The organism is Paenibacillus sp. yr247 (assembly GCF_900103825.1).
In the GTDB taxonomy this organism is placed as follows: Bacteria; Bacillota; Bacilli; order Paenibacillales; family NBRC-103111; genus Paenibacillus_E.
Window position 1 is genome coordinate 57672 of sequence record NZ_FNIF01000004.1, and the last position, 57671, is coordinate 115342.

A 57671-nucleotide genomic window follows, 5' to 3' on the forward strand; every position below is an offset into this window, starting at 1 on the left:
CCGCTATACAAAAAAGAGGAGCTGCCGTTAAGCAATTCCTCAACTAAAGTTCTTCATTAGTTCACTCTATCGTTTTGTTGTCAAAATGAATGCTATTAGTCCCCCATAATATTTGTATTCAAGAAGGCGTTTCGGAATTTTCCTTGGGGGTCACATTGAAGGAGCAGTTGTTGAAAGTCGGGCAACTTCTCGTAGAGCGACTGCAACCTTGCGGGGGGCATCGCAAACAGCTTGCCCCAGTGTGGACGAGCATGAAAGGGCTCAAGTTGCTTTTCGATGATCGGCAACACTTGTTTAACTGCCTCCCAACTAGGTTTCCACGTAAAGTGGATTGCAACCGACTCCTGTTTGTAACAGGGGCTCATCCACAGATTGTCTTCTGCAATCGTACGTACCTCGGAAACATAAAGGAGTGGCGATATATGCTCACGTATGAGGTCAAGCGAACATAATGCATGATAGGCATCTTGACGGGGCACGAAATACTCACTTTGCAGCTCCTCTCCTGCACTTGGAGTGAAATCCATGCGAAAGTGCGGCAACCGTTCGTGCCATGGTCCCGGAATGCCCATCTGTTCACTGCAATTAACCGATGTATGTCCTGGTACCGGATGTCGATGTGAGGTTGCTAGTCTCGCGCCGAAAAACTCAGGTTCCACTTGATCGAAGGCTTGATCTGCAATTTTTCGCTTCAGCCAGACTTGATTGAACGTCGCTTTCTTCCAATCGGTGAATAGGCTGACACTGTAACCACTGGAGAAAATATCATCAAAGTGCTCTTTAAGATGCACTAGAGGCAAGTTGTCGTATACATACTGATTCATTTGAAATGCTGGGATCACATCCAATGTGATTTTCGTGACTACGCCCAATCCTCCAAGTCCAACGATCGCACCGGCGATGCCCCCGTCTTGTTTTTCACGGGAGAACACGGCCACATCTCCATCCGCTTTGACGACCTCGAAAGAATGAACCACTGTAGCAAGATTGCCATTCAAGTCACCAGAACCATGCGTTGCCGTTGCACAAGCACCAGCAACGGTAATGTGCGGTAGCGACGCCAAATTGTGAAGCGCATAACCACTGCCGTGAAGATATTGGCATAGCTCTCCATACCGGATTCCGCCTTCAACCGTTACCTTATTGTGAGCATGATCTAATGCTATCACTCGGTTAAGGTTCTGAAGGGAGAGAAGGCTTTCGGTACAATCAGCGATTCCATTGAACGAGTGACGCGTGCCAAGCACCTTCACTTGCCTACTGCGAGCCACCATTTCTTGTACTTGTCCCACGTTTGCAGGAACATAGAGTTCCGAGGCGCTATACCTATAGTTACCAGCCCAGTTCCGATCATTTTCCACTTCATCACACTCCGTTTCCTAGTGCTACGCTAGTTTATCAAATGTTATTAATTTCACAATAAATTTTCGATACAAGACTGCTGAAATCCTTGTTTTACTGTTGCTTTATCTTGCCGTTAACGTAACAAAGGCCACCATTCTTCCGGCGGCCTCTCCTGGTCATTATTAAGCTCTTACTTCCCTTATAGTGTTACTGTTCAACTGCCTTTGACTACGTTGTATTAATCGTTATTTCATGGAGAAAGTGTTGTACTCCGTTGTCATATAGAAAATCATTGTTACGATCGATATTTCTGTACTTGCTTTTTCAATAGCATTATCTGCCCAATATGATATGCGTTATGGATACACAAATTTGATATCACACCCCACCACTGAGCATTGAAGTAGTTCGGAACTCTTTTTTCCAGTTTAGACTCGTCACAATTCGTAATAACCTCTCGCCAGTGTACAAATCCATTACTTAACCTTCGAATGGTCTCATTCCAACTTGTATCATTCTGCTCCAGGTGATCCGATTCAAAAGTTTCATCGTTCGTTGTATTACTTTCAAGCAAATCATTGTTAATAAACCGATTCAGCCACATTTCATTCCAGAAAATGAGATGGTTCGCAATCTCCCAGATGGAATGCGGATAGTCTTCTGCTTTCCTGACTGCATCATTTACAGATACATCATTTAAAATCGTTTTAGATGGTTTAAACCAACTTTCATCATCATGACAAGCGGCTAATTGATCAAGCAATACTTCCTTCACACTAGTCAGCATTACCACCTCCAAAGTTATAATATGCTGCATCAGACGTAAGTTGGAATCTTTTCAGTGATCCCTAGTCCGTTGTGAATATAGGATAAATGTTTGTTAGCCTTTGTTAGAATTTGTTTTCATGTTCCACTGTGATGACTACATTTCCCTTTTTGTGTCCTTTTTCTACATATCTGTGAGCCTCAGGAATTTGTTCCAACGAATAGCGTCTATCTATGACCGACTTTATTTTTCCTGACTCAATAATCTCTTTAAGCAATATTAAATCTTCAGTATGCACCTTTGCTATCCCCTGCCCTACTACTGATAAGTAAGTTCCGTTCAGAGTCAGTGCTTTTTTGCAATTTGATTTCGAGGTTTTCCCAACTGCATCAAAGATGATATCATAATGCTCTCCTCTTTTCGTAAAATCCTCTTTTGTGTAATCAATGACTTGATTGGCTCCCAGAGATTTCACAAATTCTAAATTAATGGTACTGCATACCCCGGTAACTTCTGCTCCAAAGTACTTGGCAATCTGAACTGCGGAAGTCCCTACCGCTCCAGAAGCTCCATAGATAAGAACTTTTTGTCCTTTTTGGATATTTCCTTTTCTAAAAAAATGCAATGCTGTAGTTCCCCCAAAAGGAACGGCAGCGGCTTCCTCATAGGTCACGTTGGCCGGTTTTATTGCCACCAATCCGTTTTCAGGCATACATGTGTATTCGGCATAAGCACCAAATCTCATCCCAGTCAATGCAAAAACCTGGTCACCTTTCTTGAATCTTTTTACATCTTTGCCAATCGCTTCAATCTCTCCGGCTAACTCCACCCCTAGTATAGGTTTTCTTGGTTTTCTGAGACCTAAGAAGATTCGCATGGGGATCCAGTACAAGATAGGACTTTCGAAATTTCGAACTCTACAGTCCCCTGAGGTTACAGTTGTCGCATGAACTTTTACCAGTACTTCATTGTCTTTGGGAGTAGATATTTCTACCTCTTTGAGCTTCAGAACATCCGGTGATCCGTATTTTGTGCATACAATCGCTTTCATGGGTTTCCTCCAAACATCAATTTAAACTTAGTATATATGCTATACGGTATTGATATATAGATACTAAAGTATTGTTTTGGAAATTGTTGTGAGCTTGCTAAGAGGGTAAATCTCACAATAGACCCAACTTGCGGGCAAGTGCTACAGCCTCGGTGCGCCGCCCAACCTGCATTTTGTCAAAGATATTCCGGTTATGCCCTTTAACCGTACTGAGCGCGAGGAAAAGTCGTTCACTAATCTCACGATTCGAGAGTCCTTGGGCAATGAGCTGCAGTACTTCTAACTCCCGCCCGCTCAGTGGCTCGATAAGGGGCTTGGGAGTCTGGGCTAGGCGCTTATCAGATTCGTCTTCACTTTTCAGTTCCTCAGCATCAAATTCAGCCAGCAACTTACCTATATAGTCCGACATAAATGGATGAGTAGCTAAATCCCACAACAATCTATACATCGGAATACCTTCGTCGACAAAGATCCGGATAAATCCGCCAGGCTTGGCTATCGTCAGAGCGTCTACCAGTATTTGCGCAGCCTTTAACTTTTCGCCATGCGCATGCAGAGCAACCGCTTGTAGAACCATTACCTTGAGTCGTTCATCCTCCCAACCCTTTGCTTCCACCTGCCCTCGCAATGGCTCCAACACCGCCAGTGCTGCAGTCGTGTCTCCCTGTGCCAGGTGTACTCGAGCCTTGCTGCTGTGAAGCTCGTGCTTCTGCGCCAGGTGAGCGGCTGCCGCCAGATTGCCCTGTTGAAGTAACGCAAGCACATATGCGGCAGCAACATGGGGCATCTGATTCACGAAATTATGCTGGCGAGCGAAATGGTCAGCCTTAGCTAAAATAGCGGACGCACCGCTCACCTCTCCCCGCGCAAGCTCAAGTCGGGCGAGAAACACTTCACCTGCAACGACTCTGTCCGTGTGTTCTAAATGCCGCGCCAGTTGGACGGACTGTTGTCCATGGTGCTTCGCGGCGTCCAGGTCGTTCCATTCATAAAATATACGGGCTAAGCCTAGGTGCGCTTCGCAAGCAACTGGCTGCGGCGGATCACCTGCCAGTTTCAGAACACGCCGATAAGTTTCAACCGCTACATATAGCTGGTTTTCTGCTTCCTGTATGTTCCCAAGGCCGAGTGTAGCCATAATGGTGATAATAACATGCCCGATCATTTGACTGATCGATAATGCTTCGGTAAACGCACTGCTGGCCGCGGCACGATCCCCCTGGAGCTGGTAAGCATATCCAAGCGTCCATGTAGTGGCTGTGCGGATAGGCAGGTTACCGGGGTGCAAATACTCTAAAGCGCGGTGTGACTGGACAAGGATCGTCTCTACCTGGTGCTGGCTAACGGCTACCGTAGCCCTTATAGAGGCAATATGACCTATAATGTCTCGGACTTTTTCGTCCGGCTCGATGCCTTGAAGGGATGATTCGGTGGCCTGAAGTTGCTGCTCTATGCCGGTTAATTGGCCGACCATCAATAACGCTGAGGCATATATCACCCGCAATGAGGGTCTCGTATCCAGTACCGTCTTCGGCAGCGACGAAAGCCAGTTCAGTACGGGGGACACCGCACCGCGAAAGTGCAAGGGTATCATATCTCCTTCCGTCAGGCACGCGGCTCGTTCAACATCGCCAGCGGCGACGGCATGGTGAAAAGCTTCAATTTCCAGGCCATTTTGTTCATACCATACGCTGGCGCGCAAGTGTAAATCGGCCGCGGTGCTCCGATCCAATCTGCGCCTCAGCAAATCCGCAAAGAGATGGTGATAGCGGTACCACCGCCGCTCGTTATCCAGAGGGATGATGAAAAGATTGGCGCGTTCTATATCTTCAAGCGTTTCTTGCCCGCTTGTCAAGGGGGAGAGTTGCAGAACGGCATCGCAAAGAGGACCGCATATGCGATCGAGAATTGAGGTGCAGAGCAAGAAACTCTGAACGATTTCAGATTGCTGTTGCAGAACTTCTTCTACCAGATAGTCCAGCACGAAGCGGTGGCTGCCGGTGAAGGTTTCGATGAAGCCCACAGCGTCTTTATGTCCCTGCATCGAAACCGCTGCTAATTGCAGACCGGCAATCCAGCCTTCCGTGCGGGTTTCAAGTCGGGCGATCTCTTCCGATGAGAGATCTAGAGCCATCACCTTGTTGAGAAATTCGGCGGCTTCGGAGTGGGTAAACCGCAAGTCCGCGACACGTAGTTCGGTTAATTGGTCGCGGACACGCATCCGGGCCATGGGTAACCGTGGATCTTTGCGAGTGGCGATCACTAAGTGCATTTGCGGCGGCAAATTATCCAGCAGAAAAGCTAGTGCATGGTCAATCGATTTGGTCTCGATTAAATGATAGTCGTCAAGGACGAGGATGAAAGGGTCAGAGAGGGTAGTGATTTCATTGAGCAGGACCGTTAGAACCGATTCGATCGCCGGTGGCTGAGGGGATTGGAGCGCGCCAAACACGCCTTCTCCAATGTTCGCACCTATCGTTTGCAAAGCGGCGAGAAGGTAAGTCAAAAAGCGAGCTGGATCGTTGTCCCCTTCGTCCAGAGATAGCCAGGCAGCAGGCCGTTTGCAGCCGGCGAGCCATTCGCTGACCAGCGTCGTTTTGCCAAATCCGGCGGAAGCGGAGACAAGGGTCAGTTTACGATGCAAACCCTCGCTCAGCCGCTCGGTTAGGCGTGACCGGAGGACCATTGTAGTCCGCGGAGGGGGAATATATAATTTTGTGGATAAAATTGGTATAGTCATAGATTTATTATACAAACCGCTGTTCTTCGCAGTCAACAGATTAAAAAGAGACTGTTCATGAATGTTTTAACAGAGAATCTTCCGTGGCAATAATGGTCATTTAGATTAAAATAGACTCAAAGTGTCATAGCATATCCTTGTCTTGCCAAAAACTCTTCCTTTTCTTTATAATCCGGCATAATGCTTCCTACACGTCTCCAAAATGATCGATCATGATTCATATGAATGAGATGACAGAGTTCATGTATGATTACATAATCAATGACTTCAATTGGAGCCATGGCTAAACGATAATTAAAGGTTATTTTTTTATCCGAGCTGCAGCTGCCCCACTTGGTTCTGGACTCATCTACCTCAATCGTTTTGGGTTTTACTTTCAGTTGTGTTTGATATTTTTTGATTCGTTCCCCTACAATCTTCTTGCAGCTTGAGAAATAAAACTTTTTAAGATTAATTTTCAATTCTTCTTCATTTAGCTCATTAGTCTCGATTAACTCATGGAGAAAATAATATTTTCCAAGATGAAGAAACTTTCCTTTATGTTGATACTCTCTTGTCTTAGTTGTTTCTCGAGCTTCCGTAATGATATGTAATTTTTCCAAGATCCTTTTCCCATGTTGTTTTACGACACTTATAACCATCTCCTTACTTGAATCATTAGGAGCTTTAACTGTTATGAAACCCATAGAATCGATATGAATCGAAATCTTTTTTCTACTTCCATATAGAACATTAAATTCTATCGTATTATTTTCAAATTCAATTTTCATAATCATCATCGTTCCTATATGTTATTAATTAATCGTATAAAAGTAAGGGAACGAGCCAGGGTCGAGGCTTACTCCCTGCTTCCCACTTCTCTTTCCTAATGATAAACCTACTTCTTCTTCTCGCTTAACCGAGTTTTTTATAGTAGAATGATGCTCAGCTACACTAAATGATTATGGGGTGTTTGAATGTCCATTACGTTCACCAAAGCTATTGTCAATCGATTACAACGAGAAATTGCTGATATAGAAATCAAAAGTTTGAACGAAAAGAACAAAAAAGAAAAAGCTCAATCTAAAATTAATCAATTGCAAAGAGATATGAAATTAAGTCAGTCGCACAGCGATTTAAGTAGCAAAATGACACGAATAAATAAGTTAAACGAAGAAATCAAAAACATTAATCGTATACAAGCTGATCTCTCCAAGCAGTTAGTGACGAAGAAAACTTCGCTTAAACAGCATCTAGCCAAAGAGCCCCAACAAGAGGAAACGTATGACTAGTGACCAAACAAATGGCTGCTGATGCGCTATTCAATGGATAGTAAGGCCTATCCAATATTAATTCTCCCTCAAAATACTCGTTATTAGTATTCTTATAATGTTCTTTTAGTTTTGATAAATTAGTAATCAATTGATTAGGCAATGGATTAACGTTTCGTTCAGCAAGTCTCTCTGACCCGATTGACTCATTACTACAGGTACAATGTAACGTATATAATTCCCCGCCCTTTTCTTCAATCCAGTTCTTTAATTTCCTTAGATCATCCATATTATTTAATCCAAAATCGAGTATCACGGAAGCATTCGAATCGATGACGTTTTGTAGTAAGAAACGATAAAGAAAATCAAAACATATTTTGTTTCTTAAACCATGCTCGGAAACAAGATCAGCAACTGAATCGTAAATATCATCCTTATGTAAGACAGGCAGCTTAAGTCTCTTAGCTAGCTCGTTTGATAATGTAGTTTTACCAGTTCCAGATTTCCCTCTAAATAAAATTATTTTAGACATAAGGTTTCTCCTTTGACTATTAGAGCTTGAGAACCATTAAGTCCTCATCAAAATATTGCCCGTCGTATTTTAAGGCGTTTCGTTCCAAGCCATAAACCTCGAATCCCAAGGACTTGTATAGCCTCTTTGCGGATTCGTTTTTAGATACAACTGTTAGGTTTATTTGTTCCAAACCAACGCAATCTCTTGTCATTCTTATAAGTTCAAGCATGAGTGATTTCCCTAATCCCTTCTCTCGCATTTCTGGTGCAATATACATCCCGAAAACATTCCCTTTATGGGCAGTTTTAAGGTTGGCTTCACGCATAAAAGTCACAATTCCAACTAATGAACCACTACCATCAAAGGCTCCTAGAACAAATTTGTCCTTAGTCGGTTTTAATCGTTCTGCAACAGTTTCTAGTGAAAATTTTGCTTCTCTCTCATACGTTGATCCAAACGCTTCCGGATTGATTTTTAGAGAACTCAATCGTAATTCTTGGTATAGTTGAGCATCTGATTCGTGTAATATACGTATACTCATTGGTACTCCCTCCGTGGAATTCTCCTATATTCTATTTCTGTTAATTATTCGAATTTCCTCCTGTCTACAATTATGTTAACCTGCCCGCTATCTTAATGATTACGGTAAATTTATTAAATGACTTTGTCGGCAATCGGATCATATACTTGAGAAATGACAAGAATATGATCCGATAAAATAAAAAAGCCGCCATTTAGGCGGATATTAATCGGAAAATGTACTTGTCATCCAACATTAACCCATGGCAGCCTGCTTCACTCCCACTTGAATGTTAGGCTGGCAATGATGAAGGCTACTAGCATCCAGCCGCCAAGCAGCGCAGCTTCACGCCACACATCGGCAAGCGTGGCTCCGACATTCATGATTTGACGCAGTGCTGTGGATAGATGTGAGATCGGCAGCAACTTGACGACGGGCTGGAGCCATTCAGGCATGTTTTTGATTGGAAAAAAGACGCCGCCTACAAAAAGTAGTGGGAATGAAACGAATCCGGCAATCGGGCCAGCGCTTTCCGGCGTTTTGGCAAGCGCAGCGATGATGAAGCCGATCGACATGAACGTCAATGTCCCAAGTACGACGAACATGAGCAGTAGCACCCACGAACCATTCACCTGAGTTCCGAAAATCAGATTGCCGATTAGCAGCACGATTAACGCCTGCGAACCGTTCAACAGCAGTCGGGCCGTGATTTGCGCGGCGATGAAGCTCCGCGCATGGAGCGGCGTACTCTGAAGACGCCGGAGGATACCCCGCTCGCGCCAAGATGCGATTTGGCCAGCAACACCGTTCATATTGTTACTCATAATCATCATTGCGACAATTCCCGGGACAAGGAAGTCGATATACTTCAGGTTAAGGGATTGTACCGCCTGAGATTGAATCGTAATAACTGGCGTGTAACCAATAATCTGCTTACTAATGCCGTCGGCGATCTGAGACATAATGGGGAGCCCGATCTGATTGGTGGTTTGGCTTGTCTCATCGTAGTAAACAGTGAGTTTGGAGCCCTGCATAGATGCGGATTTAGCACTTACAGCAGCTTCATACCCTTTTGGAACAGAGACGACAAGCTGCTGATCACCATGCTTTAGATCTTTCATTGCAGCATCAAGGTCGGTACTTTCGGTTAATTTTAAGATGGATAACTGCTTCATGGATGAGAATAGCGCTTTTGAGGCTGTCGTCTGGTCTTGGTCGATAACGGTAACGGAGAGCGATGTGCTGTCTCCTTTTCCAAAGAATGAACCGAGCATCACCATAAAAAATATCGGAAAAGCAAGCGTCCAAAATAATACTTGCCGATTTCGCCCAAAAAGTCGCAGCTGGGCTAAGGTTAATTGACAATATGCTTTCATTCTTCCCTCAGACTCCTTCCTGTCATGTGGATGAACACGTCCTCAAGCGTTGCGGTGCGCGTTTGAAGATCGGATACCTGAATGCTCTGCTTAGCGGTTTCTTGCACGAACGCGGTCAGCGCATTTTGTAAATGATCGGTATACAACACAAACGTGTCCTTGCGCTGATCAACCTGCTTCACATCAGGCAATGACTGGACAAGCATCAGTACATCTTGCTTTCGTGCCTCATCTCCGTGAATCTGTTCCGGCAAGCGAAACTCGATGGCGCTGTCCGATTGTAAGCTGCGGACGAGCTGCGCTGGTGTGTCCAATGCAACGATTTCTCCTTTATCCATGAGGCAGATTCGGTCGCAAAGCACATGAGCCTCCTCCATGTAGTGTGTAGAGAGCACCACAGTCTTGCCGCGCTCCTTCAGTCGGAGCACGATATCCCACAACGTACGGCGGGCTTGGGGATCAAGTCCGGTTGTCGGCTCATCCAGAAAAATCACCTTCGGATCATTCACGAGCGCCAATGCAATGGCGAGTCGCTGCTTCTGGCCGCCGGACAAGTTCTTGATGCGATCGTTCATTTTATCGCGAAGGATCATGTCGTCCAGAAGCGGCTCGATTGGCACTGAGCTTGGATAAAAGCTTGCGTACATACGGATGATCTCGTGAACGTGGAGTAAATCGAACAGTGACGTCGATTGGAGTTGGACGCCAATGACCTCCTTGACTTTTTTCAAATCCTTTTTCGTATCGAAGCCTGCGACAAGCGCTCTTCCTTCGTCCGGTCGGCGCAGTCCTTCGATCATTTCCATCGTTGTTGTTTTGCCCGCCCCATTCGGCCCGAGCAATCCGAATACTTCTCCTTCACGTACTTTGAAATGAATGCCATTCACCGCAGTAAAATTCCCGTACCGTTTGACGAGTCCATCCACTTCTATGATGTTGTTGACCAAGGCTGGTTCCTCCTTTTCGACATTTCAGTTCTAATTTTTTGTGCCGCAATATAAACGGCGTTATGTATGAAAAAAAAGAAAGGTCACCTCCTGGTAACCCCATTTTAACAGAAAAATCAAGCTTCAGGCGTGGATCTAGCAATTTCTCTATCAAAACATAGTGACGCAGATTTTTATCTGCTTTGATAACTTCAATAAAACGAACAGACTACAGCGGCAGTAATCGACTCACTTTGATTCCATCCTTATTCCTTTCCTTCTTTTTAACAACCAACTTAATCCCCACAAAAGCATAAACAAGACAATCCCAATAGCTCCCCATTTTAGTGAACCATTCCGAACCCCCGCATAAATACTACTCATTGCTATCGTATAAGGAAGAATACCAAGACCAGTCGTCCAGATAAAACCCCATATGTTTACATTCAAGAAACCCAATGTGTAATTCACAAAATGGTATGGGACAAATGGGACGAAACGGATAAGTAATAGTCCAAGCGTCTCATGTTTTCTGGTGAATTCATCGACTCTTTGAAGAAAAGGTTGAGCCATTTTACCGAAAAAAGGCTTTGCTACCCATTTGCTCAAATATAGAGCACCTACTGCGCCTGTTACACCGCCTATCCAAGAATAAATCCCCCCCCAGACTGGACCATATATTTCCATAAGTATGATAGAAATAAATTCCCCAGGAACAGGAAGAATATTCACAAGCGACTGTACGATTATACCGACAAGAATACCGATATTTCCAAATTTCCTGATCCCATTTATCAGTTTTTGTGCTTCTCCCGTATGCATAAGATATAGATAATAGCCTATGATGCCGGCAATGACGAGTAAACTTATAGCACTTATTAGTCGAGCATTAGGGGGACTTTGTTGCCGTTTCAAGTGAATTCATCCTATCTATATGGTTATAAATACAAGCAAAAACCCACGGAGAACGTGGGTACAAACCTATTGCATTTGATTCACTGGTTCTGAATTCATTATCGCTCTGGATCCAATGAATATCTTCTCTTAAGCTCCTGCACGGAAATAGCCACGATTCGAGGAGATAGTTGTCCTTTCTTCAACTCTATCCGCTGTTTACCGTTTGGATGAAAAACTAATAATAAGATCCTTAAATAGATATGGCTGAATATGTTAAACAATCCTTTTGGAAGTTCTTCAACGGTAAAGCCCAATTGTTTGGATCCTCGATGAATCATTGTGATTCCGTAAATCCCTTTAACCTTCTGGTGGAGATGAAGATATTGCGCCATTGTAGGAAGAAATCGCTGTACATCACGTATCATATTAACGGCAAGTTGAACCATCGAGTTCGATTCGGCAATCAACTGAGATAGCTTCTCATTATTGAAATGCAGTTCAACGACCAGATCTCCGGAACAAATCTCCTCCCCATTTTCCAAATGGATCGTCTTCCCGTGATATTTGCACACTCTGCTATAAAAGATTTGATTATTCAAATCAATGGGATGGATATTGAAAAGCCAATGAAAAAAATGCTCCCATTTTAACCATAAGTAAATAAGCAATCTTTTCAAAAGTCGAACAGGCTCCTGCTCCGCTTGAGCAACCAACTGCATATAGGTATCGATTCGCAAAAAGTTATACCCTCGCAGCTTGCAAATCTCAAGAAAATCGTCGAGAGCTGCCAGCATGTAAACCGGGGCATTTTTATCGGCTCCAAAAGTTTCACCGCTATCATGAAGTAAGATAATATCGTTGTTTTTTAGTTTGGCAAGTAATTTCATTTTTATCCGTTCTTTTCCGCCCCTGCTTCTCCAATCACCAACCATTAAAGACCATAGAACCAAACGAAATCGTTTTACCAATAACAAGTCAAATACATTGATAATCCCCCAAGGTGGACGATAATAAATGGGTTTTATCCCTATGATATTCTCTACTGCATTCACCGAGTAGCTCAATTGCCTTCTGACTTTTTTGGGTGACATGAATGCGTTTGCCCAATGAACGTAGTTGTGAATCCCAACCAAATGTCCTTCCTGATGAATCCTTAAGATCAAATGAGGATACTTTTCAGCTTTGGATCCAAGTACAAAAAAAGTTGCCTTGATCTGATATTTCCTCAGAAGATCAAGCAGTTTAGGCGTAAACTCCGGGTCGGGACCATCATCGAAGGTTAAGGCTATCCCGTCACCGTTACTTTTCTTAGTATACATCCATAATCCGAACAGGCGAATCAAGACAGTAGGCAAAATTGTATAGAGCAGCAAAAGCAAGAACATAATCCAGAACAATGTAATCATGCCCAATCACATTCTTTCCAAAGAGAATACATGCAGGTTTCATAAAGAATATGGAGTTGATTCCCTTTCCTTGTACCCAAGTATGTTTCTAAGAACGTCTTTAACAATACGATCCGCGGCTTTTGTTCGATGTAAGATATCCATTTTTGACTTTACTTGAGATGCATAGGCATCATTGGATACATAATGATGAATTTGGTTTACTAATTCATTCATATGATAAGAAACGGCAGCAACGCCTTTTTTAGAAAAATAAGTTGCATTGTCCTTTTCTTGACCAGCAAAAGGTCGATAAATGAAAATAGGAATCTTTAAAGCAAGGGATTCAGTTAATGTTAGTCCACCTGCTTTACTAATGATACATGAGGCTGAGGCCATTAGTTCATTGATTTGCTCGACGAATCCAAAGATCGTTATTTGTGAACTACTGTGAAATTGACTATTCAGAAATTGTTCCAGTTTTGTATTCCGACCGCATACCACCATAATATGACATTCCTCCAAAGCTCGAAGCTTTCGGATCATTTCCGCAGTTAAATAATGTTCACTATGTGAGCCTGCTATTAAAAGGATCATTTTTTTTCGCTTGTTTTCATTCTTGTATGTATGTTTTTCAAAAGCATCTCGGATTGGTATTCCTGTTACTTCAATTAGATTTTCACTGACACCGCTAGCGATCATATCCCGCATCAAATCATCAGTAGCAACATAGTATTTGTTATTTGCGGGATGCAGCCATCTCGCGTGCATGAAGTAATCGGTGATGATAGTGAACGTTGGGATTCCTAAAGAGCGACCGACAGCCGGGGCGGCACCATAAGGAAATGTATTGATGATCGCATCAGGTTGTTCTTTGCTAATAATTTTTAAAAGCTGCTTGGAACCTAAACGATTTAAGCCCGCGAGCACAGAACTACTATGGGAACTGGTTTTCTGTGTCATATAATAGCTCCAACCATAATAATTGATCCCGAATCTTGCAGCATGAAAACTCCCCATATATACAGCTGTTGAAATTTTATTTAAAAGCGGGTGTGCTTCTTTCATTAAGTCAATGATTTGCACGTTTGCAAGTCCATTACGAAGACAATGCTCTTTGATTGCGTAAGATGCAAGTAAGTGACCTGCACCATAACTCGCAGTAAGCAGTAATATTCGAGGTAATTGTGTCATCTTACATGTCCCCCAACATACAGAATAGCATAATCATATTCTCCCTAAGTATACTTGCAATTATATGTCTTATCATAGTTATTAATAATTAATATGCTTTGAACCATTTCTTAAGTTTTTCTTAAATTTAAAAATCATACATCGAACCGCCTCGTTGTTGGAGCGTTCATCCAAAGGGTGTGCAACATCCCTGGGGTTGAACGTCCAAGCGCTGCAAAAGTGAGTCAGTAATCCGCAAACCGAACAACCTGGTGCAATTCTTACCCGCGTGGCAATATGTTTCAAAATGTGGCGCTGCACAGGATCTCCAAGCCCTATTTGTTTTCGGGTACTATTAAAGAAAACATATTATATGGGAAGCCTGGGGCTTATATTTGATGAAGCCACTTCCTCCCTAGACAATGAGAGCGAAAGGGTGGTGCAGGAAAGTTTTGAAAAGTTGGCTAAGAACCGCACTACCTTTGTAATTGCACATAGGCTGTCCACCATCAAAAATACAGAAAGGATTATAGTGCTTTCTGAACAAGGGATTGCAGAGGAAGGTCCACAAGATCAGATTTTGATAAAAATGGGAATATATACTAAATTATATAAAATGCACTAAGCAAAATATAGAGGTACGAAGCTGTTGAAATAAAAAGTTTTAATCTAATATCCCATCGATGACATAATCCGATCCAGTTTGACTTATGATATCGGGATTATAAAGAGCTGAATGGAAGTCTTCTCGTAGCCTTGGCGCCAAAAGAGGTTATGATAACTCGTTTTTGATCTGATAAAATAAAAAACCCGCCACTAAGGCGGGAAATAATCGGACTATCTTCGAAATATATTGTCTATCAAAAAAAGCTTAGTCAGGCCCTGCAGCTGCTTTCTGACTAAGCATCAAATTAATTTGTTATCTTCATCTTCATTTTGTTGTCTTTTCATTGTGTTATTCACCAAGTTCTGTGTTGCGTCTTGGGTGGATTCAGTCACATTCTCAATGGCGTTCTGTACATAATTCGTTGCTGATTGAACCCCGTTTTTAAAAATATTCGTTTTGTTTGCAACAACGTTTTTCAGGCTTTTAGTATTATCAGACATCGTTCATACCTCCAAATTCTCAATTAAATTGACCTTAGCTATCCATCTCATTTTCTTCCACAGTCTCGCTTAATTCATGGTCGGCGTCCAGATCAGCGGCGGCTTCGAAGACGTTCGCCTTCGGCACCTTAGTCATATCTTCCTTTTGCTGCACCCAATACCCAACGTTGCGATACCAGTACTGAAACGAAGCGTCCAATTGCTGCTCTCGGTTGCGATCCTCGTTAACATCGGAGTCAACTTCCATCTCCTCCCCAAGACCCCCGGAATTACGATTCTGTTTTCGATTGATATCATCAAATAGATTCAAGTTAAAATTTCCTCCTAATAGTTCTTACCAATTAAAGTTAGTTCAAATCAGGTCACTAGATCATAATGCCCCTCCAACCATATAGGGATTAATCTGTATAGATTTAGACGGATTTATTCAAACTTATTATCTCTTTATGTTCGAATAATTTGCATGAAATTGGAGATTCTACTTTCGATGAAAGGAGGAAATAAATATATGGTTGAATATACCAACATGCAGGACAACACCGAGGAAATAATGAAATGTATTGTTAACTGCGACACTGAGCAAGATCAGAACAAAGAAGATGAACCCCTTTCGAACAACATTGCGAATCAAGAAGAATACATTGATGAACCTTAACTCACTAACCGCCTAAGATGGCGGTTTTATTTCTTATACAAACTATAAAATGTGTTCAACTCTTCCCATTTAAAAATGTTAATACATGTTCAATCAATTTTCACAAAAATTTTAACAGCCTATTCTACAACAAACTACGAACACAATATGATTGAAGCCCATAAGATACATGGTCAAATGACTATATCAACATAAATGGAGGCATCACTTATGGGCTTTGGGCAGTTTGGACACGGTTTTGGAGGTTTTGGGGGATTTGGGGGATTTGGACCATTTGGGTTTGGAGGTTTTGGAAACCCATTTTTTAATCCTTTCTTCCCGCGCCGATTCTCCCCATTTTTCTTCCTTTCTCCTTTTACCTTTCCGTTCTTTAGAGGGGAAGACGATCGAGATGGAACATATTTTGCTCAGCATCAGTGCATAGAAGGAGATACAATGAGCACATTGGCTCAGAAGTACAATGTTCCCCAGCCGATTCTTGAGGCTATGAACCCGCACATTCAACATCCAGAATCCCTGATGCCGGGGAGCATTACTTATATTCCACGCTTGTATAAAATGCATTGTCACAGGATGTACCTAGAACATGAAACATCTGATACTGGGGTATCTACACCAATGTACCCACAACAAGCGATTCCTTATTCGGAAACACCTCCCCCTATGTACCATGGGCAACAAATGGCACCATACCCGTACACAGGACAACAATGATCTGCTTGGAATTTGACGTCGCATACCTGCAAGCGGATTAATTTAGACATTGATATCCCATTAGGGAGCGAAATGTACCGATCGATCCACCATTCCACGAAAAGTACTTGGGGATGGCACCAATTCAAATGGTTGCCCTGGTCGTCTCATAAGTACTTCTGTTACTAATGTTTTCAACTTTTCACTTCATATTTGTATGAATGAATGAAAAACAAAAAACGGCATCTCTGCCGTTTTTTGTTTACTTATATCGCAAAAAGCATATGGGAATTGATTACACCATTGCTCTTATTCCTTTAAAATGTTCTCCACAGCATCGAGGATATCGACAGACAATTTAACATCGGAAGCGGCGCAGTTTTCAATGACTTGCTCTGGACGACTCGCACCCACAAGAGCGCTAGCAACATTATCTTGTCTTAAAATCCATGCGAGTGCCAATTGAGAAACCTTAATGCCGAGTTCCTCCGCGATGCTTTCGAGCTTCTCAACTTTAATTAACTGACTTTCTTTAAAGCGATCTTCACCCCAGTTTTTGCTGGCAGCGCGGCTATCAACCGGAATGGATTGCCCCCGGCGGTATTTCCCCGTAAGCATTCCTTGCGCTAGCGGAGAGAAGACAACCTGACTTATCCCTTTTTCAATACCGGTTGGAATGACCTCTTTTTCAATGTAACGGTTGAACATATTGTATACCGGCTGGTTGACAACGATCCGGTCTAACAAGTATTTATCGGCAATCGCCAAAGCTTCAATCATCTGCGAGGCCGTCCATTCACTTACGCCTACATACAACACCTTACCCTGAGTAACCAGGTCGTCCAACGCGCGAAGTGTTTCTTCTAATGGAGTTTCCGGATCAAATCTATGGCAATAATAGAGATCTACATAATCTACTTGAAGACGTTTTAAACTGGCATGACATTGTTCAATCACATGCTTGCGAGAAAGTCCACGGTCATTCGGGCCTTCACCCATTTGCCCAAAAACTTTGGTGGCCAGCACATACGACTCGCGGGGATAAGCTTTAAGCACTTCACCCATGACCTTTTCCGCTTCACCGCGTTCATACACATTTGCGGTATCGAAAAAGTTCACGCCCTGATCATAAGCTTGCTCGATCGAACGGATTGATTTTTCTATTTCTACATACCCCCCGTAGGTCATCCAACTGCCGAGGCTTATTTCGCTTACCTTTAAACCGCTTTTACCCAATTTACGATATTTCAAGAAACACACCTCCGAAATTAACGTTGTATTTTATGTAATGAGAAAATCTCTATCCCTAGATAGTATAGAACAGAATATAGCATCTGGTAAGTACTGAAATACTTTTGTATAAGTTACCTTTAGGTAACTTGCGACTCAGTGGGATGCTTTCTAGAGAAGATAATCTTTTTTTATGAAAGAAACGGTGCTGCAAGCTTCCTCACTCGTTCAATCCCCTTCCACATGTCCCCAGGACCGTCATAAACAACAGTAATAGGACCTTCATAGCCGGATTGCTTGACAATATCTAGGCATCGAATGAACTCAGTCTCATCCGGATATCCCTCGTTGTTCGTTTGTGCTTTGGCATGGATCGACTCGCTATGCGGAATCGTTTGTGCAAGATCATCATATTTGCCCGATCCTTTAAAATTGCCGAAGTCAGAAGTCAGGCCGAGGATATTTCCGCATGCCTGCAGCAAAGCAAGACAGTTGTCAGCCGTCGAAGTAAGTAAGTGGAAATTTTCTGTAACGACTCTGACTCCTCGGTGGATAGCGTAATTACCCAGTTCTCGTAACGCTTCGGCGGACCGCCTCAAAGCTTGTTGATCCGAAGGATCCGCATCGCCTGCAATGACACGAACGCGTTCCGCTCCGGCTAATGACGCAATGTCGATCCATCCTTTGATCCAATCGATATCTGCTTGTCTGCGGAATTCATCTGAGCTTGAAATATCACCATATTCAATAAGCAGCGTGTAAAAGCGAATACCGGCTTCCGTGAACGATTGTCGCAATTGCTTTAAATAGGCTGTACTTATATCCGGAATATGAAAATGACATATTTCCAGCGCAGTAAACCCCTTGCCTGCAAGTTCAGCAGGCAACTCATTCAGAGAGAGAAGCTCTGGCTGATCCTGAACGTCAGTAATATGAACACGACTGTGTTCATCCCAACGGGTCCACCGCAAGGGGCCGAGATTTCGGTGCAAGCTCCAGGTCGTTAATGATAAATAAGGCATACAATCAACCCTTTCTTTTCTCTTATTTGATTGTATTTTATCAGTACATACCTGATATATCCATATTCGGAACAGCTATTTTATCTCTTATTCGGCTATCATAAAAAAGAATTTAATGCCGGAAATTACCATACATTAGGTTATGCCCTTCACAAGAAAGGAGTCCTTCCATGTACGACAATCCATTTAATAAGTCGGCTACTATTCCTCAATCTAATTGTCCATCTACAATAGAAGTTCTAGGTACGGGAACAGCTGCAGCAGTTCCAGACAGGGCGGTGGTGGTACTGGGAGCCGTTACCGAAGGTCTTGTCTTGCCTGCGATCCAAACTGAAAACGCAAAAATCGTAGCGAATATTATTCATTCCTTACTACAACTGAAGATCCCCCGGGAGAAGATTCAAACGCACGATTTTGGAATCGAAATCCAGTACGATTATCAAGATGGAAAGCAAATCTTTCGAGGCTATAAAGTAACCCATCTCCTACAAGTTACCAATGACAGAGTGGAACTGACAGGAATTCTCGTTGACAACGCCGTTTCTAGCGGCGCCAATAACATCACCAGCATTCGATTTACGACTTCACAGCCAGAAATTTACGAGAATCAGGCATTGTCGCTTGCCATTCGAAACGCTCGGCAAAAGGCCGTGACTATCGCAAATACATTGGGAGTTACCCTTTTCGCGGTTCCCAGCCAAATCCAAGAAATTTTTGGGACTGCCGAGCCTATCCCCTACGCAACCACTATGCTTGCCAAAAGTGCCGTCACTCCAATTCAACCGGGACAATTAACTATTTATGCCAAGGTACGAGTCTTGTATTTGTTCACGGAACGATAAAGAAAAGCTTATGTCTTGAAGACTACATTCGGTCCAATTTCATTCATTTGCTATAATTTTGTATTTTGTGTTGGTGTTCCTTCTGTAGATGAAATAAGCTCCAGGTCTCTTTCCCTGCGTAAAATGTCAGCCATGGATGTGTTTAGTGCAGCTTGTGGACCAGGGAAATGTTTTTTATAGTAAGCAAAATCCATAAATATCAAAAGCAGCAGCATACCGCCTAACGCGTAACCTGCCATTTGATTCGGTGGAATGATCATGACAATAAAGATGAATGCGAGAAGAAATGAGAGGATGATGGCCAGCCAGATCGCTTTGGTAGGTGTGCGGAATTTTTTTAAATTTGCGCCCGGTGCTTGCTTAGCGGCATGCCTTTGTCACGAGAGAAAGCATACATCATACGTGAAAAGGAAGTGATCGAGGCCAATCCGCAGAACCACATGGCGGCTGTGACAAGCCAAAGTATGATGGAACCGAATGTACCCCCGAGCGCATCGCCGATGACGTAAATGAATGCATTGGCCGAGCCCGTCGCAGCAGCAGCATCTTTAATCGAGAGAGTGACAAAGGCTAGCAATCATGTACGGCTTATCGGAAAACGTTTCGCCAACTTTAAATAAATAATCGACGCTGAGATAGCGATATGATACCATGCTGAAAAGTCGTTGAGCTTGGAGACGATACCGATACCGATATGGTTCAAGATACCGTGGCTAAGAAGGATAACCGTAAAAGCGATCAGTACTGTGGTATTGCTAGATGCGTAACCAAATACACTCGCTAGCAGTGGGTCTGCGAATAAGGCAACGGAATAATCGATCCCGGCCATCGAAGCTGCGATGAACATAACGAACAACGCTACGATTGGCCATCCAAAGCCCATCATACCGCCTCCACCATAGGTCAGCCCGTGACCGTACAACGGAACTGCACCTGTAAGTATGGAAATAATCCCAATCCCAATCCCAATCCCAATCCCAATCCTACGTACAGTTCGTTATTTTCCAAGAAAACTTTCATGTTTACTTTCGTCGAAATCCCGAATGCTTTTACCTGCAATACTGACAATCCACCATGCAAACAAACAGGTTATGACAACTAAGGCGATACCGATCACTAGACTCATTCGAGCCCACCTCCTTCCTATTAGCTTTGGATGCTCTCATTCCGTCACATGCAATGCCCTCTAAGCAGCTCAAGATGTTAGTTTTTATGAAGCAAATATGAGAAAACCTCCAGCAGTTGCCTTTCGAAAATGAGACAACGCTTAAAGGTTTTTCTTCCCTTATAGATCCATATTGATGCCACTAGCTCGTTGTTCGAGCATCTTTTTGACAATAGTGCCGATATGCGCACCTGCTTCAACGGGAGGCGTCCCTCTACGATGGATATTGGAAATAACGGTTCGTTCGCTTTCCACGGTGCCTTTGCCCGGACGATAACACATGTAGGCACTCATCGAATTTGAGGATACTAATCCGGGTCTTTCGCCAATCAGCAGCACCAATACTTCCGGCTTAAGCATTTCGCCGATATGATCCATCACAGCAACCCGACCGCCTCGGACAAAAAACGGAGTGCCTACCGATAGGCCATACGCGTGGAGGGAATCGAGCAGAGATGGATACACGTCCCGTAAATTGGCATCTATCGCGTTAGCGCTCAATCCGTCAGAGATGACGAGTTGTACCTGAGGTTTGACTTGACAGCTTTTCCTGATGATTTCGATGCCGTCCTTAGAAACAATTCGGCCCATATCGGGGCGTTTCAAGTAATTTTCTGTGTTTTCGTAACGGGTATCCACGGTGAATAAGCGGAATTCGTCCAAAATCGTCTGGCTCACCTGTCCATAAATCGAATCAACTGCGGCTGCATGATCGCAGCGGAATTTCAACACCTCTTTGGTCAGTGGTCTAGTTCCCGTACGCCATACGCCGATCCGAGCTGGGGTGCTGGCAATGAGTTCATGCATGCCTTCCTCCCATTTGGGACTCGGTACTTTAGTCGCGATCCTTTCAATAGCATCAGGAGCTGCCATAGCTGGCTCACCATTCTCCTGCATTGAAGCTTCTGTTTCATTCTCTATATTATTTGCAGGCTGTTCAGCTCTGTGAATCGGACTCACTCCGGTGGCCGAAGAGAGTCGCTTTTCCAGTTCGGCCATCACATTATCGACAAGCTTATCCAAAGGAATGGACAAGGTCATATAGGATTCTCCTCCCTTCGCCTTCTTACATGAATAGAGTCGGGTCTCCTGCAAGAGCTGTCAATCTGCCGTTTTCCATTATGCCCATTTTCACCAGCCAATTTTCAAAATCCGGAGCAGGTCGAAGTCCCATCGTCTCCCGTAGTGTGGCAATATCATGATAGCTAGTGGATTGATAGTTGAGCATGCAGTCGTCCGCCATCGGTACGCCAATAATATAGTTAACGCCTGCGGCGGCCAACATGACGGCCAAATTGTCCATATCGTTCTGATCCGCATTCATGTGGTTGGTGTAACAGACATCCACCCCCATAGGGAGCTGCTGCATTTTGCCCATGAAATGGTCTTCTAGGCCTGCACGGATCACCTGCCTGCTGTCATATAAGTACTCGGGACCGATAAAGCCAACCACAGTATTGACGATAAACGGCTTATATTTTCTGGCAAGTCCGTAACATCGAGATTCGAGGGTGACTTGATCGATCCCATGGTGCGCTTCAGCCGACAATTCGGATCCTTGCCCCGTTTCAAAATACCACAGGTTGGGTCCCGTACCCGTACCTTCACGCCGCACCAAATCGTCAGCTTCGTCAAGAAGCTGGGCGCTTATGCCGAAAGCCTTGTTGCCATCTTCCGACCCTGCCAAACTTTGAAATACCAAATCTGCAGGAGCTCCCTGACGGATCGCTTTCATTTGTGTCTTGATATGGGCAAGGACACAGTTCTGCGTCGGTATACGCCATTTATTCATGACTTCCTTGGTAGCGTTCAAAATTTGTTTAACGCTTTCCGCTGTGTCAATAACGGGATTAATGCCAAGAACGGCATCACCAATTCCATAGCTCAACGCCTCAAACAAAGCAGCCTTCATGCCCGGAATGCTGTCTGTTGGGTGATTTGGCTGTGCACGGCCTGCGAGAATACCCTTTTGTCCGATTGTGATGTTACAGTGGGAGGTAACTTCAATCTTCGACGCCGCCTGCACCAGATCGAGATTGCTCATTAATTTGGTTGCTGCTGCGACCATTTCACTATTCAAACCACGGCTGATCCTTTGGATTTCACCATTTCTCGTGTCCTGGCGTAAAAGGTATTCCCGCAGTTCTGCAACCGTCCAATTGCATACTTCAGCGTAGATTTTTTCATTAACCGCCTCTTCAATAATTCTAGAAACTTCATCAGTCTCTGGAGAAAGCAGTGGGTGATTACGAATATCTGCTAGCGTGAGATCAGCAAGCACCAATTTGGCGGCTATTCTCTCTTTAGCGTCAGCTGCTGCGATACCTGCCAATTGGTCACCGGATTTCTCCTCATTCGCCTTCGCCATAATTTCTTTCAGATCACGAAACTGAAACGTATGTCCAAGTAAAACGGTTTTCAGAATCAAGATGGCATCCCTCCCCCGGCTTTATGATGAAACGCCAGTGTTTTGACGACAACGGGGATCATGACACCTGAGATCGGTGTCCCTAAATCGATGTAATCGCCATATTCAACCTTAATTTGATCTATGCAAACAATTTTCGGGTGTCCTCCGCAGCGTCTCTCGAGGGATTGGCCAAGTGCTTTGGCGATATCGTTCTCACAGATAATAACCATAATGGTACTAGTCGGAAAATAGGCAGCGAAGCATTCAGTAAGCCGTGCGGATAGATGCTGAAGAGACGCATAGGTAAAGTCGGCAATACCTGATAAGGCCAAAGCGAACGGTGGAGAGCCATCCTGCCCGAACAGGCTTACACCCGTATGCATGATTTGCGTCACCGCTTCTGAAAGAAGGTCAGGATGTTCAATCATAAATGATGTGATTGGCAGTTTCAACACGGGCAAGTTGCGGATCGGCAGCAGCGATTCGTCCAAATGAACGGTTGCACCGCTAATTTCCGTGCTCTGCATCCCTGTTCCGATAACAGTCGCTCTTACCGTCTGAGCAGGCTGTATTAGTTTGATCGGATAACTTGCAATTACTTCCTTTAAGGTTCGCGCAAGTAGTGGGCCTATATCGCCATACAGCGTCATTTCCGCTATATCTATAGGCCCTTTTCGTTCCATAAGTTGCCCGATTCCTCCTGATACACTCCATTCTTCCAAAGTCGGTATTGATGACAGAGGCTCGCCAATGATCAACGTTCGCAGCGATTCCCCCTGCAAGTGTGTGTCATATCCTGCTAAGCAATCGAGCATATTCTGGCACAATCGGATACATAGTTCACGGAGGAAGGAAAAGGTAACCACTTGCCCTGCATAGAGCGAGTAGCCGCTTGCTTGAAGCCACGGACGGATCGAAGGCGAGACAGCTGTAATCATTCCATTACTCTCAACTTGAATTAACCTTCCACCGACATGGAAAGTAATGGTTCCAACCGGCTTACCGCGCTTAAAAAATGCCGTGTTGGCCGTGCCTCCACCGATATCGATATTAGCAACGGCTTCTCTGCTTTGCATGGATCGCTGATCAGCCCCGGCGCCTTTGCCAGCAAGCAAACCTTCCAAATCTGGTCCTGCCGTCGCAACAACGAAATCACCTGATTGTTCAGCAAGATGATGTAGGATCTCGCGGGCGTTTTTTTTGTTCGCAGTCTCTCCGGTGATGATGACTGCACCTGATTTCAAGGAAGAGGGATGAATGCCCGCCAGTGCATACTCCTTCGCGAGAATTTCACCAATCCGCTTAGCGTCCACCTCATCCACGCTTTTAAATGGTGTACTGTAAATCGGACTAGCATGTAGGAGTTGTCGCTCTACGATTTCGAAACGAGGAAGACTAATAGCGCTGGAAGTGCGCGCCAGCTTCAAGCGGCTTATGATCATCTTCGTTGTACTCGTCCCCAGGTCTATCCCTACGCTGGTGATCCATTGTTCCTCCATGAGAATCACCTATTCTGTAAGATTTCTGTCATTAATTCCGGTCCGTCTGCTAGTATGCACGCTGCAAGCTTAGACAGTGGCGTACACGTAGACATACTCGCATCACGCAGCCTCCGGTAAGCTTCCTCCTCGTCAATTGCATAAACTCGCATGAGCACGCCTTTCGCTTTCTCCACCAACTTCCGTTCTTCGAGGAATTGTTTAAGTTGTACGATGTCTTTTTTTAGGGAATCCATTTTTTCTTTTTGACTGAGCGCTATTTCCACAGCAGGAATCAAATCAGCCTCCGTTATCGGTTTCACCAGATATGCGGCGACGCCAGAGCTGCGGGCATCCTGAACCAATTCCTTCTGACTATAAGCGGTAAGGAGCAAGACGCAGGTATCTTGTTGCATTTTGTGGATGATCTGAGCAGCTTTGATCCCGTTCATGATGGGCATCTTCACATCCATAATGACGAGGTCTGGCTTCAGTCTGGCAACGAGTTCAATCGCTTCCTGCCCGTTCTTGCCCTCTCCAGTTACCAGATATCCTTCTTCTTCGAGCATTTCACGGATGTCCATTCGAATGATGGGATCATCATCCACAATGACTATGGCTTTAGTCACAGCAATTCTTCCTCCTCTGTTTCCGTTTGGGAAAGTGGGAATGTGATTTGCACATGCGTCCCATGAATGTTCGAATCCATGCTCATGATCCCATTGAGATTCTCCTTCACGAGCGTCTCCGTTATGTTCAATCCAAGATGATTTTTACTGCTCATATTGTTACTTTGTTGAATCCCAATTCCGTTATCGGAAACACTCAGCCTGGCCATTTGGCCACTCAATTGAAAAGTGATTTCAATGAACCCCTGATCCCTATCTGTAAAGGCATGCGTGACGCAATTTTGCACAAGCTCATTAACCACTAGGGCAAGCGTCGTTGATGTACTCGACGGTAAAATAAGTTCATCACCGCGTAACTCGATCCGAATTTCCTGTTCTGGTTTACTCGTGGATGAAAGAATATTTTTAGCAATCCTGTCAACTACGTCGTTGAACGGGATCGAATCCTGACCATCAAAAGCAAGCATCTCATGTATGATCGCAATACTATTAATTCGATCGATGCTAGCTTGGTAACCCTTTTGCACTTCTTGTTGCTTCGTCCTGCGCATCTGTAAGCGAAGCAGGCTGGATACGTTTTGAAGATTATTTTTGACACGATGATGGATTTCCTTAATGACGGCTGATTTGATGAGCAGCTGTTTCTCTTTATTTTTTAGGTCGGAAATGTCACGAATGAGCATAAAGCCACCAACAACTTGTGCATCTCGATATAAAGCAACTGCTTTTAACTCAAGCGTGACACTGACCATCTGAAACTCTTCTTGATAAATGCCGGTCTGATCCAGCATGCTCGCTCGGTTCAAACGACCATAAAAAAGCTGATTCAAGCTGCTGCCCACAATTGCCTCAACGTACCCTATTCTTCTCAGCATTTCGCGTGCTTGTGGATTCGTATAAGTGACGTTCTCTTTCTCGTCAAACAATACGATTCCTTCGTGCATAAGCGACTGCATGCTGCCTTCCGACATTGCGACATTGAAAAGTGTTTCACTAAGCTGTTCGGTTGTTTCCATAAGCCGCTCCACGTTTTTTTCCTGTGCGATCTTCTCGGTTATATCCTGCTCCATAATGAGCGCGCCGATCACTTTACCGCTCTTAGAGCATATGGGCACAACATTTTGCTGCATCGTTCTTTGTTCCTGCGAGATGCCTCTGGAGCCGTTGACCGGTTTTCCTGAAAGTAGGCAGAACATGACGGCAGGCTCATTCTGTGCGTAGGCATACTGTCCGACAACCGACGTTTTGTAGAGTGACGGGGCTGTCATAGGATGCGCCTCGGAGACGACAATCGCTGAGCTATTTTCGAAGAGCGGACAATCAATGAACACATCCGACTGAGAAAGATCAGCGAACAATTGTAAATTGTGAGCCAAATCTTCGATGATTTCCGCTTCTTCCTGTGTCAAAAACGTGTGTTCCATGCAAAGTTGAATGACAGAAGTCATGATAAAAACCTCGCTGCAACGAATTTTTGCTTTTACTCTACGAAAACAAATTTTTGCAAACTACGCTTCAGTTCCTCAATCCCTTGACTACTTGCTGCGGATGTCATAACTATTTCCCCTTCCGGCAGAGACTCCCTAAGCAGCATCACAGCCCGCTTCTCGTCCGCTTTCGGATGATCGATTTTCGTTACTGCACCGATTACGGGTACGGGGAAACCACTCGCAAATCCAGGTGGGAAGTAATTCCTATTACGGGTTGCATCATGAACAAGCAGAATAGCGACAGCTTCAAAGGACGTCGCCATTAACGAACGGTAATATAACGGATTTTCACTGTATTCTCCTGGCGTATCGATGAGCCAATCGCGGAATACAAGACTTTGCGTTTTGGTTGCCGGCTGTAGTTCATTGAGTAAAGCCTTAATTAAGGTAGATTTTCCAGCACCGACTGCGCCTATCACCATCACTCTTTTCATAGTGATCAAGACCTTGTGAGGGAAGCAGTAGAAAATTTTAACTTTTCCTGTAAAAATACATTGACGGCTTCAATGGCCATTTCAACAGCAGACACATCTCCGACAATTACTAGTGAACCTGTAAACCGGTCAAGGTAACCAATACTCACATGTGCAGCTTTCGTCGCGATATCTGCAGCAATAATTGCCGTTTCTGTAGGTGTCAGGGTTAAGATCCCGAGCGCCTTCGCTTCCTCGATGCCCAATTTTGTATACAAAATGGGATCTGGATTAGCGATGACATGGGCAAGTGTCAGTTGTTTCCCAGGGACATACTCCTGGATGACTCTCTGCTTTTGCTCTTCCATTAGCTCACCTATTCTTCCTCTGCTGCAACTTCAAAACTGTCAACAATACCAACAATCATTGCATCAATCGGCACATTCTTACCGCTGAAAAGAATGCGGGCGGGACTTCCCCTGGATACAATAACCTTTTCGCCTACTCCGGCGCCGATCCGATCCGCAGCGATAACCGGTTGTCCCGCTTCACGGTTATTGAAGTCCGTTGGTTGAATAACTAACAGCTTCAAATTCTCCATGCCGTCTTCCTTCTGAGTGGCCCAGACGCTCCCAATCACTTTTCCTAGAAACATAGGACATCACCTTTCATTCCTATACGCTACAGCGATGCCTTTTTCCCTCAGCATGTCTTTTGCCAATGGCGACAAAATGGTTCCTTTTGATAACATAAGTTGAGAAACACGATCTATATTTTTTTGCTGCTTGACCCACTCCGCGGAAATAAACCTGCCATCGAACTCGACCCTTGCTTCAAAAGGGATTTCGTCAACCTCTACGTTATCTTCAGAAACTGCCATCCTATCAAAGTAAGTCTTAGGAACTTCATGTTCCTTATGGAGACTCTCGAATTTGCGAATCACTACTTCAGCTAATTGCTTCATCGGCGCAAACTCTACACCATACATTGCCATTTCCTTCTTATAATATTCAAAAAGTTTCAGATAAGACTTCGGTAACTCTAGCATTCTTAACGTTCGTCGATCCGCTCGATTCAAACCAGGCGTATCACCGCCGACCAACACGAATTTGTTTAGGACAAGTGCTGCAAAGATGATTTCCGCTTTAATGGTTCCTTTCATCCCAAGAGAGACTCTTCCTGCGTTTTCCAAATCTATTTCTGGAATGACGATGCCGTCGTAAGCCATCGGCACTTCCAAAGGAACAGGAGCGTTTTCATCCGCTAAGATGATTTTACCGGGAGCACTGGCTTCAATCTTGTGTTTACCTAGCCAAGCTGAAGTCTCGCCGTCAAGGAAGAGGATGTCATGCTGGATCCCATTCTTTTGCAAGTGGATGAAATGATCCATAAAAGCTTCATGAGCCGTGCTGTCACAAAAAATGTAGAGCACCTTGGGTGGTGGTTTGACGGCTTCCGCTTGCATCGTTTTCATCAGTTCAAGGATAATCGATTCCACAACTTGTTTGATTTCCAACTTCAGCTACCTCCTTACGGAACCCGTAATTCCACCGTTTTTACCGATCAATTGCACGTAGTCACCTGTCTTCAAGCCAGCAGCGTTCGCTTCGTCCAAATCGATGTGGAAATCGAGTGAGAACCGTTCGCTTACCCTTACGATAACATCTGCAAAAAAGATAGGCCGATCTCCCCCTGTTTTGAGGATCAATCGATCCCCGCCTTCAATCTGCAATTCGGATGCATCTTGAGGGGACAAATGGACATGGCTTTTCGCCACAATAAGCCCCTCTTGCAGAACAATTGTTCCCTTAATGCCAACTACAATAATCCCAGGAGTACCTTCTAAGTGACCAGAAAGCCTTACAGGAGGATGTACCCCAAGTAAATAGCCGTCCGTCCGAGAAATTTCAACTTGGGTTGCCCCTCTAGAAGGTCCAAGAATGCGGACATTGGGAATAATTCCTTTGGGGCCAACTAATGTGATCGTTTCCTGAGCTGCAAACTGGCCGGCTTGCGATAATTCGCGAAGAATATTAAGTCTGTAACCAGTCCCGAATAACGCTTCGACATGATCAGGGGAGAGATGGATGTGTCGGTTAGATACACCTGCGGGAACATTTGTTTGTATTCCATTCATTGTTTTAGGATATATGGATGGTTTGGATGCGATTCTTTGTAATGAGATCCCTCTAGCTTTTAAAAAATCCATCGCAGCCGGTGTCAATTTATCTCCCTCTTGTACCGGATAAGGATTCAGTAGACCTTTGGCTAAACTGGCACGAAGAGATGTTTCCGTTATGAGCGCCATCGATGCCTTTAACCTTCAAGCTTGGGAAGTATGAACTCAATGTCCGAATGCGGCCGAGGAATAACATGAACGGATACAAGCTCTCCCACTTTTTCCGCTGCGGCGGCTCCGGCATCCGTTGCAGCCTTTACAGCACCTACATCCCCTCTGACCATGACTGTAATAAGGCCGCCACCAACATGAACCTTACCTACCAGTCTCACATTCGCTGCTTTTACCATTGCGTCAGCTGCTTCTATCGATCCTACCAAGCCTTTAGTTTCGATCATTCCTAATGCCGCCATTTCTCCCGCCATTTGAATACCTCCTTCAGATTTTTTGTCAAAATGAATGAACTGATCTGCAACAACTAATGTAGCTGCATGTCAGATAGAACACTTTTCACGATCTGCATCACTTCATCACGTGAAATGCCAAGATTTCGCTGATCACTCAAGGTATCCGCGATCCGCTCTGCCGACCTTGAAGTTTTCGTATCATTCTCCGTCTTCATTTCCCGAACGCCGAAAGCGACTCGCTTGATGTTGAGCAAATGCTGGGGACCAATGTTGTCTGAGGTCACATTGTTACCGAACGAGCCGCATCCAAGCGTCATGGAAGGCAAAATTCCTGTAGTGGCCCCAATTCCCCCGAAAGTTGTTCCTGTGTTCACAACAATGCGTGAAGCCGGTTTCTCCAGACCGAACGCCTCGATGACGGTCATGTCCTCACAGTGGATGCCAAGCGTGTGACCTAGACCTCCAAGTTCAAGTAATTCTATACACTTTTGGCAGCCTTCCTGCCAATCATTCACGGTGTATAGGGCAAGGATCGGGCTTAGCTTTTCTATAGAAAAAGGATGCTGTAGACCTACGCAAGTCTCCTCCGCAATGAGAAGTCGAGTAGATTCAGGAACGGAAATACCAGCCATTCGGGCAATAGTCTGCGGCGATTTGCCGACGATTTTCGAATTTAACCCTTTGCCAATCATAATGATGGAGGCGACTTTTTCCTTCTCAACATCGTTCAGGAAATAAGCACCTTGACGCTTTAATTCATTTACAAGTTGAAGTTTGGCCGCATGATCGACAACAAGTGCTTGTTCAGAGGCGCAAATCGTACCGTAGTCGAACGTCTTGCTTTGTACGATATGGCTGGCAGCTCCCGTAATATTCGCGCTTCGGTGAATAAAGACAGGCACATTTCCAGGGCCTACGCCGTAAGCAGGTTTACCCGAGCTGTATGCTGCCTTGACCATTGCTGTCCCACCTGTAGCCAAAATGAGATCTGTCAGCTTATGCCTCATCAATTCGTTGCTCGCTTCAATGGACGGTTTCTTTAAGCAATGAATCAACCCTGCTGGTGCTCCGGCACTTTCGGCTGCCCGCCGCATCACATTTGCTGATTCCCATGAACAGCGTGCTGCCGATGGGTGAGGGCTGATGACGATGGCGTTTCTTGCCTTTAAAGCAATCATACATTTGAACATGACGGTCGAGGTCGGATTGGTCGAAGGGATGATGGCGGCAACGATGCCGACTGGCTGAGCAACCTCCCATACCTTCCGGTCATCGTCCCGATTGATAATGCCGACCGTTTTCATATCCTTAATAGCCTCATAGACGTAATGTGCTACGAACATGTTTTTCGCTTTTTTATCTACAATGTTACCGAAACCTGTTTCTTCTACAGCAAGCGCGCCAAGTCGTTCCGCCTCTGATTCAGCTGCCTTCGCCATCGCGGCGATAATGTGATCGATCTGTGCCTGCGTCATTTTCTCCAACTGCTTCTGTGCTGTCTTCGCCTGATGAAGAAAATCACGAACTGCTTGAATATCCTGCAAATCGGTATCCAGCTTCATATCGGTGATCACTCCCTTCCATCATTATCAGATGATAAGGGTGCATCTGGTTGGTTTGTAGGCATCAACTTATGAATAAAACTCCAAAGCGAAGCATCTGGCCGTGGAATAACATGGGTCGATAACAGCTGACCTACCCTGCGAGCCTCTGACTGACCTGCTTCCACGGCAGCTTTCACAGCAGCAATTTCCCCCAAAATATAGATGGTCACAATTCCGGCGTCCGCTTTATCATAAGCTGTTACGCGTACATCTGCGGTTTTGGCTGCTGCATCAGCTGCAGCAATCAGTGCGGGAACGCCTCGGGTTTCAATCATACCCAGCGCGAGCATTTGTCGATCCAATTTGATCACCTGCTTTCTCAGCCAAACTTGTTGGGATTTCTTGCGACTTCCCATACTGCCTCTGCAAATGCTTGCGCAGCTGCTGCGCAAGCAGATTGACTCCCCGTCAACAAGCCTCCAGAGAAGTTAGTCTCCGTAGGTGGTCCATAAAATTGACAAAGTCTAACATTTGCTGCCTTAAGAGCCGCATCTAAGCCGAATACCGCTTCAAGGGGAGGCGCGATTAAGTAAGAAAGTGGATCACCTTCTGGGATTTCTGCTATTTTAGATAGATAGGAACCCGTTCTCGAAATGACATGAGCATAATAGGCATGAGTGCCCTCCATGTTGAGTGAATAAAAGCAAGCGCCTTTCTCCATCAAACTCACAGCCGCATCAAGGCCGCTCTTTACCTCATCAGGGGTTTGACCCCCAATAATCCCTATGAACTCACCCGAAAGCGGTCCAGAAGCATGCGCCGATCCGGCGTAAAACGATCGAGCGTAGACCACTTCAACTGCAGCCATTTTCGTCGCTTCATCTATCGCTGTATAGCCTATATCGTCAATACTAGACGTAAGCAATCCTAAACTGCGTATTCCTTGTTTTAAATCCAACTTGCGCGCCAAACCAACATCCACATTTGGAATGATCCTCATGGCGAGCGGAACAGCACGAATCGGTTGATGACTCACTCCCTTCACCTCTTTACCAAATTGATGCACATACAAAAAGGCGCCTAGGATCAAAGAACGGTTAACGTTCCCTTTACCAAGGCACCATTGCCTACAAAGCTATTCTTTTATATATTCTTTATATTTCAATACTTCTTATTTTATTCTTCGATAATAGCCATAAATGAATTGCTTTCACCGTTTTATGTTAAGTTTAAATTAAATCGGATCAACGTCACTTGGGTAATGTATTCTTCTTGTTTGATGAAATTCTTCTTCAGTTCCCACAAAAAATTGCTCGACCGTTGGATAGACAACTCCGTTAGAGACCATATTTCCATTCGTTTCTCCATGTATCAGTTTACTTCGCTCTATTTGAGTATGTCTTGCAAATCCGCGAAAGGCCGCGTCAAACTTATCCAGCACTCAGGTGCATCTTCATATTTGTCGACGTAAACAGATTGTAAATATTTTGAGACGCAGTTAACCTGGTCTTCTATTAATATCTCTCGTATTTCGGAAGTCTTTGTAGGCACAGAGTTTTTCAATACGATCTTGAATTGATTTAATGGTAAAAACAAATCCAAACTCTTCTTGTAGGAACAACGAGTTGGAAACCGCGGCGAGCTCCCTGAATCGTATTTAGTTAACTTCACTGCAGAATAATGCTCGGATAATAATGAGTACGCATCAAATTCCAGAACAGCAAACCCTTCATTCGATTCTCTACGCGCGTAGGTACTCATCATTTTCTGACAATCCCTTAATGTAGGCCAAAAAAACACATGCCGGTCCAGGCAAGCCCGAAATTGTTCCTGTGTGATTGAAGCATCTATCATACTGTTAGAAATCCTCAGATGAGCATTTATGGTAATAGAATAATCATGATAGTTTACTATCTCGGCCTTTAATCGACGATCACCTGCGAAGAAGGGATTTATTTTATGACTGGAAAAAAGAGCGTCGAAATGAGCAATAGCCTGTAAATTCCTTACTCTTGTAAAATGATATAAGTACTTCCTGCTTTTTGATTTTGTTATTGTATTTACAACAGCATCACTCATTGTTTTGCTCCTCTAAGCGTTTGGATTCATGTTAGTTAATTAAAGCATTCGGTGGTATATCGGTTAAGGTTATCTATAGTTCTATTATAATTAAAAAAGCCGCGATTTACGCGACTTTGCATGTAACAATGATTTTCCGAAACCATTTTTGCTCGAAGTCAACGATTCCGGAAAATCGGCTTTCTTTTTTCGATAAAAGCTTGAACGCCTTCCCTTACATCCTCCGTTTGAAACACTTCGTCAAACAACTCTGCTTCCCGATCGATCCCTTCGGCAACCGTGTGATCCAATCCGTAGTCGACGGCTTGTTTAATTCTAGAAAGAGCCTGCAGCGAATGTCTGGCAATCTTGGCCGCCAATCGTTTAGCCTCTTGTAACCCTTCTCCACTTGCCGCCACTTTGTTTACAAGTCCGATCCGTTCGGCGACAGCGGCCGTTACCGGTTCACCGGTGAACATCATTTCTTTGGCTCGGGCTTCACCGATTAATCTGGGGAGTCTTTGTGTGCCACCCCATCCCGGAAATAAACCAAGCGTAATTTCGGGAAGTGCGATTTGGGCGTGCTCCTCGGCGATACGAAGGTCACAGGTTAGGGCAAGCTCACAGCCCCCTCCGAATACGACGCCGTTTAACACAGCAATGGTAGGCTTCGGAAATGAATCGATATCGTTCAACACCTGATGATTGTCAAGAACAAAATCTCTGACCCCGTCTTGACCGATAAGCTGAGGGAACTCCTTAATATCTGCACCGGCGGCAAAAGCGCGATTTCCCGCGCCTGTTAAAATGACCACAACGGTATCGGAGTCATCCCGAAGTTCAAGAAAGGTGTCGTGCAATTCGCCAATCACTTTCCTGCTTAAGACATTCAAAGGGGGATGGTCGATTGTTACGACGGCGATCCTGTTTTCTTTCGCTACTTGAATATGTTCAGCCATGTTTATGTCCTCCCTATTTGTGATTCATTTCGATCTCTTTTAAATAATAAACTCGCCCCAATAAAGGGACGAGTTATTAATCCGTACTAAAAGACCGGCACATTGAGCTGATCCGTGTTTTTTAGAAATAACTCAATTCCACCCTTTAGCAATAACCGTTTTCTTTACGTTTTTAAAATACCTTTCTAACAAACCTAATTCCTTTTTACGTTTGAGAGTGCGTTTAATACCGGCGATCAGTAGTGTTGATCTCAATTCATCGCGACGGTTTAACGTATGTAACCTCTTTATGAATTGCTCGTCCATGTGACCATCCTCCCAATTGTCAGATAAATAGAGAAGTAGGATTTCTAACTTATCTACATTATAAGCTCACTTAGGAAAAAAGTTTGTCATTCTATGCGGTGAAAACAAAACTTGTTTTTGTCGACTATTAGGTGTTCAGCTAAAATAATGCATTAATTTGACAAATGTTGAATCATCGCGATTTTTATATGAGGACCTTGGTTTTTGAAAACAAATCACAAACTCTCTCGAATGGCTATTGCTCATCCTTATGGCGGAAACGAGTTACAAAATAAGGACGGGTTCCAAAACAAAAAAATGGCACACAAAATTATACATCCCACGCTTGCAACCAAACCGAAGAGGGAACATTTCCACTTCATTGAAAGACCTCCTGCTTCGAAAACGTATAGTCTTAGATAATATAACATAAAAGACCAATCCACAGTGGATTGGTCTTTTATTCACTGTTCTATCTGCTTTTCTTTGGTATCTTCTTCTAACAGTCCCTTCGTTCCTTGCCTAAATTCCTTAATCGTTGTACCGAATGCACGGCCTAACTGCGGAAGCTTAGAAGGACCGAATAAAAGTAAAGCAACTGCGAAAATAAGGATAATACCTAAAACGCCAATGCCTGATAGCATGATGATCACCCACCCGTTTCCAAATTAAAATTTAACCAACAAAGCAGTCACATACATAATAAGAATTCCTGTAGTTAATCCTCCAAAATTTAACCAAGAAACAGGAGAAAGACCTCTTTTCTCGGATTCTTTAAGAATCATTTTGGAAATAACATAAATGACCTGTAAGATAGCACCAGCACCAATACCGAAGAATAGCGCCGCTAAAGTATCGTTAAATATGAATCCCCCTGCCCACGTTCCAATAATGGCTGGACCGCCGGCTATCAAGGCTAATGTGACAAAGGTTTTCCAATTGGGCCGATCCTTAAGTAACGGTGCAGCAATTCCCACGCCCTCCGTGATATTATGAAGGGTAAAACCGATGATCAAGAAAGTTCCCAACGCTGCCTCTCCGACCGCAAAAGCAGATCCAATGGCAAGCCCTTCCCCAAAATTATGAAGACCAATACCTGTGGCGATTTTGCCCGATACCCTTCTTCCCTCTAAAGAAGTATTACTTAGTTTACGTTCATTAGACTGATCCACCGCTATCAAGAAGAGACAACTCAGCAGTGCACCAAACCACACTAAGCCGGTACCTTGAAATACGCCTGGAGCCTCCGAAGCCATTTCAAATCCTTCTTCAAAGGTATCAATCACAAGAAAGAACAAAAGTCCTATCGTCAATGCAAGAATAGCATGCATGCCTTTAACTGAAAATCTACGTAAAAATGGATACCACAATAGTCCTAGCCCTACAGGAATAACCCCCACGTAGAATCCTATTAATGCATATTGCCAAAAAAGCTTTCCATTTGGTTCAGGTGTTGCAGCTGCCGCAGCCACTTCACCAGTAAATATCAAACCATTCGAGGTGATTAGTTTAACTTCATGTGGATCTCCTTGAACCCACGGGTATGGAATTTTTACTGTTCCTTGTTCAAATCTTTTTAAAGTATCACTTGGTGAAAAATCTGCATTCCAAAAGGCCCCATCAACAACGACTTGAGCAATGGTTATTTCCTCCGGTCCTGAATTTAGAACTTTAACTTGAATTCCTTCAGAATTTAGCGTGATTTTTTCCACATTCAGGACTTCAATTGGAGCTGCAGGCTCACTCTCAATTCCTGTACCCACTTTTGCAATCGTTGTAATAATAGCAATTAGCAAAATCAGTGGGAGAATTCCCCATAAGATAGCTTTGAAATTGATTGGAGAAACCTTATTTTCGTTTTGAACATTGATACTCATCGCACTCTTTCGCCTCCTTTATTACTCAGCTATGAAGAAGCCCATCCAACCAAGCTCGGCAAATTCACTTTGATGGGCATGGAACATGTATCGCCCAGGAGTCGGAAAAACAATTTCTAAAATGCCTCGTTCTCCCTGACATTGCATAATGGTATCTGTAAAATGGGGACGTGCTTCAGGATCGGCACCTGTTGCATAATAGTTAAAAAAGTTAGCGTGTAGGTGAAAAGAATTAATGGGATCAAACTCAGTAAGATTGCTTAGATAAATACGTACCAATTCCCCGACCTTTACTTTAATTGGCTCTTGCTGATAGGCGAATGCGTACCCATTCACCGTGTAGACTTCATTTTCGCCATCTAGGTCAAGATCATAGCCATTCATAAGCATGTTGAATTCTTTTGCAACAGCTCTTGGTTTCTTCGGATCAATGATGAAATTACCATAAAGTCCTTTATGAATATGTCTGGCGAGAGGAGCAACATGACAATGGTATACATGCATACCAGCTGGCTTTGCCTCAAACTCATAAGTGAAAGAACCACCTGAATTAACGGCTTCTAATCCGTCCATATTGGTAGGATGCATACCATGAAAATGGATAGAATGTGGATGGCTCGTTGCATTCGTAAACTTAACTCGGAGGATATCTCCTTCTGTACAACGAATAGTGGGTCCAGGTATAGTGCCGTTGAATGTCCAGCCGGGAAACTTGATCCCTTTTGCGATCTCGACGTTAGTTTCATAGGATGTAATTTCGTACTCCCGTAAGGTTTTTCCGTCAGGAAGTTTACTTACCTTTCCATAATCGAATGAATTGAGTGCTTTCTGTGCTGCTTTAAAACCTTCAGTTACAGCAGTACTCGGAACATAACCATGCTTCATTCCTTCATGTAATTGCTCTTTCATTGCATTATGAATGTCATGCTTATCAGCCGCTAATGCTGATTTACCAAATAAAGATGATGGATTCAGTAAAGCACTGCCAATGACTGCAAAAGCCCCAGCGGATCCCATCTTCAAAAGATTACGCCTTGATACCTTCTCACCCGGTTTACGGATCATCGCCATGTCCTCCTATTTTATTATTGCTTATTTACAATTTTTTTGCATGAGGGAAACATTTTAGGTAAATTTTTTTGTTTCCAATGGGACAAAAAGTTTGCCGAAGGAAACACTGATAACTTTACTATATGCCTTAAGGCATGGTTTGTAAACCCATTTTCCCTAAAAAAAAATTATTTTATATTGTCGTATAAGTTAACAAAAAATGATCAGCACAAGTGTTATTCCCAAACCTGCCCGTTAAAATAAAAAAGCCGCCATTTAGGCGGATATTAATCGGACTATATTCTTGTCATAAATTATGTAACCATATACGAAAATTTGTGTGTTGGACAATTATGATTTGATTCAATCAATCTTGAATGCTCGGATCATTCTGAACAATTGCTGCATAGTTCGTCTCAAATTATCCCGCGTTTCATCTTGATCCATGGCCTGCTTAAGCGTCATTGGACCACTTACAATTGGAAAATACGCCGTGATGCCAAGCTCGTTTAATACAGATGCATCTTTTGAAACCCCTCCAGCCAAGGCGATGACTGAAATCCCCTGTTTTTGTGCCATTTGAGCAATACCTAGTGGAGCTTTACCCATGGACGTTTGTCCATCTAGCCTTCCCTCCCCAGTTATCACCAAATCGGCTCCAATTAGCCTATCTTCCATACCGAGCGCGTCCATCACCAGTCTGATACCCGATTGAAGCTCACCCTTCAAAAAACCGGAAAAGGCGGCACCCAGTCCCCCGGCAGCTCCGCCTCCAGGAATGTCCTGAACTGTAATCCCAAGATCTTGAAACACGACATTAGCGAAACGAGCTAACCCTTCGTCCAATGTCATAACCATGGCAGAGTCCGCTCCTTTCTGTGGTGCGAAAACATAAGCGGCACCGTCAGGTCCATGTAAGGGATTACTGACATCGCATGCAACTTTAAATATGCATTGCTCCAACTCTGAGCAAACATGATCAGTATCGATGCTGCTGATGTGAAGCAAAGCTTCACCGCCTTCTCCGACAAGGTTTCCCCCTTCGTCTCTAAAGCGGTAGCCCAACGCCTGAAGCATCCCAATACCTGCATCGTTCGTAGCGCTTCCGCCGAGCCCGATCACGAATTCGCGACATCCCTGCCGAACTGCATCAAGAATAAGTTCTCCGACTCCGAAGGTCGTCGTAAACAACGGGTTCCTGTTTTCAATGGGAACAAGCGGCAAACCGCAAGCAGCGGCCACTTCGATAACCGCGGTTTGCCCGTTTCCGAGAATGCCATATGCAGCCTGGATCGGTTTCTTAAGCGGACCTGTCACCTGAACGGTTCTGAGTTGTCCGTCAGTGGCTGTAACGAGGGCTTGGACCGTACCTTCCCCGCCGTCAGCGAGCGGAAGAATGACAATGTTGGAATCTGGGTATACATCCCTTATCCCTAATGCGATAGCCTCGCTTCCTTCCAGCGACGATACACTGCCTTTGAACGAATCAATAGCGATAACAACCTTCATTTCACTAGACTCCTTCTTTCCTTTAGCTTCATAACGACAATAATTGCAATCGAGTGCGGAAAACTTCTAACAATGGAGCCTACTCTCCTCGGATATAAGGAATTGTAAGCGGTCCCAATGGTAACACGGCAACCGTCATCCTTTCACCGTATCTCTTCTTTAACTGCTCTAGCGTTGCATGAATGTCCCGAACTGGTTTGAGCATCGCTTGTTCGATTAGCGAATCGGGAAGCGACGAATAGACGAAGACGTCCGCCCACACCTGAATAACAGCCTGCTTTTGCACCTGCCACTGGTCGAAATGCGAGAAGGTGGGATCATTGATGAGCTCCAAAATTTCTTGCGGTGTCTTGCGCATCTGCAAAATACCCGCATAATTACCATGGTTCGGAATACCATCCGAGCATTCGGAGGCACAGATGATCGTGCCACCCTCCCGTACAATCTTATGTGCGGCACTCATGCCTTTGACAGCTTGGTACAAATTCTGGTCGAGCGGATAGCCGGAATTGGACGTAATTACAACATCGAACCGCTTCTCAACTGGGATCATCGCGTGCTCCTTAACGAAGTCGCAACCTTGTCTATGGGCTTCGAACAATTCGCCGGCGAACACCTGCGTAATTTCCTTATCCTTATTTAAGGTGACGTTCAACATGAAATCGGGCTTGCACATCCGATTAATTTCTTCAGCCATCTCCTGAAGCGGGTTTCGCTCCATCTGGCCCCAAGTGGCAAGCGGGTCGCCAATCATTTTGGCGTTATGAAACGTCAATATCGTCTCTATGCCGGCAATTCCAGGCATGATTCCTTTCGGACCACCCGAGAATCCGGCAAAAAAATGAGGCTCGATAAAACCCGTAACAATTTTGAAATCGGCTTCGGTATACTCTTTATTCAAATATGCATCACACCCGAAAGAGCTTCGCCCCACTTTCACCAGTTCATCCATGCGATGGCAATGATGATTAATAATCCGAATACGATCGACTACATCTTTGCCCAACATATGCTCGAACTCTAGTCTCGTCTGGTCACGATGGGTCCCCGTACCGTTTATGATGACAAAATTCTCCGGCGGCACGTGATTCAGCTCTTCAAGCAGCCACGGCACCAGCTTATGGTTGGGCGTCGGACGCGTAATGTCGCTGATGACGATAGCCACTTTATCCGATGGCTTCACCATGCTGCGCAGCGGTGGCAGACCGATCGGATGCTGCAAAGCTGCCAAAACAGCATTTTTTTCATCCGCGAGCCCTTCGAGATGAGCAGGTTCGATCACCGTCGAATGGTCGGGCACTCTGATGTTCAGAACATCTTTCCCATACTGGAGGAATGTCTCCATTCAAATCACTTCCTTCCGGCCTACTTGAGCGATTTTCTTGGCTAGCATCGGGCTGGAAGTCGTCATGTCGATAAGGTAAGCCCCTGGTGAGTCGTGCCACTTTGCGCCTAATGCCAGCAGTTCTTCTGTTTTGGATTTGGTCCGACTGAATATTTGTTGCTTATACCCTGCTCTAATCAAATTTTTGGCCATGCTTTTTCCCATAACTCCCGTACCGATGAAACCTATAGCAGCATTCTGCCTAATTGTTCCCATTCCCTATAATCCTCCTTAATGGGTGTCCACTTATTCTTCCTATTGCATATTCTATAGGATATCTTCACGTTAGAAAACAGGCACTTTTGATGGGCATTCACATGACGCATTATCTCACCCCAAGCATCTGCAGCAACACTTCCATCCGATTGCCCTTTTCCACACCAATTCCGTTCATCTCGAACATATCATGGAAAACAAGGTTTTGATTATGCCGAAGCGATATCTAAGGAAAGTGTTGATTCTCAAGGTATCTGCATGCATTTGTTGAAATCGATTTCAATCTAACTTATACTTGGTGTAGCAAATCACTCGATGTGTTTAATTTGGATAGAAGGTTGATACTCATGGATATAAAAATCAAAATCGTCGACGTCGCCACCAGAGCAGGAGTTGCTCCCGCTACAGTTTCACGCGTTCTCAATGACAGCAGCAAGGTTACGCCTAAAACAAGAGCGAAAGTCATGAAAATCATTAACGAGCTCGGTTATCAACCCAATGCCGCTGCAAAAAATCTTCGTTCGCAAAAAACAATGACAATAGGGGTGATTGTTCCTGATATCAGCAACTCCTACTTTTCCGAAATCATTAAGGGTATTGAGAACATCGCTTATTCCAAAAAGTATAAAGTGGTTATTTGTGATACCGAAAATAATGAAGAAAAAGAACTTGAATTCTTGAATTTGTTAACCACGCGTACCATCGACGGCGTCATCATGGTTGCACCCATGCTTGCTAACGAATTCATCTTAAATATTGCAAATCATGGGTATACCATTGGTATTGTTGGAAAGCAGATTGATCATGACCGAATCCCCTGTATCATAACCGATAATGTCAAATTTTCAATGCAGGTTGTAAGCCATCTAGTGGGACTTGGCCATCGAGAGATCGCATTCATTAACGGTTCTGCCCACGCTGTTGACAGTTATGATCGTTTAGAAGGTTATTTGAAAGCTTTAAGAGAGCATCAAATTCCGTTTCATCCCGAATTAATTGAAAACGGCAACTTTAATGAAACAGGCGGATATGAAGCTATTAAGCGGCTTTTTGCTAAAAAGATACCATTTACTGCTGTCTATTCAGCAAATGACGAGATCGCACTTGGCGTATATCGGGCATGTTCGGAACTTGGTATCCAAATCCCGAAGCAGCTAGCTGTAGTCGGGGTAGATAATAATCGAATCAGTAAATATATCACCCCTCCGTTAAGCACTGTAAATCAGCCCAAATATACCATGGGTGCGCTGCTCGTCGAGAAATTAATCGACATGATGAATGAGAACGAGTACGCGGAGAATCGCGTTTTTAAAGTGGATTCTGAACTGCTGATCCGCGGCTCCTCCGACTATAATAAAAATGGGCAGGAATGATACCCTGCCCATTTTTTTGCATGTTCAATTCTTATTAATTTGTTATTCGCCATAGAAAGGAACGATACTGTACCATCAGCAATATTCACCAGAATGAATTTCTCCCAACCAGCCACAGATGTACGGTTCGGAATCAGCGGACTAGCACCAGCGTTCTCAGCAGTTACATAATTGTTGTTCGTTACCGCTTTGATGCTGGACGTCCCGGCAAGGTTTGAATATGCTTTGAAGATATTCTGTAAGGTTGTGTTTGATTGGAAATAATTTGTTGAGAATTAAGTTAGTTAGTTTTGGTAAAGGCCCCAATTCCCGCCACCTGTACTTTGTAGGTCCAATTGGTCCACGATACATTGAGCGCTTCTAGCCCTGATAAGTTTCGTCCAACCGTAGGTCGATAGCGAAACGATGTTGTTCCAGTAGCCAAATGCTTCAACATAAATCATATGATCAGGGTCAATAGCACGTACTGCCTTGTAGAGCCGGTCATACATCTGACTAATGGACAGGTTGCTATTATTACTAACCGGTTCGTTCAAGAAATGTACTTGTTAGATTTAGATCAAGCAAAAACCACTTTTCACGATTCTGGCCTCTATATTCAAAACGGTTAAATGAGTTTACGTATTTCAAAATTATCTTCGAGTAATGCCCAGTTTTGCGGAAACGGATAACCCAGTACCCAATAACTGACCCCTCTCAAGTTATATTCCTTTACCAGTTCGAATTTGGCCTGGGCACTTCTTGCATCCTCGAACCAGACTTCATGTGTACGTTGTTTTTCATCCACATAACGATAATATGGCGTTTGTGACAGCCGATCGTACTTGATCTCCGCCCAATGTTGAACGGCTCGGCGAACAGCTTCTTGCATACTAAATGTTTCTGCCTGTTGTCCTTTTACATGAGGAAGCAGCCAATCGCGTGCATATAATTGAAAGCCCATAAATATTTTATTTCTAGGAATAACGGTGACCGCATAGTCGAGAACGCGTCGTATTTCGTTGATGGGGGATATGGACTGAGGAGGACCGAATCGGTATCCCCACTCGTACGTCATGAGAACGACAAAGTCGACAATGTCTCCATGAGCCGCATAATCGTGAGCTTCGTAGAGCAAACCCTTTTGCTCTGAACTGGTTTTAGGAGCAAGGGCAGAGGATACAAAAAAACCTTTCTCATGCAGCCTGCGAACAGCAAGTCGAAGAAATTGATTATAAGACTCTCGATCGCTTGGATAAACATTCTCAAAATCAACATTTAAACCAAGGTAACCTTTGTTTTCCATGATCGTTAAGATGTTGGTCACTAGCTTATTTTGCAATTCGGGACTGGATAAAATGGTGTGTGCCAACTTCGATCCGGCTTCCGTAGCGGAAAAATTGGTAATCGACATCACCGGAACTACACGATTCGCATATGAGGCTTCAATGAGTTTATCATCATCAATGGGGGTCAAGCTGGCATCGTCCTGAATACGATAACCAAAAGGGCATAAGTACGTTAGATGCATCCCATCCTTCCGAACCTGCCCTGCAGCCACTTCTCCGTATACATTGGTGTAACCATTTACATCGATGATCGGCTTCTGTTTCTCGGGGATTTTCAAGTTTTGACCCGGATAAATAAGCAATGGATTTGTAATCCGATTTACTTGTATGATGTCCTGCACAGTAACGCCGTAACGGTGGGCGATCGCCCAAAGTGTCTCACCCGGTCGCACGGCATGGTACAAAACCGGTATGATTAATGATTGACCAGGCGTAATTTGCGTGACATCGCTTATTAAATTTGTCCGAGCAATGGCCTCTACGGTGATGCCGAAACGGCCAGCAATCGTTCCAAGCGTGTCTCCTAATTGGACCACGTATTCGGGATAAGGCGCTGGAATGACTAATGCCTGACCAATGACTAAACGATCGGGAAATTGGAGCTCATTAACGGTGATAATCCGATTAGCATTCACACCATACCGACCAGAAATCAGCCAAAGGTTCTCTCCTCTTTGCACCACATGAATTTGCACCGTTTATACCTCGCTATCATTTTAAACTTCTATAGGTACTTTATTCCGCTAATGTCTCTAGTGTTCTAGGCGAGCACCCAATATCATGGTATCCTACTCTGCATTCCAGTTATTTCTTATTTCTGCCTTTGTTTTGTGCCGGTGGTATGAAATAACCTGTTCTTAATTCCTGACCAGACTCATAATAATTTCATGATATTATGCGGTTCGGGAGGTTTTAGGAATGAATATTAAAAACTGGCAAAGCTTCCTTGGCTTCAGGGCACGTGCGATTAAAGCAAAGAAACCTTTTCCACAACATACGAAATATAAAGCTGGGACCATTAAACCCAATCACGTTGACCAAGCACAGTTGGATCAGGCTGTCAAAGATTTATATGACAGTTGGAAGTCGAGTTATCTCATCCAAAATCCAACGAACCAAGATCAATATTATGTTTATTACAATCTGGAAGGGCAGGACATATATAAGTCGAGATCCATATCAACATCGGAAAGCCACGGGCATGGCATGCTTCTTACCGCTTTTATGGCTGGCTATGACCCGAATGCCCAAAGTTATTATGAAGGGTTGTTTCGATTTTACAAAGCTCATCCTAGTTCCAATAATCCCTTGTTAATGGCGTGGAAGCAAAATAAAGATGAAAACGGAAACATTATTAATGCTGAAGGCAGCGAATCTGCTACGGACGGTGATATGGACATTGCTTATTCTCTTTTGTTAGCACATAACCAGTGGGGAAATAAGGGAACTATCGATTACTTAACCGAAGCAAAGAAGATTATCCACGCGATATTGACCAATGATGTAAATCAGGAGGAGTGGTTTTTAAAACTAGGTGACTGGGTAAAGAAGGATACTACACCCAAGTATTATCCAGGAACCCGGCCCTCTGATTTTATGACTGAACACATGAAAGCTTTTCAAATCACTACAGGTAATTCCAAATGGACTTGGGTCGTCAATAAAACTTATGCCATAACTAAACAACTCTTTCATGGTTACAGCGCGAATACTGGGTTATTACCTGATTTTGCAGTAAAACGAAACAGCAAGTTTGCGCCCGCTCCCCCTGACTTTTTGGAAGGTCCGTATGATGGAGACTATTACATGAATGCTTGCAGGACAACATGGCGCATCCCTTTGGATTATATCTTGACTGGGGATCGAAGAGCCGTACCTCAATTCACAAAGGTGAACAGTTGGATCAAAAAGAAAACAAATGGCGATCCGGGCAAAATTCGTGCAGGCTACTATTTGAATGGTGATGATTTGCCACTAGCATTTAATAATCATCTGGCCTTTGTGTCTCCTTTTGCCGTTAGCGCGATGATTCATTCCAGAAATCAGGAATGGCTTAATAAGCTTTGGACGCACATGAAAAATAGCAGCTTTGAGAATAGCGATTATTACGGGAATTCTATTAAGCTGCTTTGTATGTTAGTAGCATCCGGTAATTGGTGGTTTCCCAAACCTTAAATTGATGCAATTAAAGCCCTGAAGATCCGGGAAGCTGCAACCATGCCTAAAAGAGCAGCCTGCGTAGATAATATTCTACGTCTGCTGCTCTCTGCTCGACAGTCTATCTTACAGCAAGCCCTTTTCGCGTGATCAAACTACTCGTTTCCAGTTAATGAACCCTAATCATCTTCGTATATCATTTTAACGCTCATCCCACCATCAACCGTCAGATTCTGACCAGTGATAAATCCAGCTTGTTCGCTGGATAAGTATAGACAAGCAGAGGCTATATCTTCTGGTTTCCCGACCCGGCCTACCGGATGTTGGTTTCGATCAGCTTCGGAATGGATTGGAATTTCCTTTCGGGAGGATAACTGCCAATCTCTAATCTCGATCCACCCAGGAGAAATAGAGTTAACGCGTATTCCATAGCTCCCTAAACTTATGGCCATAGCGTGAGTTAAAGCAGCAATCCCGCCTTTGGAAGCGGAATAAGCCTCTGTATTGGGTTCCGACATGAAAGCCCTTGTAGACGCCATATTAATGATAGAACCACCTTTACCGTTCTGTTTCATGATTCGGGCCACGGCTTGCGAACAGAGAAAAGCCCCACCCAGATTAACGGAAATCACTCGTTGAAACTGCTCTGCCGCGAGCTCTAATACATCTGCGTTATGCATAATACCCGCATTATTAACCAGCACATCAATTCCGCCCATATCGGTGGCCGTGAGTTCAATCCAATGACGGACTTCCTCTTCCCTTGAAACGTCCAACTTCATGAACATCGCATCGTTCGTATGTTGACGCAGTAGCTTAATCGTCTCCAAGCCAGCATCCTGATCGACATCCGCAATAGAGATACCATATCCTTCTATGGCGAAGGCCATGGCAATAGCACGTCCTATGCCTTGACCTCCTCCAGTTATCACTGCAATTTTCCCCATACAGATCACCTCCATTGATAATTTGGATAAAATTGTTTTCGATCTTCCTTCTGAAAAATGACCTTATTTCAACATTCTGCTCGTAATCGTAATAGCAGCTGCTTCGTCACAGCAGTTACTTAGTTGAATTTGAATAAACCATTGAATAAGGCACATAATATTCGAATATCAATGAATGAAGATTCTCATGAGAAAAACTTTACAGTGTTTCTTTGTGTTTTCGTTATTTGGTTCATGCTGATCTTTATGCAATTCAAAGTGTTTGTGTCCCCTCATTTCTATTATCCCGATGACAATAAATGGATGTTTGGGGGAGCTTTGGAACATTGGATGCACAATTTAAGTATTTCCCATTCATCTCGTAAAATCCCCATTTTTATTGCATCATAATATTCCCCGCGCACAATTCCCGCTTTCCTCACTCGGGCTTCTTTACTCATTCCAGATTTTGTAGCTAATCATTCTTTCATTCCCAGACCATGTAACGGTACCAAGACGCACACTACGTAACTCGCAAATAACTATTTTCTAGTGTATTCTTGAAACAATAACTTATTTCCTTTTATTAAATGCAGCAAGTATTGAACACTAAAGAATGCTTCCCTGCATGATGTCTTTTGCTTAATGGAAACATCTTTCAATGCTTTTAATAGAAATTTTATGTTTTAATAAACGTATCGTAAATTGAAATTTCAGGGAAAAGGAGTTTACAACTATGAAAATAGCCTCTTTTCTGTTACCTAAAGAAGAAGTTGCATTTATCACCTTGTCAGCTTCCATGCGTGAAGCGTTAGAACAATTAGAAAACCACTACTACACGGCACTTCCAATTGTTGATAGTGAAGGGAAATATGCAGGTACATTGTCGGAAGGTGACCTCTTATGGACGTTAAAAAATACACCAGGGCTTGATTTTAATAACATGCAACAAGTGTCTGTAAGCGAAATCGAGAAGCATATTCATAATGAGTCCGTTTCAATAAATGCAAATATGGAGGATATGCTGGCGTTAGCAGCCGATCAGAATTTTGTTCCGGTTGTAGATGACGAAAATATTTTCATAGGAATTATTCGTCGAAAAGATATCATTGCATATTATGTGAGAAACATAACCGATTGATATTTTTAGCAGCATACATAAAATCGGTAAAAATTGAAAAATATATAACAGTTGTTTAGTACAAATACATTTATTTTGGAGGTTCGAAATTGGCACAACAAATGGATCCAAACCAGTTGAAAAAAGCAGAAGTATCAGCATCACTTGCTAAAAGTCTTATTAGTCAAGCCATTGAACAATCGGCAGCTAACCCTTTACTTTGTGAAGAAGCTTTGAAGCAAGCATCAGCAGAAATAGCACAAGCACAAACCATGATCAGTCAAGTTCAATCTACACTGCAAGCTTCTTCTCAACAATAATAAGTAAAAAGAGGGAAAGTTTGTTCCAACGGCACTTGACTCCCAAAACAAATGACTGACCCCAAAAAACAAATGAAGGCAGTCTAGTACGTAAAAATAAGTACTGGACTGCTCTTCATTGTTGTACTATTGTTTTCTGTTAGTTTAACTAAAAGGCCATTTAAATAGTTGAGTCCCAAGCTGTTTTGAATCCAGATACAGTAGGATATCTTAATTCCCTATTTGTGTTTATAGCCTTTAATGCAACCTCATAAAGTCCCTTTCCTGCTTCCCACTTTGTAAACGAACGATCTAGTTCACCACCTAATAGGGTAAGCTACTGCCCCAGCTAAAATCATGTTCTTCTTGTATTTGAAATTGCATACCCCTTGATCCTTTTAACTTAATTGTTATAGTTCTCTAACAGTAAAGATATTCCTTTAGAGAAATTCCGAGGCATGCCTTCGCTCATATTCTTTTCCTAACGGGTTGCGGGTCTACCTAGAAAGTTTATAAGTTGAAGAATATTTTTACCTTTTGGCTATGTTAAATTCTATTTTTGATTTTCGATTACAAATTTTCTTTCCATTTCACTAAAAAAAGCCTTGAATAGAAGTTCAAAATCTTCTTTTTTCAACTTAATTTCATCTCCGATTTTATACTTTAAAACGGACTTAGTCGGATCATACATCATTGATTTTGTTTCCTTGGTCATTTTATTCTCGTAAAGCATGATTGAATCACACAGCATCCTCACTTCATTCAATGGATTGCCGTCTTTCAATTCTATTGTTCTGCTTCTATGAACAAAATAATGATCTAAAACTAAAACCAAGTGATTGAAGAAATTAGTTTCAAAAGATTCAATTGCTGAGTTAAGATTTGAATCATTTTGCTTCTTCGCTGTTGTAACCATATTTGTGTAGGTTGAAAGCTGTAAATCAACTTTCTTGCGACATTCATCTACATAATTTTGAGTATAACTATTCATACTAAGCATTTATGATTTTCCTTTCCGAAAAGCGTTTATATTTTTACGTATTGCGCCAACAGAATGGAGGTTGTGTTACAGTTCAGTTAACACTTTTTCAAGCTCGCCCCCCATCTTCACCCAACCATATTTCGCGCCGTTGAACGCTTGATCCTCACTTTCGAATCCGGCTTGTTCAAGATGCAGATGGGTCGTTCCGTACCGAATGGTGTCCTATTCATTAACTAGAATACGACACTATTTGGTGTCATGTCAAGTTGTCCCTTGACGCACTAATGAAGTAAACTAATAAAGCATAGTCCGACCAGCCGCAATGGCTGATGGAGCTATGCTTTATCTCTTTACAATACTTATTATGACAAAAGTCCGAATTCCCGGCCGACTTTTTGCAAGCTGTTCAAAGCAAAAGCGAGGTCATCCTTCGTATGCTGCGCCGTTACGATAAGACGAACGCGCCCTTTGTCCATCGCTACCGTCGGATAGACGATACCTTGCGCGAATATGCCTTCCTCCAGCAGACGATCGGAAAACCGCATCGTTTGGGCAGGGTCACCGACAATGATTGGAATGATTGGCGTTTCGCTAGCGCCCGTATTGAACCCTAAACGCTGCAAGTCATTACGGAATCCATTGGCATTATCCCACAGTCTGGTCACTAAATCCGCGCTCTCTTGCAGCACTTGAATTGCAGCCAGACAAGTCGCTGCAACCGCTGGCGGTTGCGATGTGCTGAATAGAAACGGCCTTGCCGTGTGAATCAGATGCTCCTTCAACAATTGAGCACCGGCTACGTAACCGCCGACAGCACCGATCGCTTTAGATAAGGTACCAATCTGAATATGCACGCGGCCGTTTAAGCCAAAATGATCCGTCGATCCTTTACCGTTCTTGCCCAAAACACCGCTCGCATGGGCATCATCCACATACACAATGGCATCATAGGCTTCCGCCAATTGAACAATTTCGGGAAGCGGCGCAATATCGCCATCCATACTGAACACCCCATCGGTTACAACTACGCGTTTACGATGTTTTTGCGTTTCTTTGAGGACAGCTTCCAACTGATCCATGTCTTTGTGAGCAAAAATCTTGCGGCTCGCCTTCGTCAGTCGAATCCCGTCAATGATGCTCGCATGGTTCAACTCGTCACTAATGACCACATCATCCGCGCCTAGAATCGACGATAGGGCACCTTGATTTGTCGTAAAACCGGATTGAAAAACAAGTGCCGCTTCAGTGCCTTTGAATCTGGTCAGCTCGATCTCCAGTTGTTCGTGAATATCAAGTGTCCCGGTAATGGTCCGCACCGATCCGCTGCCGACTCCATATTTTTCAATGGCTGCAATGGCCGCTTCCTTGAGCTTGGGATGATGGGTAAGTCCCAAATAGTTATTGGAAGACATCTGGAGAATTTTTCTTCCATTCAAATTCATCCACGTGTCGGAGCCGCTCTCCCAAACTTTAATCGAACGGTATCGTCCTTCTCGCTTCCAGCCTTCGATATCAGCAGCCAAATCGTTCAAATAATTCATATGCGCCTCCTTAAAGTTTTGCGGAGCAAAACTAACATCGTAAGCATCCGCTGAGTTTTGCGGAGCAAAACAAGCTTCGTAAGCATCCGCTGAGTTTTACTTAACGTTAGTGGATAAATACAATTTTGCCGCATTGACCTTCATGCATTAAGCGGAATGCTTCCTCGTACTGATCTAACGTGAATCTATGGGTGATGACCGATGCAAGATCAATTCGATGCGAGTTCAGCAATCCCTTCATTTGATACCAGGTTTGGTACATTTTGCGTCCTGTAATCCCTTCAACCTTCAGCCCTTTAAAAATAATATGATTAGTGACGTCTAGGCTGACTTCTTTGGTCGGAATACCCAGCAAGGACACTCGGCCCGCATTGGCCACGGCTTCGAATCCATCCACGATGGCTTGGGGATTGCCGGACATTTCAAGAACAACATCAACGCCTTCTCCGTCCGTCAATTTGCGCAGTTCTTCGGATGTACGCGCTTCCATCGCGTTTATTGTAATATCAGCCCCCATTTGCAAGGCCATCTTCAGACGGTTTGGGTTAATATCCACGGCATAGATTGCTCCAGCACCGCAAGCTTTTGCTACTTTAATGGCAAGTAAGCCAATCGGCCCTACACCGATGATGGCGACCGATTTACCTACGATATCTCCTGATAATACCGTTTGCACTGCGTTTCCAAGAGGATCTTGCAAGCATGCGATTTCAAAAGGTAATTCGGGAGCGTTATGAATAATATTGCTCGCCTTCACAACCGCAAATTCAGCAAAGCATCCAGGCGCAGTTATCCCAAAGCTTTTCGTATTCGGGCAAACATGCGCATTTCCTGTTCGACATGCTTTACAGCTGCCGCAAACCATATGTCCCTCTGCAGAAACGTGGTCTCCTATCTTAACGCCTGTTACCCGGTCTCCGATATCAACGACAATACCTGCAAACTCATGCCCAAAAACATTAGGTGTGACGACCGTTTTGTCTGCCCAAGCATCCCATTTGTAAATATGTAGATCCGTTCCACATATGGATGTAGCCTTAATGCGAACGAGCACCTCATCGTCACCACAAGTTGGAACAGGAACTTCTTTCAGAATAGCTCCAGGTCCGCGGTGTTCTTTAACCAACCCTAGCATAGTAGCGCCCATCATAATTCCTCCTAGGCACATAATGTAATATAGTACACATATGTGCGTTTTACCATCTATATATCATACTACACGAATGTATGCTATATTGTAAATAGGCGATTTTGGCGGAGAAATAAACGATAAAGGAGTCCATACTATGCAAGAACCGATTCATAAGATGGTAGGCAGAAAACTGCTTACTATTCGCAAAACGAGAGGGCTAAGTTTGGATCAAGTTGCAGAACTGACGGGCGTTAGTAAAGCGATGCTGGGTCAAATTGAACGTGGAGATTCGAATCCCACGATATCGGTGCTTTGGAAAATTGTGAGCGGATTGCAGATCTCCTTCACGAGTTTGATTGAGGAAGACGAGCCGAAGATTACGGTCGTCCGTTCTACTGATCTTTCTCCTTTTGAAGAAGAGGATGGACAGTATCGGGCGTTTCCTGTCTTCCCTTTCCACCCGCAAAAAAGCTTTGAGATCTACACGGTTGAAATGGACCTAGGCTGCACCCATGCATCCGAGCCCCATAATGAGGGCGTTGAAGAATACATTCTTATGGTCGAGGGAAAGCTGCAAGTATCAATTTCTCAGGAGAACTATACGCTTAATGTTGGCGATGCAATCCACTTCTCAGCGGATCGTCCTCACACGTATACGAACGTCTCTGATAAGAAAGCCGTTTATAAGACAATCATTTATTATCCGCCTACATAAAAGCGTGCACAATGCAACAATTCCCACGTTGGCACTTAAAACATGAAAGCAAGCGTCCCATTACCCTGCCCGCTTGCTTTCTCTTTTATTTAACTGTTCCAGTAATGAAACTTTATCTCGAGGAATCCATTAGATCGCGCTCGAATTGCTCCGTAAGTTCTCGCGCCACTTCGGAACTGTACAAGAATTCAATTTAAATAGGCGCTACTCGCGGCGCTACCCGCCTTAACATCACTACTCCGCATTTTGGCCGCAAGTGTCTCACTAACAAGCTTGAATTCATGGGCATAAATTTCAATCATGGATGCACCCCCAACATCTTTTGCTTTACTTGCACCAGCGCTGCAACATTTCGTGTCGTAATTGAGGCAACGCCCAAATCTGCATACTGGCACATCAACTCTTCTTCATTCACTGTCCATACATAAACAGGCAACCCTAGGGATGAGGCAAAATCTAATAACTCTTGGCTAACGATGCTATAATGGATGTTGATGCCAAAACAGGAGGCTGCCAGTGCATCCTCGCAGGTTTTTAACATAGCATCTCTGTACGAAAGAGTTTTAAACAGGTTGATGTCGGTATTCAACAGTTTTCGCATTTCCGGATTCGATCGTTGTGCCAGCATAGCACGATCTATCTCACATCCAGAAAGGAAAACCTGCTCATTCATTCCATATTGCCCCACCAAAGCAGCGACAGGTCCGATACTCTCGTCCACCTTCAAATCCAAATTCAGGACTTTACCCGAAGCTTGAATAAGCGGCAATATCTCTTCTAGTGTGCAGATTTGAAGTGTTTCAAGTTGTTCCCCATGAGTGACCTCAAACTGAAGCTCTCTTAATTCTTCAAAGGTTGTTTGCGAAATAGACATTTTCAAGCCATCCACGGTAACCCATTCATCATCATGGGCCAAAACCAGGATGCCGTCCTTCGTCAATCTAATATCCTCCTCCACTACGTCCGCACCGAGCCCGAGCCCTGTTTGCACGGAATGAAGCGTATGATCAAGCGTGTTCATGCTGCCGCTGTGAGCGGTTATGAGCGGAAATCGGTAACCCATTCTATAAACACTCCCTTTCATCGATTCAAATATATAGCATTTGTAAAGGCGATCAACGTACGAACTCCACGAACCGTTCCTTTTAGCTCGGCCCGAATCCATAGAAATTGATCGCCAGGAATTTCAAACACATAATTCGGCTGATCTAAAGTAACTAATTGTTCACTCAAAATACCGGTATTTCCAATCAAGATGAGCGTATAATTGGGCTCCGGAAATTCCCAAATCCCTTTTCGCAAGTGAAAATCTATGCTCACATGGGCCTTATAAGTATTGGATCGATCGTTTTCAGGGATGCAATCTCCAATTCCGTATAGAGACGTATCGGATAGAATTTCGAGCGTAACCAACGGTCCCATGGTTACCGATGCTTTACCCGCTGCGAGTGCATGAACGGTTCGGCTAGTAACAGTCCCCTCCCCTTCATCGATGTTGAGATAAGTCACCGATACCGGATCATCCGTTTGCTCCTGGGCGTGCCAGTCACGCCCAGACGTGGCCGCAATTCGGTAGCCTTCGTTCAGCTTGTCAGTCCACAAACGGTAGGCGCGGTCATTGTCCGTCTTAATCGAAGGGAACGTGCCTGACCATACCTCGATATAGTCGATATCGTTCCAATTCTCGATCTTGAATTCCCAGAAGCAGCCCGTACAAATTGGACTTCCTATGCGAAAAGGATGCGCCATACCCACGATCCCCCCGCTGCTATGAACTTCGTCAATCCCTTTATGGATATCGCCGGGGCCCGCCGGACGCCAGTCAACAAAATCGGTCAGTCCTATCGTAACCATATGCCCATAAAAGGTCGTCCATTCCATACCGGAAATGATCGATATTCCGGTTTCTTGTTCCACGGCTTCTTTATCATTCAACCCTGTCATGGTATTGTGGTCGGTCAAAGCAAAACACTCGAATCCAAGCGCCTTTGCACCATTAGCCAGCTCTTTGAGCGTCTGTCTTCCGTCACTATGATAGGTATGACTGTGTAATTCGCAAGCAATCCAAGGCATGCCGCTTATTCCTCCTCTTGATGGATATGCAATGTGTAACGGCAGCTTTCAGTAACAATCGCATGCAAGCTTAAAGTAACGTGCCACATGCCTTCTACTATTTTACCGCTGACAAAGCCTGGGGAAGTTTCCAGCTCACTTATAAACAACAGCTGCTCTGGATCGTGCCGATGCCCCGCGCCGCGATGTCCCTTAGGGTCATCGACGGACACGGTGATTAAGTTTTTCAGAGGCAGGAAGGATTCCCATTTCGCCTGAATTCTCTCACGCTGATTAGGTTCCGTATAAGTGTTTATACTCGTAAAAATCATGGTTTTTGCTTGTTCCCGATCTTCTAAATTTTTGGGCTCATAAGCAAAATCGATCAACAGCTTACCACCAGGCTTAGCAAGATGAAACCGATACGAAATATGAGTTTTCGAAGAATTGGGCTGTACAATTCCCTGTACATTCAGAATAGGTTGAATCATCGTGACCTCGCGCTCTCTTCAGTGACCATACTCCGGATATAAAAGTATCCCATTACTGAACAAAGCAGGAACGTAAAGAATGCGATCGCCGAAGCTAATTGTTTTTCTTGGAACACACCAAAAACTTGTTCCATAGATACCCCCAGCATTTGTGGAGCGTTGGGTCCAATCAAAAACGGAGCCGTAAACGAGCCGATCACGCCCATGAACACAAAAGTAATGGCAACGAGCAAAGTCTTGTAAGTGAGCGGCAAAATGAAACGGACAAAGATTTGCAATCTACCTGCCCCTAAGTCCTTCGCGCTTTCAATGACAGAATTGGGGACAGCGGACAATGCAGACCCGAGCAGCATGGTCGTAAACGGAATGTTGAACCACAAATTAGCAATGATGATACCCTTCATATCAAAGATAATACGTGGCATCTCCCCTCCGTTGACCAGAAGTAACATTCGGGATACCCAGCCGTGGTTGCCAAGCAATTGAATTAAACCGTACGTAGCGATGACCGATGGGATAAAGATCGGAATCATGTACATGTTGCGAATCCAATTAACCATCGTACCGTTATTGAACCTCATATACGCGGCCAATGCATAGCTAATTAGCAGCACGATAATGACCGAAATAATCGTCACTTCCAGCGTAAAAATGATATTGGAGCGCATCAGTTTATCGGTAAACAAAAACGTATAATTGGATAAATCATAGCCGCCGGACTTATTGGTCAGGCTTTCTTTGAAGGAAATGATGATCGGAATGACGACAGTGACAAAGAGCAATAAAAAAGAGGGGATGACCAGAAGCAATCCCAGTATCCCCATTTTCACTTGTTTACTCATTGTGCAGCAACTTCACTTTGCCAGCGTTTGGTCATGTCTTTGTCTAGATCGCCGATATTGAAGGAGCGGAATCCTTCTGATGCACCTTTGAACGAGTCTTGAATTTCTTTTGACATACCTGAAAGCTTGATCCCTGGGAAGCCATGCATTTTGTCTACAACTACGCCTTGTGCCTCAGGTGAAAGAACGAAGTTCAGGAATTTGTAGACAGCATCCTTCTTTTCAGATAACTTAGGCACCATTAAGTAAGTTGGTCCGCCGTTAAATCCAGGCTTGATTTGTGCCATTTTCGTTGTTTTTGGAAGCTGTCCTTTAGCCACTTGCTCAAGTACCATATCCGACCATGCCGGAATCATATCAACTTCACCGCTCGTCATTAAATCTAAAGTCCCTTGGTTTTTCTTTGGATAAATACCTTTGCCGTAAACGGATTTCCCCAGATCCTTGAGCAGCGCAAATCCTTGATCCCATCCTTTTTCAACACTTGGATCGGAATTATGGATAGCCTCTTCAGGCAAGAATTTATAAAGAGTCGTTGCCACGAAAGAATTTCCGGAACCTCCAGTAGATGGATCATTGTATGCGAATTTGCTCGGATTTTTCTTGATCCAATCGTACAGTTCATCCAAATTAGTTGGAGGCGTCTTTACTTTGTCACTGTTATAAGCTAATACAACTGCAGATGAACGATAAGGAACAGCAAGATTGGAGATATCTTTTAACGTTTTCTCATCCACACCTGCCAAGTTTTTAATTTTGTCACCGGGTAAAGTGTCCCATAGGTCATCTTTTTTCCCCCGTGTTACAGTAGACAAGCCATCTTCATATAAATCGATATCGCCGGAGCCTTTGTTAGCTTGTTTGGCAGCAATAATACGGTCATAGGTTGGTTGTGCGCCTGTTCCTGAAGGAATATAGACCGGCTTCACTTTAACATCCGCATTTTGTTTCTCGAACATAGGAATCAGCGTATCCCACAGATCTTTAACATTTTGCGAGCCGGTAAAATAGAAGCTAAACTCGACAGGCTGTTTAGTGCCAGCTGCTTCTTTGCCCGGACTTGCGCTTTGAGTCGCGGAACCTGCATTTGTCGAAGAGCTGCCGCACCCGGATACAAAAGCAGCGGTAGCGGTCATTAAGGTCACTAACATAATAGCGGATTTCTTGCGAATCATAGATAATTCCTCCTTAGGATATGGGTCTAGTTTTCCGGATATGCTAATGCTCTTGCAAAGCTTACTTTTGCTTGTTGCCCTGTATGAAGATCCTTGACAGAATCCCTTGGTTGAAACGCCCGGATTGTGCCGTACTCCGGCAAATCGATGGACACCTCGGCATAATGCCCAAGTACCATGACCTGTTTGATCACTCCGGCAAGACCATGACCCTCTTCGCCATCTATAATCACATCTTCAGGTCGGACTGCCAGTCTTACATGTCCGGACAGATTTTTTGAATTTGGAAAACTCAGGTGCCCTACGGTCACACCGTCGGCTGTGATCACCCCTTTCAAAAAGTTCATTTTGCCGATAAATTGAGAAACAAACAGCGTGCTCGGTTCATCATAAATTTCTTGCGGGGAAGCGATTTGCTCAATATTACCTTGGTTCATGACGACAATGCGATCTGAAATCGACAACGCTTCTTCCTGATCATGGGTGACAAACACCATCGTAAGACCCGTCTTGGCTTGAATTTCCCGCAGCTCTTCTCTCATCTCGTGACGAAGCTTGGCATCCAACGCGGAAAATGGTTCATCCAGCAAAAGAACGGCAGGCTTGAGGAGAAGTGATCTTGCAACTGCTATGCGCTGCTGCTGACCGCCGGAAAGTTCACCCGGATATTTAAGCTCTGCTCCAGGCAAGCGAACCAGCTGAAGAACTTCGTAAACGGCCTTATCGATGTCAGCCTTTTTCATCTTGCGTATTTTAAGACCGAATGCCAGGTTGTCAAAAACCGTCATATGCGGCCATAGATTGTAGCCTTGAAATACCATGGATGTCGGACGTTTTTCCGGAGGCGCATTAAGCACGCTTTTGCCCTCAATAAGAATGTCACCTGAATCCGGGTCGAGAAACCCTCCAATGCTGCGAAGTACCGTTGTTTTACCGCAGCCTGATGGGCCTAGCAGTGTAATTAACTCGCCTTTACGAACATCAAGAGAGATTC

The 57671-nt window shown here is 44.0% G+C and carries 62 protein-coding genes and 5 pseudogenes (1 of these 67 only partly in view); 10 read left to right on the plus strand and 57 right to left on the minus strand.

Annotated features, from left to right (window positions below):
• Nucleotides 1-95: 95 nt before the first annotated feature.
• From BLT91_RS11000 to BLT91_RS11020, 5 genes are all read right to left on the minus strand, one after another.
• Nucleotides 96-1361: an FAD-binding protein gene (locus tag BLT91_RS11000; RefSeq protein ID WP_090820709.1), complete on the minus strand. Its 1266-nt coding sequence runs from the start codon at nucleotides 1359-1361 to the stop codon at nucleotides 96-98.
• Between the two features lie 278 nt (nucleotides 1362-1639).
• Nucleotides 1640-2131 (minus strand): DinB family protein, encoded by a 492-nt coding sequence (locus BLT91_RS11005; protein WP_090820711.1) that lies wholly within the window; start codon nucleotides 2129-2131, stop codon nucleotides 1640-1642.
• 103 nt (nucleotides 2132-2234) lie between these two features.
• Nucleotides 2235-3161 carry an NAD(P)-dependent alcohol dehydrogenase gene (locus BLT91_RS11010; protein WP_090820713.1) on the minus strand — a complete coding sequence of 309 codons (927 nt, stop codon included), beginning with the start codon at nucleotides 3159-3161 and terminating at the stop codon, nucleotides 2235-2237.
• A 112-nt stretch (nucleotides 3162-3273) separates the two neighbouring features.
• On the minus strand, nucleotides 3274-5901 hold the full coding sequence (locus BLT91_RS11015) for a winged helix-turn-helix domain-containing protein (protein WP_090821190.1): 2628 nt from the start codon (nucleotides 5899-5901) through the stop codon (nucleotides 3274-3276).
• A 116-nt stretch (nucleotides 5902-6017) separates the two neighbouring features.
• Nucleotides 6018-6671, minus strand: a complete 654-nt coding sequence (locus BLT91_RS11020; RefSeq protein ID WP_090820715.1) for a M48 family metallopeptidase — start codon at nucleotides 6669-6671, stop codon at nucleotides 6018-6020.
• A 186-nt stretch (nucleotides 6672-6857) separates the two neighbouring features.
• Between BLT91_RS11020 and BLT91_RS11025 the strand changes: the two genes are divergently transcribed.
• The gene (locus tag BLT91_RS11025; RefSeq protein WP_090820717.1) at nucleotides 6858-7172 is read left to right on the plus strand and encodes a hypothetical protein; all 315 of its coding nucleotides are present in this window, start codon (nucleotides 6858-6860) and stop codon (nucleotides 7170-7172) included.
• Here BLT91_RS11025 and BLT91_RS11030 read toward each other — a convergent pair.
• The 7 genes from BLT91_RS11030 to BLT91_RS11060 form a co-directional block, all read right to left on the minus strand.
• Nucleotides 7123-7683 (minus strand): P-loop nucleotide/nucleoside kinase family protein, encoded by a 561-nt coding sequence (locus BLT91_RS11030; protein ID WP_090820719.1) that lies wholly within the window; start codon nucleotides 7681-7683, stop codon nucleotides 7123-7125. The genes BLT91_RS11025 and BLT91_RS11030 overlap by 50 nt on opposite strands.
• Before the next feature lie 19 nt (nucleotides 7684-7702).
• Nucleotides 7703-8206, minus strand: a complete 504-nt coding sequence (locus BLT91_RS11035) for a GNAT family N-acetyltransferase (RefSeq protein ID WP_090820721.1) — start codon at nucleotides 8204-8206, stop codon at nucleotides 7703-7705.
• 254 nt (nucleotides 8207-8460) lie between these two features.
• Nucleotides 8461-9561 (minus strand): ABC transporter permease, encoded by a 1101-nt coding sequence (locus BLT91_RS11040; protein WP_090820724.1) that lies wholly within the window; start codon nucleotides 9559-9561, stop codon nucleotides 8461-8463.
• Complete coding sequence (locus tag BLT91_RS11045; protein WP_090820726.1) at nucleotides 9558-10508, minus strand: ABC transporter ATP-binding protein; 951 nt, start codon at nucleotides 10506-10508, stop codon at nucleotides 9558-9560. Before BLT91_RS11045 ends, BLT91_RS11040 begins: the two co-directional genes overlap by 4 nt.
• A gap of 228 nt (nucleotides 10509-10736) precedes the next feature.
• Complete coding sequence (locus BLT91_RS11050) at nucleotides 10737-11402, minus strand: TVP38/TMEM64 family protein (RefSeq protein WP_090820728.1); 666 nt, start codon at nucleotides 11400-11402, stop codon at nucleotides 10737-10739.
• 98 nt (nucleotides 11403-11500) lie between these two features.
• A complete protein-coding gene (locus BLT91_RS11055) occupies nucleotides 11501-12790 on the minus strand; it encodes a polysaccharide deacetylase family protein (protein ID WP_141224971.1) in 1290 nt (429 codons plus the stop codon).
• 39 nt (nucleotides 12791-12829) lie between these two features.
• Nucleotides 12830-13963 carry an MGDG synthase family glycosyltransferase gene (locus BLT91_RS11060; protein ID WP_090820730.1) on the minus strand — a complete coding sequence of 378 codons (1134 nt, stop codon included), beginning with the start codon at nucleotides 13961-13963 and terminating at the stop codon, nucleotides 12830-12832.
• A 367-nt stretch (nucleotides 13964-14330) separates the two neighbouring features.
• On the opposite strand from BLT91_RS11060, the pseudogene BLT91_RS11065 reads away from it, so the two are divergent.
• A pseudogene (locus BLT91_RS11065) lies at nucleotides 14331-14567 on the plus strand (ABC transporter ATP-binding protein); the annotation flags it as partial.
• 281 nt (nucleotides 14568-14848) lie between these two features.
• On the opposite strand, the gene BLT91_RS11070 reads toward BLT91_RS11065, so the two are convergent.
• Together BLT91_RS11070 and BLT91_RS11075 are read right to left on the minus strand one after the other, a co-directional pair.
• Nucleotides 14849-15049, minus strand: coding sequence for a hypothetical protein (locus BLT91_RS11070; RefSeq protein WP_090820732.1), 201 nt, complete (start codon nucleotides 15047-15049; stop codon nucleotides 14849-14851).
• Nucleotides 15050-15083: 34 nt separating this feature from the next.
• On the minus strand, nucleotides 15084-15359 hold the full coding sequence (locus tag BLT91_RS11075; protein ID WP_254776891.1) for a hypothetical protein: 276 nt from the start codon (nucleotides 15357-15359) through the stop codon (nucleotides 15084-15086).
• 198 nt (nucleotides 15360-15557) lie between these two features.
• On the opposite strand from BLT91_RS11075, the gene BLT91_RS31505 reads away from it, so the two are divergent.
• Together BLT91_RS31505 and BLT91_RS11080 are read left to right on the plus strand one after the other, a co-directional pair.
• Nucleotides 15558-15704, plus strand: coding sequence for a hypothetical protein (locus BLT91_RS31505; RefSeq protein ID WP_175532241.1), 147 nt, complete (start codon nucleotides 15558-15560; stop codon nucleotides 15702-15704).
• 210 nt (nucleotides 15705-15914) lie between these two features.
• Complete coding sequence (locus BLT91_RS11080) at nucleotides 15915-16418, plus strand: LysM peptidoglycan-binding domain-containing protein (protein WP_175532242.1); 504 nt, start codon at nucleotides 15915-15917, stop codon at nucleotides 16416-16418.
• Nucleotides 16419-16706: 288 nt separating this feature from the next.
• Here BLT91_RS11080 and BLT91_RS11085 read toward each other — a convergent pair whose 3' ends face one another.
• Nucleotides 16707-17648 carry an aldo/keto reductase family protein gene (locus tag BLT91_RS11085; protein WP_090820736.1) on the minus strand — a complete coding sequence of 314 codons (942 nt, stop codon included), beginning with the start codon at nucleotides 17646-17648 and terminating at the stop codon, nucleotides 16707-16709.
• A 170-nt stretch (nucleotides 17649-17818) separates the two neighbouring features.
• Nucleotides 17819-18649, minus strand: a complete 831-nt coding sequence (locus BLT91_RS11090; protein ID WP_090820738.1) for a sugar phosphate isomerase/epimerase family protein — start codon at nucleotides 18647-18649, stop codon at nucleotides 17819-17821.
• A 170-nt stretch (nucleotides 18650-18819) separates the two neighbouring features.
• Here BLT91_RS11090 and BLT91_RS11095 point away from each other — a divergent pair, with 170 nt between their 5' ends.
• Nucleotides 18820-19491, plus strand: coding sequence for an SIMPL domain-containing protein (locus BLT91_RS11095; RefSeq protein WP_090820740.1), 672 nt, complete (start codon nucleotides 18820-18822; stop codon nucleotides 19489-19491).
• Nucleotides 19492-19541: 50 nt separating this feature from the next.
• Here BLT91_RS11095 and BLT91_RS32760 read toward each other — a convergent pair whose 3' ends face one another.
• From BLT91_RS32760 to BLT91_RS11215, 26 genes and pseudogenes are all read right to left on the minus strand, one after another.
• Nucleotides 19542-19751 (minus strand): hypothetical protein, encoded by a 210-nt coding sequence (locus BLT91_RS32760; RefSeq protein WP_254776892.1) that lies wholly within the window; start codon nucleotides 19749-19751, stop codon nucleotides 19542-19544.
• Between the two features lie 77 nt (nucleotides 19752-19828).
• The gene (locus tag BLT91_RS32765) at nucleotides 19829-20068 is read right to left on the minus strand and encodes an amino acid permease (RefSeq protein WP_254776893.1); all 240 of its coding nucleotides are present in this window, start codon (nucleotides 20066-20068) and stop codon (nucleotides 19829-19831) included.
• Nucleotides 20069-20413 carry a hypothetical protein gene (locus BLT91_RS32770; protein ID WP_254776894.1) on the minus strand — a complete coding sequence of 115 codons (345 nt, stop codon included), beginning with the start codon at nucleotides 20411-20413 and terminating at the stop codon, nucleotides 20069-20071.
• A gap of 75 nt (nucleotides 20414-20488) precedes the next feature.
• Nucleotides 20489-20617 (minus strand): hypothetical protein, encoded by a 129-nt coding sequence (locus tag BLT91_RS33510; RefSeq protein WP_302847488.1) that lies wholly within the window; start codon nucleotides 20615-20617, stop codon nucleotides 20489-20491.
• Between the two features lie 159 nt (nucleotides 20618-20776).
• Nucleotides 20777-21691 carry an ethanolamine ammonia-lyase subunit EutC gene (gene eutC / locus BLT91_RS11105; RefSeq protein ID WP_254776911.1) on the minus strand — a complete coding sequence of 305 codons (915 nt, stop codon included), beginning with the start codon at nucleotides 21689-21691 and terminating at the stop codon, nucleotides 20777-20779.
• 31 nt (nucleotides 21692-21722) lie between these two features.
• The gene (locus BLT91_RS11110; RefSeq protein WP_090820744.1) at nucleotides 21723-23084 is read right to left on the minus strand and encodes an ethanolamine ammonia-lyase subunit EutB; all 1362 of its coding nucleotides are present in this window, start codon (nucleotides 23082-23084) and stop codon (nucleotides 21723-21725) included.
• Nucleotides 23081-24565: an ethanolamine ammonia-lyase reactivating factor EutA gene (locus tag BLT91_RS11115; RefSeq protein ID WP_090820746.1), complete on the minus strand. Its 1485-nt coding sequence runs from the start codon at nucleotides 24563-24565 to the stop codon at nucleotides 23081-23083. The genes BLT91_RS11110 and BLT91_RS11115 overlap by 4 nt, the downstream gene beginning before the upstream one ends.
• Nucleotides 24566-24570: 5 nt before the next feature.
• Nucleotides 24571-25173, minus strand: a complete 603-nt coding sequence (locus tag BLT91_RS11120; protein WP_254776895.1) for an ANTAR domain-containing response regulator — start codon at nucleotides 25171-25173, stop codon at nucleotides 24571-24573.
• A complete protein-coding gene (locus BLT91_RS11125) occupies nucleotides 25170-26621 on the minus strand; it encodes a sensor histidine kinase (protein ID WP_090820750.1) in 1452 nt (483 codons plus the stop codon). The genes BLT91_RS11120 and BLT91_RS11125 overlap by 4 nt, the downstream gene beginning before the upstream one ends.
• Before the next feature lie 32 nt (nucleotides 26622-26653).
• Nucleotides 26654-27097, minus strand: coding sequence for a EutP/PduV family microcompartment system protein (locus tag BLT91_RS11130; protein WP_090821193.1), 444 nt, complete (start codon nucleotides 27095-27097; stop codon nucleotides 26654-26656).
• A 5-nt stretch (nucleotides 27098-27102) separates the two neighbouring features.
• Nucleotides 27103-27444, minus strand: coding sequence for a BMC domain-containing protein (locus BLT91_RS11135; RefSeq protein WP_090820752.1), 342 nt, complete (start codon nucleotides 27442-27444; stop codon nucleotides 27103-27105).
• Between the two features lie 8 nt (nucleotides 27445-27452).
• The gene (locus BLT91_RS11140) at nucleotides 27453-27731 is read right to left on the minus strand and encodes a EutN/CcmL family microcompartment protein (protein WP_090820754.1); all 279 of its coding nucleotides are present in this window, start codon (nucleotides 27729-27731) and stop codon (nucleotides 27453-27455) included.
• 6 nt (nucleotides 27732-27737) lie between these two features.
• The gene (locus BLT91_RS11145) at nucleotides 27738-28592 is read right to left on the minus strand and encodes a hypothetical protein (RefSeq protein ID WP_090820756.1); all 855 of its coding nucleotides are present in this window, start codon (nucleotides 28590-28592) and stop codon (nucleotides 27738-27740) included.
• 6 nt (nucleotides 28593-28598) lie between these two features.
• Nucleotides 28599-29384, minus strand: a complete 786-nt coding sequence (gene pduL, locus BLT91_RS11150; protein WP_090820758.1) for a phosphate propanoyltransferase — start codon at nucleotides 29382-29384, stop codon at nucleotides 28599-28601.
• Between the two features lie 8 nt (nucleotides 29385-29392).
• Complete coding sequence (gene eutM / locus BLT91_RS11155; protein WP_090820760.1) at nucleotides 29393-29680, minus strand: ethanolamine utilization microcompartment protein EutM; 288 nt, start codon at nucleotides 29678-29680, stop codon at nucleotides 29393-29395.
• A gap of 53 nt (nucleotides 29681-29733) precedes the next feature.
• A complete protein-coding gene (locus tag BLT91_RS11160) occupies nucleotides 29734-31224 on the minus strand; it encodes an acetaldehyde dehydrogenase (acetylating) (protein WP_090820762.1) in 1491 nt (496 codons plus the stop codon).
• A gap of 8 nt (nucleotides 31225-31232) precedes the next feature.
• Nucleotides 31233-31568, minus strand: a complete 336-nt coding sequence (locus tag BLT91_RS11165) for a BMC domain-containing protein (protein WP_302847489.1) — start codon at nucleotides 31566-31568, stop codon at nucleotides 31233-31235.
• 17 nt (nucleotides 31569-31585) lie between these two features.
• Nucleotides 31586-32242 (minus strand): ethanolamine utilization microcompartment protein EutL, encoded by a 657-nt coding sequence (gene eutL, locus BLT91_RS11170; protein ID WP_090820764.1) that lies wholly within the window; start codon nucleotides 32240-32242, stop codon nucleotides 31586-31588.
• Between the two features lie 1201 nt (nucleotides 32243-33443).
• The gene (locus BLT91_RS11180) at nucleotides 33444-34223 is read right to left on the minus strand and encodes an enoyl-CoA hydratase-related protein (RefSeq protein WP_090820768.1); all 780 of its coding nucleotides are present in this window, start codon (nucleotides 34221-34223) and stop codon (nucleotides 33444-33446) included.
• A gap of 132 nt (nucleotides 34224-34355) precedes the next feature.
• Nucleotides 34356-34529, minus strand: coding sequence for a hypothetical protein (locus tag BLT91_RS31510; RefSeq protein WP_175532243.1), 174 nt, complete (start codon nucleotides 34527-34529; stop codon nucleotides 34356-34358).
• Nucleotides 34530-34972: 443 nt separating this feature from the next.
• Entirely contained in the window at nucleotides 34973-35152 is a 180-nt protein-coding gene (locus BLT91_RS11190; RefSeq protein WP_090820771.1) for a twin-arginine translocase TatA/TatE family subunit, read from the minus strand.
• Nucleotides 35153-35176: 24 nt separating this feature from the next.
• Nucleotides 35177-36385: a ZIP family metal transporter gene (locus tag BLT91_RS11195; protein WP_090820773.1), complete on the minus strand. Its 1209-nt coding sequence runs from the start codon at nucleotides 36383-36385 to the stop codon at nucleotides 35177-35179.
• A 21-nt stretch (nucleotides 36386-36406) separates the two neighbouring features.
• A complete protein-coding gene (locus BLT91_RS11200) occupies nucleotides 36407-37450 on the minus strand; it encodes a multicopper oxidase domain-containing protein (protein WP_090820775.1) in 1044 nt (347 codons plus the stop codon).
• 348 nt (nucleotides 37451-37798) lie between these two features.
• Complete coding sequence (locus BLT91_RS11205) at nucleotides 37799-38944, minus strand: glycerate kinase (protein ID WP_090820777.1); 1146 nt, start codon at nucleotides 38942-38944, stop codon at nucleotides 37799-37801.
• Nucleotides 38945-39023: 79 nt separating this feature from the next.
• A complete protein-coding gene (gene larA / locus BLT91_RS11210) occupies nucleotides 39024-40289 on the minus strand; it encodes a nickel-dependent lactate racemase (RefSeq protein ID WP_090820779.1) in 1266 nt (421 codons plus the stop codon).
• A gap of 12 nt (nucleotides 40290-40301) precedes the next feature.
• Nucleotides 40302-40544: pseudogene (locus BLT91_RS11215) on the minus strand (NAD(P)-binding domain-containing protein); the annotation flags it as partial.
• 353 nt (nucleotides 40545-40897) lie between these two features.
• Here BLT91_RS11215 and BLT91_RS11220 point away from each other — a divergent pair.
• Complete coding sequence (locus tag BLT91_RS11220) at nucleotides 40898-41917, plus strand: LacI family DNA-binding transcriptional regulator (protein WP_090821196.1); 1020 nt, start codon at nucleotides 40898-40900, stop codon at nucleotides 41915-41917.
• Nucleotides 41918-42201: 284 nt separating this feature from the next.
• Here BLT91_RS11220 and BLT91_RS32775 read toward each other — a convergent pair whose 3' ends face one another.
• Nucleotides 42202-42453, minus strand: a complete 252-nt coding sequence (locus BLT91_RS32775) for a glycoside hydrolase family 5 protein (protein WP_254776896.1) — start codon at nucleotides 42451-42453, stop codon at nucleotides 42202-42204.
• Nucleotides 42454-42524: 71 nt separating this feature from the next.
• A complete protein-coding gene (locus BLT91_RS11230) occupies nucleotides 42525-43940 on the minus strand; it encodes a glycoside hydrolase family 18 protein (protein WP_090820785.1) in 1416 nt (471 codons plus the stop codon).
• 223 nt (nucleotides 43941-44163) lie between these two features.
• On the opposite strand from BLT91_RS11230, the gene BLT91_RS11235 reads away from it, so the two are divergent.
• Complete coding sequence (locus tag BLT91_RS11235; protein WP_090820786.1) at nucleotides 44164-45420, plus strand: family 8 glycosyl hydrolase; 1257 nt, start codon at nucleotides 44164-44166, stop codon at nucleotides 45418-45420.
• A gap of 161 nt (nucleotides 45421-45581) precedes the next feature.
• Here BLT91_RS11235 and BLT91_RS11240 read toward each other — a convergent pair whose 3' ends face one another.
• Nucleotides 45582-46349 (minus strand): glucose 1-dehydrogenase, encoded by a 768-nt coding sequence (locus tag BLT91_RS11240; RefSeq protein WP_090820788.1) that lies wholly within the window; start codon nucleotides 46347-46349, stop codon nucleotides 45582-45584.
• Between the two features lie 281 nt (nucleotides 46350-46630).
• Nucleotides 46631-46859: pseudogene (locus BLT91_RS32780) on the minus strand (GNAT family N-acetyltransferase); the annotation flags it as partial.
• 205 nt (nucleotides 46860-47064) lie between these two features.
• On the opposite strand from BLT91_RS32780, the gene BLT91_RS11250 reads away from it, so the two are divergent.
• Together BLT91_RS11250 and BLT91_RS11255 are read left to right on the plus strand one after the other, a co-directional pair.
• Nucleotides 47065-47469, plus strand: a complete 405-nt coding sequence (locus BLT91_RS11250; RefSeq protein WP_090820791.1) for a CBS domain-containing protein — start codon at nucleotides 47065-47067, stop codon at nucleotides 47467-47469.
• Nucleotides 47470-47558: 89 nt separating this feature from the next.
• The gene (locus BLT91_RS11255) at nucleotides 47559-47768 is read left to right on the plus strand and encodes a hypothetical protein (protein ID WP_090820793.1); all 210 of its coding nucleotides are present in this window, start codon (nucleotides 47559-47561) and stop codon (nucleotides 47766-47768) included.
• A gap of 160 nt (nucleotides 47769-47928) precedes the next feature.
• Here BLT91_RS11255 and BLT91_RS32785 read toward each other — a convergent pair.
• From BLT91_RS32785 to tdh, 5 genes and pseudogenes are all read right to left on the minus strand, one after another.
• Nucleotides 47929-48078, minus strand: a pseudogene (locus tag BLT91_RS32785) (serine/threonine protein kinase); the annotation flags it as partial.
• Between the two features lie 222 nt (nucleotides 48079-48300).
• Entirely contained in the window at nucleotides 48301-48738 is a 438-nt protein-coding gene (locus BLT91_RS11260) for a hypothetical protein (protein ID WP_175532244.1), read from the minus strand.
• Between the two features lie 75 nt (nucleotides 48739-48813).
• Nucleotides 48814-48933: pseudogene (locus BLT91_RS32790) on the minus strand (SRPBCC domain-containing protein); the annotation flags it as partial.
• A gap of 158 nt (nucleotides 48934-49091) precedes the next feature.
• Nucleotides 49092-50270, minus strand: coding sequence for a glycine C-acetyltransferase (locus BLT91_RS11270; protein ID WP_090820797.1), 1179 nt, complete (start codon nucleotides 50268-50270; stop codon nucleotides 49092-49094).
• A gap of 106 nt (nucleotides 50271-50376) precedes the next feature.
• Nucleotides 50377-51417 (minus strand): L-threonine 3-dehydrogenase, encoded by a 1041-nt coding sequence (tdh, locus tag BLT91_RS11275; RefSeq protein ID WP_090820799.1) that lies wholly within the window; start codon nucleotides 51415-51417, stop codon nucleotides 50377-50379.
• A gap of 139 nt (nucleotides 51418-51556) precedes the next feature.
• On the opposite strand from tdh, the gene BLT91_RS11280 reads away from it, so the two are divergent.
• Nucleotides 51557-52117 (plus strand): helix-turn-helix domain-containing protein, encoded by a 561-nt coding sequence (locus BLT91_RS11280; RefSeq protein WP_090820801.1) that lies wholly within the window; start codon nucleotides 51557-51559, stop codon nucleotides 52115-52117.
• Nucleotides 52118-52415: 298 nt separating this feature from the next.
• On the opposite strand, the gene BLT91_RS11285 is transcribed toward BLT91_RS11280, so the two are convergent.
• The 6 genes in view from BLT91_RS11285 to BLT91_RS11310 are tightly spaced (at most 26 nt apart) and all read right to left on the minus strand, a layout consistent with a single transcriptional unit that may run on beyond the window.
• Nucleotides 52416-53180 carry a glycerophosphodiester phosphodiesterase gene (locus BLT91_RS11285; protein ID WP_175532245.1) on the minus strand — a complete coding sequence of 255 codons (765 nt, stop codon included), beginning with the start codon at nucleotides 53178-53180 and terminating at the stop codon, nucleotides 52416-52418.
• A gap of 17 nt (nucleotides 53181-53197) precedes the next feature.
• On the minus strand, nucleotides 53198-54190 hold the full coding sequence (locus BLT91_RS11290) for a CehA/McbA family metallohydrolase (protein WP_090820805.1): 993 nt from the start codon (nucleotides 54188-54190) through the stop codon (nucleotides 53198-53200).
• A gap of 5 nt (nucleotides 54191-54195) precedes the next feature.
• A complete protein-coding gene (locus BLT91_RS11295; protein WP_090820807.1) occupies nucleotides 54196-54660 on the minus strand; it encodes a hypothetical protein in 465 nt (154 codons plus the stop codon).
• Nucleotides 54657-55502: an ABC transporter permease gene (locus BLT91_RS11300; protein WP_090820809.1), complete on the minus strand. Its 846-nt coding sequence runs from the start codon at nucleotides 55500-55502 to the stop codon at nucleotides 54657-54659. The genes BLT91_RS11295 and BLT91_RS11300 overlap by 4 nt, the downstream gene beginning before the upstream one ends.
• Nucleotides 55499-56677, minus strand: a complete 1179-nt coding sequence (locus tag BLT91_RS11305) for an extracellular solute-binding protein (RefSeq protein WP_090820811.1) — start codon at nucleotides 56675-56677, stop codon at nucleotides 55499-55501. The genes BLT91_RS11300 and BLT91_RS11305 overlap by 4 nt, the downstream gene beginning before the upstream one ends.
• A 26-nt stretch (nucleotides 56678-56703) precedes the next feature.
• Nucleotides 56704-57671, minus strand: the 3' portion of a protein-coding gene (locus tag BLT91_RS11310) for an ABC transporter ATP-binding protein (protein WP_090820813.1). Its footprint extends 64 nt past the window's final position; 968 of the gene's 1032 nt are visible here — the last part of the coding sequence; its start codon lies beyond the right edge, outside the window; the stop codon is at nucleotides 56704-56706.

Coding starts and splice junctions, on each gene's coding strand:
- BLT91_RS11005 (WP_090820711.1), bottom strand. CDS start 2,131: ATGCTGACTAGTGTGAAGGAAGTATTGCTTGATCAATTAGCCGCTTGT.
- BLT91_RS11010 (WP_090820713.1), bottom strand. CDS start 3,161: ATGAAAGCGATTGTATGCACAAAATACGGATCACCGGATGTTCTGAAG.
- BLT91_RS11015 (WP_090821190.1), bottom strand. CDS start 5,901: ATGACTATACCAATTTTATCCACAAAATTATATATTCCCCCTCCGCGG.
- BLT91_RS11020 (WP_090820715.1), bottom strand. CDS start 6,671: ATGAAAATTGAATTTGAAAATAATACGATAGAATTTAATGTTCTATAT.
- BLT91_RS11025 (WP_090820717.1), top strand. CDS start 6,858: ATGTCCATTACGTTCACCAAAGCTATTGTCAATCGATTACAACGAGAA.
- BLT91_RS11030 (WP_090820719.1), bottom strand. CDS start 7,683: ATGTCTAAAATAATTTTATTTAGAGGGAAATCTGGAACTGGTAAAACT.
- BLT91_RS11035 (WP_090820721.1), bottom strand. CDS start 8,206: ATGAGTATACGTATATTACACGAATCAGATGCTCAACTATACCAAGAA.
- BLT91_RS11040 (WP_090820724.1), bottom strand. CDS start 9,561: ATGAAAGCATATTGTCAATTAACCTTAGCCCAGCTGCGACTTTTTGGG.
- BLT91_RS11055 (WP_141224971.1), bottom strand. CDS start 12,790: ATGATTACATTGTTCTGGATTATGTTCTTGCTTTTGCTGCTCTATACA.
- BLT91_RS11060 (WP_090820730.1), bottom strand. CDS start 13,963: ATGACACAATTACCTCGAATATTACTGCTTACTGCGAGTTATGGTGCA.
- BLT91_RS11070 (WP_090820732.1), bottom strand. CDS start 15,049: ATGTCTGATAATACTAAAAGCCTGAAAAACGTTGTTGCAAACAAAACG.
- BLT91_RS31505 (WP_175532241.1), top strand. CDS start 15,558: ATGGTTGAATATACCAACATGCAGGACAACACCGAGGAAATAATGAAA.
- BLT91_RS11080 (WP_175532242.1), top strand. CDS start 15,915: ATGGGCTTTGGGCAGTTTGGACACGGTTTTGGAGGTTTTGGGGGATTT.
- BLT91_RS11090 (WP_090820738.1), bottom strand. CDS start 18,649: ATGCCTTATTTATCATTAACGACCTGGAGCTTGCACCGAAATCTCGGC.
- BLT91_RS11095 (WP_090820740.1), top strand. CDS start 18,820: ATGTACGACAATCCATTTAATAAGTCGGCTACTATTCCTCAATCTAAT.
- BLT91_RS32760 (WP_254776892.1), bottom strand. CDS start 19,751: ATGATCATTCCACCGAATCAAATGGCAGGTTACGCGTTAGGCGGTATG.
- BLT91_RS33510 (WP_302847488.1), bottom strand. CDS start 20,617: ATGAGTCTAGTGATCGGTATCGCCTTAGTTGTCATAACCTGTTTGTTT.
- BLT91_RS11115 (WP_090820746.1), bottom strand. CDS start 24,565: ATGGAGGAACAATGGATCACCAGCGTAGGGATAGACCTGGGGACGAGT.
- BLT91_RS11125 (WP_090820750.1), bottom strand. CDS start 26,621: ATGACTTCTGTCATTCAACTTTGCATGGAACACACGTTTTTGACACAG.
- BLT91_RS11130 (WP_090821193.1), bottom strand. CDS start 27,097: ATGAAAAGAGTGATGGTGATAGGCGCAGTCGGTGCTGGAAAATCTACC.
- BLT91_RS11135 (WP_090820752.1), bottom strand. CDS start 27,444: ATGGAAGAGCAAAAGCAGAGAGTCATCCAGGAGTATGTCCCTGGGAAA.
- BLT91_RS11140 (WP_090820754.1), bottom strand. CDS start 27,731: ATGTTTCTAGGAAAAGTGATTGGGAGCGTCTGGGCCACTCAGAAGGAA.
- pduL (WP_090820758.1), bottom strand. CDS start 29,384: ATGGCGCTCATAACGGAAACATCTCTTCGTGCCAGTTTAGCCAAAGGT.
- eutM (WP_090820760.1), bottom strand. CDS start 29,680: ATGGCGGGAGAAATGGCGGCATTAGGAATGATCGAAACTAAAGGCTTG.
- BLT91_RS11160 (WP_090820762.1), bottom strand. CDS start 31,224: ATGAAGCTGGATACCGATTTGCAGGATATTCAAGCAGTTCGTGATTTT.
- BLT91_RS11180 (WP_090820768.1), bottom strand. CDS start 34,223: ATGGCTGAACATATTCAAGTAGCGAAAGAAAACAGGATCGCCGTCGTA.
- BLT91_RS31510 (WP_175532243.1), bottom strand. CDS start 34,529: ATGGACGAGCAATTCATAAAGAGGTTACATACGTTAAACCGTCGCGAT.
- BLT91_RS11190 (WP_090820771.1), bottom strand. CDS start 35,152: ATGCTATCAGGCATTGGCGTTTTAGGTATTATCCTTATTTTCGCAGTT.
- BLT91_RS11195 (WP_090820773.1), bottom strand. CDS start 36,385: ATGAGTATCAATGTTCAAAACGAAAATAAGGTTTCTCCAATCAATTTC.
- BLT91_RS11200 (WP_090820775.1), bottom strand. CDS start 37,450: ATGATCCGTAAACCGGGTGAGAAGGTATCAAGGCGTAATCTTTTGAAG.
- BLT91_RS11205 (WP_090820777.1), bottom strand. CDS start 38,944: ATGAAGGTTGTTATCGCTATTGATTCGTTCAAAGGCAGTGTATCGTCG.
- larA (WP_090820779.1), bottom strand. CDS start 40,289: ATGGAGACATTCCTCCAGTATGGGAAAGATGTTCTGAACATCAGAGTG.
- BLT91_RS11235 (WP_090820786.1), top strand. CDS start 44,164: ATGAATATTAAAAACTGGCAAAGCTTCCTTGGCTTCAGGGCACGTGCG.
- BLT91_RS11240 (WP_090820788.1), bottom strand. CDS start 46,349: ATGGGGAAAATTGCAGTGATAACTGGAGGAGGTCAAGGCATAGGACGT.
- BLT91_RS11250 (WP_090820791.1), top strand. CDS start 47,065: ATGAAAATAGCCTCTTTTCTGTTACCTAAAGAAGAAGTTGCATTTATC.
- BLT91_RS11260 (WP_175532244.1), bottom strand. CDS start 48,738: ATGAATAGTTATACTCAAAATTATGTAGATGAATGTCGCAAGAAAGTT.
- BLT91_RS11270 (WP_090820797.1), bottom strand. CDS start 50,270: ATGAATTATTTGAACGATTTGGCTGCTGATATCGAAGGCTGGAAGCGA.
- tdh (WP_090820799.1), bottom strand. CDS start 51,417: ATGGGCGCTACTATGCTAGGGTTGGTTAAAGAACACCGCGGACCTGGA.
- BLT91_RS11280 (WP_090820801.1), top strand. CDS start 51,557: ATGCAAGAACCGATTCATAAGATGGTAGGCAGAAAACTGCTTACTATT.
- BLT91_RS11285 (WP_175532245.1), bottom strand. CDS start 53,180: ATGGGTTACCGATTTCCGCTCATAACCGCTCACAGCGGCAGCATGAAC.
- BLT91_RS11290 (WP_090820805.1), bottom strand. CDS start 54,190: ATGCCTTGGATTGCTTGCGAATTACACAGTCATACCTATCATAGTGAC.
- BLT91_RS11295 (WP_090820807.1), bottom strand. CDS start 54,660: ATGATTCAACCTATTCTGAATGTACAGGGAATTGTACAGCCCAATTCT.
- BLT91_RS11300 (WP_090820809.1), bottom strand. CDS start 55,502: ATGAGTAAACAAGTGAAAATGGGGATACTGGGATTGCTTCTGGTCATC.
- BLT91_RS11305 (WP_090820811.1), bottom strand. CDS start 56,677: ATGATTCGCAAGAAATCCGCTATTATGTTAGTGACCTTAATGACCGCT.